Raw genomic sequence first — 45,179 nt, forward strand, 5'->3', positions numbered from 1 at the left:
CTCGGCGCGATCGCGTATCTGTGGCCGAACCGCATCGTCGGCTTCACCGACTGGGCGTACACCGACACGTTCGGCATCGCCGCGTGGGCCGTCGCCGCGCTGCTGCTGGTTGCCGCGAGCGTCGGTCATCGCGTGCCGGCCACGCGCGCGCGGCTCGCCCGCGTGCGCCCGGCCGGCCCGTGGCTCGTCGCGCTGCCGCTCGTGCTCGCCGCGTGGGAAATCGTCACCGCGAAGACCGGCTGGCTGCCGACGCCGTTCTTCGCGCCGCCGCAAGCGCTGATCGAGGTCTACGTCGACGACTGGCCGCGCCTCGCCGGCAGCGCCGCCAATACGCTGAAGCTGCTCGCGCTCGGGTTCGCGTACGGCGTGTCGGCCGGGTTCGCGGTCGGCGTGTCGATCGGCTGGTCGCGCCGCATCGGCTACTGGGTGCATCCGGTGCTGCGCGTGCTCGGCCCGGTGCCGGCCACCGCGCTGCTGCCGCTCACGTTCTACTTCTTTCCGACGAGCTACTCGGCCGCCGCGTTCCTGATCGCGCTGTCGACGGGCTTCCCGGTCGCGGTGCTGACGTGGTCCGGCGTCGCGAGCGTGAACCGCCAGTACTACGACGTCGCGCGCACGCTCGGCGCGAATGCGCGCTTCCTCGTGCTGCGCGTCGCAATTCCGGCCGCGCTGCCGCACGTGTTCGTCGGCATCTTCATGGGGTTGAGCGCGTCGTTTACGGTGCTCGTCGTCGCCGAGATGATGGGTGTCAAGTCGGGGCTCGGCTGGTATCTGAGCTGGGCGCAAGGCTGGGCATCGTACGTGAACATGTATGCGGCGCTGCTCGTGATGGCGCTGCTGTTTTCCGGGCTGATCGCGCTGCTGTTCGCGGTGCGCGACCGTGTGCTCGCGTGGCAGAAAGGAACCGTCAAATGGTAAGCGCCGCCGTACTCGAACCGCCCGTGTCGGCGCCACGCGCCGCCCGCGGCGCGCGAATCGACATCCGTCGCGTGAGCCACGCGTTCGACGGCCCTGCCGGCCCGCTGCCGGTGCTCGACGACGTCACGCTGTCCGTCGCGGCCGGCGAATTCGTCGCGCTGCTCGGTCCGAGCGGTTGCGGGAAATCGACGCTGCTGCGGCTCGTCGCGGGCCTCGACGCCGCGCGGCAAGGCACGATCGCGCAGGACGGCGCGCCGATCGAGCGGCCCGATCCGTCGCGCATCGCCGTGTTCCAGGATCCGACGCTCTATCCGTGGCGCCGCGTGCGCGCGAACGTCGCGCTCGGACTCGAAGCGCGCGGCGTCGCGCGTGCCGAACAGCATCGCGTCGACGATGCGCTCGCGCGCGTCGGGCTGCAGGAATTCTCGAACGTGTTTCCGCATCAGCTGTCGGGCGGGATGGCGCAGCGTGTCGCGCTTGCCCGCGCGCTCGTCAACGATCCGCGCCTGCTGATCCTCGACGAGCCGCTCGGCAAGCTCGATTCGCTGACGCGGCTGACGATGCAGGCCGAGCTCACCGCGCTGTGGCAACGCGACGGGTTTTCCGCGCTGCTCGTCACGCACGACGTCGAGGAAGCGCTGTTTCTCGCGCAGCGCGTGATCGTATTCGGGCCGCGGCCTGCGCGCATCGTCGCGGAGTTGCACGTCGGCCTGCCCTATCCGCGCCATCGCGGCGATCCGCGTCTCGCCGAGCTGCGCCACGAAGCGCTGCGGCATCTCGGACTCGATGCGAGCTGGTAGATGAGCGGTGTCGTCCGTACGGTTGCCGGTGCGCGGCAAAGGCTGCACCGATGAACGCGCCGCCGGTCGCCGACTGGGCGTTGCTGTTCCTGCAACTGCTGTATCGCGCGCAGATCGCGGCCGCCCGGGCGCTGCATGCGACCGGGCTGACCGGCGGCGCCGACGGACAGGCCGCATGGCCGTGGGCGCACCGGATCGCGCTCGAAACGCTGCGCATCGACGCCGGCCTCACGCGCCAGCTCGCGTTCGCGATCGCGACGACCGCGCTCGCCGTGGCGCTCGGCTGCGTTGCGCTCGCGTCGCGCAGGTGGCGCGCGGCATCGGCAATCTCCGCGCTGGCCGTTGCATGGTTCGCGCCGTGGCCGCCGGCGTCGTTATGGCTCACATCGGCCGTCCCGACGAGTTTCCAGCGCAATCCCGCGCCGTTTTCCGTCGCGAACGTGGTGCGCGGCGCGCACCTGTATGCGCAGCATTGCGCGGCCTGCCACGGCGCGGACGGCCGCGGCGACGGGCCGCTCGCGGCCACGCTCGCGCACTGGCCGCCGACCTTCGCGGGCGCACTGCTCGCGCGCCGGCTCGACGGCGAACTGTACTGGCGTGTGCAGCACGGTATGCGCGACGCACGCGGCGCGGCGTCGATGCCGGGCTTTGCCGCGACGCTCGGCCCGGCCGGCACGTGGGCCGTGCTCGATTACCTGAAAGCGCTGTCCGCCGGCAGCGGCGCGCAGGCGGAACGCGCGTGGCCGGTGCCCGTGCCGCTGCCGGCGCTCGACGTGCGCTGCGGCGCCGCCGCGCCGCAACCGCTCGAGCGCTGGCGCGAAGGCCAGCGCGTGCGCATCGTCGCGCTCGCGCCGGGCGGCACGCCGCCGCAGGAAGACCCGCGCTGGCAGACGCTGCTCGTCATCGCCGGCGATACGCCTGCGCCGCCGTCACCATCCGGCACGCGCGCGAACTGCGTCGCAGCGACGCCCGGCGCATGGCAAGCGTTCGCGACGATCGCGGGCGTGCAGCCCGACGCGTTCGGCGGCACGCAATTGCTCGCCGACCGGCGCGGCTGGCTGCGGGCGCGCGCGCTGCCGGGCAGCACGGGGTGGTCGGCCGGCGACCTGCTGTGCCGCTCCGACGCCGCCGCTCGCCCCTCGGCAGCCGCCGCGAACGCCGATCCGCTGACCGCGCTGCTGCTGCGCGCGGACGCCGAACCCGTGCGCGACGTGCAAGCCGGACTGCCGCATTGACTCTCTGAACCGTATTCCCGACCGATCGAACGACACGATGAATCCAATCCGACGTCACTTCCTCGCACAAGCCGGCGTGCTCGCCGCCGTTGCCGCCGCCGGCGCCGCGCCGGCCGCGCTGCATGCGCAATCCGGCCCGCGCGCGCTGCTGCGTGCCGGCGACCAGAAAGGCGGGCTGCGCGCGCTGCTCGAAGCAGCCGGCGAACTGAACGGCCTTCCATACGACATCGCGTGGACCGAATTTCCGGCCGCCGCGCCGCTTGCCGAAGCGCTGAACGCGGCGGCCGTCGACTGCGGGCCGATCGGCGACGCGCCGGTGATCTTCGCGCTCGCATCGGGCGCGCGCATCAAGGTGATCGGCGCGAACCGGTCCGACCCGTTCGGCACCGCGCTCCTCGTGCGGCCGGACGCGGCGCTGAAGGACGCCGCGGATCTGAAAGGCAAGCGCATCGGCACCACGCGCGGCTCGATCGGCCATTTCGTCACGCTCAAGGCGCTCGACGCGGCCGGCCTGCCGCCCGACGCCGTATCGTTCCGCTTCCTCCCGCCAGCCGACACGATGCTTGCGCTCGCAACCGGTTCGATCGACGCATGGGCGACGTGGGAACCCTATACCGCGCTCGCCGAAACGAGCGGCCGCGCGCGCGTGCTCGTCAACGGCCGCGGGCTGTGGTCGGGCCTCAGCTACGTCGCGGCGACCGACGCGGCGGTCGCGTCGAAGCGCGACGTGCTGCGCGACTTCGTGCAGCGCGTCGTGCGCGCGCAGGTGTGGTCGTACCGGCACGTCGATGCGTATTCCGCGGCGCTCGCACGCATCATCGGCATCCCGCCGGCGGCCGCGAAGCTGCAGTTCGAGCGCCGCCACACGCGCTGGCAGCCGATCGACGCGACGGTGATCGCCGAGCAGCAGCGCACCGCCGACTTCTACCTGAAGGCCGGCCTGCTGCGCCAGCCGCTCGACGTGCGCACGACGTTCGACCTGGGCTTTCCGCTCGCGTGACGCGCAGCCGGCCACCCGGCACGCCTGCGCCGGCCCGCGGCACACTGGCACACGGCACGCAACCGCCCAAACGGCTTTCGCACGATCTGGCACAATCGCGCTTCGATCATCCCGCCTTTGTCAGCCAGCGTCATGCCAGCCATCTCCGAACTCTTCGTCTACCCGATCAAATCCTGCGCCGGCATCGCGCTGTCGCGCGCGCAACTGCTCGAAACCGGCCTCGCGTACGACCGCCACTGGTTGATCACGACCCCGGACGGGATGATGATCACGCAGCGCACGCACCCGCGGCTCGCGCTGATCCGCCCGACGCTCGACGGCGATGCGCTCGTGCTGAACGCGCCGGGCATGCCGGAGATCCGCACGCCGCTCGACGGCGACGCAAGCGCTGCCACGCCGAAGATGGCCGCGACCGTGTGGCGCGACACCGTCGACGCGATCGACACGGGTGCCGAGACGGCCGCGTGGTTCACTGAATTCGTCGGCACGCCGTTGAAGCTCGCGCGCTTCAGTGCCGACGCGCGCCGCGGCTGCAACCGCAAATGGACCGGCGACATCGATACGCACACGCAGTTCGCGGACGGCTATCCGCTTCTCGTGATCGGCCAGGCGTCGCTCGACGACCTGAACGCGAGGCTCGTCGCGAAGGGCGCGCCGGCGATTCCGATGAACCGCTTCCGTCCGAACATCGTCGTGTCGGATCTGGACGCGTATGAAGAGGATTTCGTCGAACATCTCGACGCCGACGGCGCGACGCCCGTGCGGCTGCGTCTCGTGAAGCTGTGCACGCGCTGTCCGGTGCCGACGATCGATCAGGCCACCGGCGCGCCGAATCCCGAATGGCCGCACGAGCCGACCGACACGATGCAGACCTATCGCGCGAACCCGAACTACGACAATGCGCTGACGTTCGGCATCAATGCGATCGTCGTCGAAGGTGCGGGTGCGTGGCTCGAGGTCGGGCAGTCCGTCGAAGCGGAAATCGGCTTCGGCGACTGAGCATGACGGCGGGCGGCGCGTCGTTTGCGTCGCCGCCCTACCACCGCTCACGGCAGTTTCCGCGCCCGATCGAAGCGGCCGCGCTACTGCGCCACCGCCGGCAGCACCACCGTCACGATCAACCCGCCGCCGGCCGCATCGGCGAGTGTCACGCTGCCCTGATGCACCCGCGCGATCTCCCGCACGATCGACAGCCCGAGGCCGGTGCCTTCGACCGTCTGCGTCTTGCTGCCGCGATGGAAGCGCTCGAACACCGCGTCGCGCTCGCCGGCCGGAATGCCCGGCCCGTTGTCGATCACGTCGAGCCGCGCAAGCTCGCCGTCGCGCGACACGCGCACCGTGATCACCGCGCGGTCGCCCGAGTAACGGATCGCGTTGTCGATCAGGTTGCCGATCATCTCGCCGAGCAGGTCCGGCTGCCCGAACACCGCGACGTCGGCCTCGTGCTCGAACCCGAGGTCGATGTCGCGCGCGCGCGCAACGGGCGACCAGTCGAGCGTCACGCTGCGCGCGAGCCGGTGCAGCACGACCGGTTGATGCGCGACCGCATGGCCGCTGTCCGAATCGAGCCGCGACAACGACAGCAGCTGCTGGACGATCTTCGCGGCCTGCCGCACCGCGCCGTTCACGCGCCGCAGATGCACGTTCACGCGCGGCTGCTCGTCGGGCCGCAGCGCCAGCTCGACGCCGGCCTGCACGGCCGCGAGCGGCGTCTTCAGCTGATGGGCCGCGTCCGCGAAGAAGCGCCGCCGCGCGACCTGCATCCGCTGCGTGCGGCCGATGTACTGATTGATCGAATCGACGAGCGGCGCGAGCTCGCTCGGCATCCCGCCGGTGTCGAGCGGCGTCGGATCGCCGTCGCTGCGCGCGGCGACCGTCGCCGACAGCCGGTTCAGCGGCCGCAGCCCGCGCCCGACGCCGAGCCACACGATGCCGAGCGCGAGCACGACGAGCAGCCCTTCCTGCAGCAGCGAGCCCATCAGGATCTCGCGCGCGAGCGCCTGGCGCGCCTCGATCGTCTCGCCGACCATCACCCACACGATGCGCGTCTGCGCGGTCGGCACGTCGTGCACCGGCACGCGCAGCGCGGCCATGCGCAGCCGCTCGCCGCGATAGACGACGTCGTAGTAGCGCGTCGCGAACAGCGTGCCGCCGCCGTCCGGCAGCGGCAGGTCCGGATAGCCGGTGATCGTGCGGCCGTTGTCCTCGCGAATCAGGTAGTAGATCTTGCCGCCGTCGCCCGACTCGAACATTTCGAGCGCGAGATACGGCAGGTCGACCTCGATCTCGCCGTCGTTGAGCCGCACGCCTTCGCGGATCGATTTCAGCGACGACGACAGCGTGCGGTCGAACGCGACGTGCGCGGCGCTCATCGCGCGCTGGTACGTGAGCCACGAGTCCAGCGCGAGCAGCCCGAGCAACGGCAGCAGCAGCCACAGCGCGACCTGCGTGCGCAGGTTCGGACGCACGGTCATTCGACGCCCTTCGCTTCGAGCAGGTAGCCGAGCCCGCGCAACGTGACGATCGCGACGCCGGTGTTCTCGAGCTTCTTGCGCAGCCGGTACACGTAGATCTCGATCGCGTCCGCGTTGACCGATTCGTCGAGCCCGAAGATCTTCTCCGACAGCGTCTCCTTGTTGATCGCGCGGCCGTTGCGCAGGATCAGCACCTCGAGCACCGAGCGCTCGCGCGGCGTGAGCGACACGGGTTCGCCGGCCAGGTGGAAGCTGCGGTCGATACTGTCATACGAAAGCGGCCCGCACTCGACGCGCGAATGCTCGTGGCCGAGGCTGCGCCGGATCAGCGCGCGGGCGCGCGCTTCCAGCTCGGTCAGCTCGAACGGTTTCGCGAGATAATCGTCGGCCCCGAGATCGAGCCCCTTCACGCGGTCCTCGACCGAGCCGTGCGCGGTGAGGATCAGCACCGGCACCGGATTGCGGCGCGCGCGCAGCCGCCGCAGCACCTCGAGCCCGTCGAGCTTCGGCAGCCCGAGATCGAGGATCACCAGCGCATAGTCCTGCGTGCGCAGCACGTGATCCGCCGCCTCCCCGTCCGCCATGTGATCGACCGCGAAACGCGCGGCGCTCAGCGCGTCGTTCAACGACTGCGCCAGGTTCGGGTTGTCTTCGACGAGCAGCACACGCATGGGGACCTCGGGAAATCCATGACACAAAGGACGCTATTGTGAACCGAAATGAAAGCAGGCTGAAAGTGCGCCCCAATTACCATCCGCGTCACTCGAACAACACACACGCGTAACTGGAGGAAGACATGCCGTTTGCACCGAAGCAGCTCGCCGCCACGCTGGCGATCGTCCTGGGCACCGCCGCCGGCGGCGCCGCCGCACAGGTTCCGGCCGGATATCCGGGTAACTACCAAGGCGTCATCGACGCCGCGAAAAAGGAAGGCAAGCTGATCGTCTACTCGACGACCGACACGGGCCTCGTGCGCCCGCTGATCAAGGACTTCGAAAGCCTGTACGGCGTGAAGGTCGAGTACAACGACATGAACAGCACCGAGCTGTACAACCGCTACATCAGCGAGAACGCGGCGAGCAGCACCAGCGCCGACGTGCTGTGGAGCTCGGCGATGGACCTGCAGGTCAAGCTCGTCAACGACGGCCTGATGTCGTCGTACGATTCGCCGGAAAGCGCGAACGTGCCGCAATGGGCGCAATACCAGAAGCAGGCTTACGGCACGACGTTCGAGCCGCTCGCGATCGTCTACAACAAGCGGCTGATCCCCGAGAACGAGGTGCCGAAGACGCGCACCGACCTGATCAAGCTGCTCGCGTCGCAACCCGACAAGTTCAAGGGCAAGCTGACGACGTACGACGTCGAGAAGTCCGGCGTCGGCTTCAACGCGCTGACGCAGGACGCGCACCTGAACGAGAAGGTCACGTGGGAACTGGTGAAGGCGATCGGCGCGACCGGTCCGAAGCTGCAGTCGAGCACCGGCGCGATGATGGAGCGCATCTCGTCGGGCGAGAACCTGATCGGCTACAACATCATCGGCTCGTATGCGTACGCGAAGGCGAAGAAGGACAAGTCGATCGGTTACGTGTTCCCGAAGGACTACACGCAGGTGGTGAGCCGCCTCGCCACGATCTCGAAGAAGGCGAAGAACCCGAACGCGGCGAAGCTGTGGGTCGACTACCTGCTGTCGAAGCGCGGCCAGACGCTGATCGCGAACCAGGCGAATCTGTACGCGATCCGCACGGACGTGACCGGCGAAACGTCGGCCGCGAGCCTCACGAAGGAACTCGGCGATTCGCTGAAGCCGATTCCGATCGGCACCGGCCTGCTCGTCTATCTCGACCAGTCGAAGCGGCTCGCGTTCCTGAAGCAATGGCAGCAGGCGATCAAGAGCTGATCCGCTGACCGGCTTCGGCCGGCCAACGGCCGCTCGCCGCGCACCGCGCGGGCGGCCCCCTTCCCCTTACCGACTTCCTACAGGCGGCCATCCGGATGGCCGCAGGGGCGAACTCATGCTTTCAACCAGCACACGCGGGGCGGCGCCGGCCGTTCCGCCCACCACAGGCCAGGCCGGCGCGATTCCCGCGCTGCCGGTCAGCAACCTGCAGCCGCTTGCCGGCATGCTGCGCTGGATCGTCGTCGCGGTGCTCACCGTCGCGGTCGCACTGCCGCTCGGCTTCATCCTGTTCCAGAGTCTGCTGTCCGCGCCGTTCTTCGACGCGAACAAGACGCTCGGCATCGAAGGCTTCCGCTTCATCTTCACCGATCCGGACTTCTGGTCCGCCGTGAAGAACTCGTTCATCATCGCCGGCGGGATGCTGTTCATCTCGATCCCGCTCGGCGGCGTCCTCGCGTTCCTGATGGTGCGCACCGACCTGCCCGGCCGCCGCTGGCTCGAGCCGCTGCTGCTCACGCCCGTGTTCGTGTCGCCGATGGTGCTCGCGTTCGGCTACGTGGTCGCGGCGGGCCCCGTCGGCTTCTACTCCGTGTGGTTCAAGGAACTGTTCGGGGTGCAGAACGTGCCGTGGAACGTCTACTCGATCTTCGCGATCACGTTGATCGTCGGGCTCACGCACGTGCCGCACGTGTACCTGTACTCGTCGGCCGCGCTGCGCAACCTCGGCTCGGACGTCGAGGAAGCCGCTCGCGTGACGGGCGCGCGTCCGTTCCGCGTCGCGCTCGACGTGAGCCTGCCGATGACGATGCCCGCGCTGCTGTTCGCCGGCGTACTCGTGTTCTTCCTCGGCTTCGAGGTGTTCGGGCTGCCGCTCGTGCTCGGCGATCCGGAAGGCCATCTCGTGCTCGCGACCTACCTGTACAAGCTGACCAACAAGCTCGGCGTGCCGTCGTATCACCTGATGGCGGCGGTCGCCGTATGCATCGTCGCGATCACGTTTCCGCTCGTGCTGCTGCAGCGCCGCCTGCTGAAGACCGCGAACCGCTTCGTCACCGTGAAGGGCAAGGCCGGCCGCGCGACGGTGCTGCCGCTCGGCGTGTGGCGCTGGGTCGCGCTCGCGATCGTCGCGCTGTGGCTGGTGCTGACCGTGATCGTGCCGATCTCGGGCATCGTGCTGCGCGCGTTCGTGACGAACTGGGGCGAAGGCGTGCCGCTCACCGAAGTGCTGACGCTGGCGAACTTCGTCGAGCTGTTCGAGCAGGACAACCTCGTGCGCGCGATCGTGAACACGCTCGGGATCGGCGTGATCGGCGGCGCGATCGCGATCGGCTTCTACTCGCTCGTCGCGTTCGCCGGCCACCGCCGCCACGACTGGGCGACGAAGCTGCTCGACTATCTCGTGCTGCTGCCGCGCGCGGTGCCGGGCCTGCTCGCCGGTCTCGCGTTCCTGTGGATCTTCCTGTTCGTGCCCGGCCTGCGCGAGCTGAAGAATTCGATGTGGAGCATCTGGATCGCGTACACCGTCGTGTGGCTCGCGTACGGAATGCGGCTCATCCAGAGCGCGCTGCTGCAGGTCGGGCCGGAGCTCGAGGAAGCCGGCCGCAGCGTCGGCGCGACGCGCAGCCGCGTGTCGCTCGACGTGACGCTGCCGCTCGTGCGCTTCGGGCTGCTCGCCGCGTGGCTCCTGATCTTCATGATCTTCGAGCGCGAATACTCGACCGCCGTCTATCTGCTGTCGCCCGGCACCGAAGTGATCGGCGCGCTGCTCGTGTCGCTTTGGGCGACCGGCGCCGTCGACCAGGTCGCCGCGCTCTCTGTCATCAACATCGCGATGGTCGGCGCCGGTCTCGGCGTGGCCCTGCGCTTCGGAGTGAAACTTCATGGATAAGCTCATCGTCGACGATCTGCACCTCAGCTATGGCGCGAACCCGATTCTCAAGGGCGTGTCGTTCGAACTGAAGGCCGGCGAAGTCGTGTGCCTGCTCGGCGCGTCGGGCAGCGGCAAGACCACGCTGCTGCGCGCGGTGGCCGGGCTCGAACAGCCGTCCGACGGGCGCATCCAGCTCGACGACCGCGTGTTCTTCGACGGCGCGCAACGCATCGACCTGCCGGTCGAGCAGCGCTCGCTCGGCCTCGTGTTCCAGTCGTATGCGCTGTGGCCGCACCGCACCGTCGCCGACAACGTCGGCTACGGGCTCAAGCTGCGCCGCGTCGCGCCTGCCGAACAGAAGCGCCGCGTGCAGACCGCGCTCGACCAGCTCGGCCTCGGCCATCTCGCCGAACGCTTTCCGCATCAGCTGTCGGGCGGCCAGCAGCAGCGCGTCGCGATCGCGCGGGCGCTCGTCTACAACCCGCCGGTGATCCTGCTCGACGAGCCGTTGTCGAACCTCGACGCGAAGCTGCGCGAGGAAGCGCGCGCGTGGCTGCGCGAGCTGATCGTGTCGCTCGGGCTGTCCGCGCTGTGCGTGACGCACGACCAGACCGAGGCGATGGCGATGTCCGATCGCATCCTGCTGCTGCGCAACGGCCGCATCGAGCAGGAGGGAACGCCGGCCGAACTGTACGGCGCGCCGCGCTCGCTGTACACGGCCGAATTCATGGGCAGCAACAACCGGATCGACGCGCGCGTCGCGTCCATCGACGGCGAACGCGTAACGCTCGCCGGCGACGGGTGGGAGTTGCAGGCGCTTGCCCGCGACACGCTCGCGCCGGGCCAGGACGCGCAGGCCGTGATCCGCCTCGAGCGCGTGCAGGTCGCCGACGGTCCGGGCGCGAACCGGCTGCAGGCCGACCTCGTTACTTCGATGTATCTCGGCGATCGCTGGGAATACCTGTTCCATTGCGGCGACATGCGACTGCGCGCGTTCGGCCACGTGCCGCGCGCGGCCGGCAAGCACTGGATCGAATTCCCGACCAACGACTGCTGGGCGTTCGCGAAAGCCGGCTGACCCGCGCGCGGCGGCCTCGCGCGCGCACCCCGTTTGCATCGAGATCCGGCGGACGCTTACCGGCGTCCGCCGCGGGCGGCTGCGCGCCGCGTATCCGTTTCACCAACCCACAACAACCAAGGAGACACCGTCAATGAAGTCACGCGCAGAACGTTCGCTTCGAACAGTAGTCCTCACCGGCTCGGCCGCGGCAGCCTGTCTCGCCGCGCCGGCCGCGCACGCGCAGTCGTCGGTCACGATGTACGGAATCATGGATGCCGGCATCGAGTACACGAACCACGCGGCGCCGGATGGCGGCAATTCGTTCAAGCTGAAATCGGGCAACAAGAACACGTCGCGCTGGGGCTTGCGCGGCGTCGAGGATCTCGGCGGCGGGCTGAAGGCCGTGTTCCGCCTCGAAAGCGGGATCGACCTCGCGAACGGCGCGTCCGACGACGGCCCCGACTCGATCTTCGCGCGGCGCGCGACGGTCGGCCTGAAAGGCAAATGGGGTGAACTGTCGCTCGGCCGCAACTTCACCGTCACGTACGACTACATGCTGCCGTTCGACCCGATGGGCTACGCGCAGAACTACTCGTGGGCGACGTCGTCGATGGCGACCGGCGGCCGCAAGGACGGCCTCTTCACGCGTTCGTCGAACGCGGTGCGTTACGACGGCGAATTCGGCGGCTTCAAGTTCGGCGCGCTGTACGGCTTCGGCAACGTGCCCGGCAGCGTGAAGACCAGTTCCAAGTACGACTTCGCGCTCGGCTACGAGACGGGCCCGTTCGCGGCGGTCGTCACGTTCGACCGGCAGAACGGCGCGGCCGACAGCGTGACGCCGGCCGATACCGTCAACTACATCCAGGGCATCCACGCGGGGCTGAGCTACGACTTCGGCAACCTGAAGACGATGGCCGGCTATCGCAATTACAAGCGCACGTTCCGCACCACGGCCGCGAACCAGTTGAGCGACATGTACTGGCTCGGCGGGTCGTACCAGTTCACGCCGACGTTCTCGCTGATCGCGGCCGTCTATCACCAGAACATCAAGGGCGGCAGCGATGCCGATCCGACGCTGGTGTCGGTGCGTGCGCAATACGCGCTGTCGAAGCGCACGGTGCTGTACGCGGCCGGCGCGTTCGCGATCGCGAAGCACGACCAGAAAGTCGGCGTGTCGCGCGATTTCGCCGGGTATGGCACGACGCAGGTCGGGGTGACGGCGGGGATTCAGCAGCGGTTCTGATCATTGCGACGTGACGGCGGGCGACGGACGGTGCACGCGTTTTGCGGTGCGTCGTCCGGCGCTTTGGCGGATATCGTGACCGGCACGGGGAAACGAAGAAACGCGTGTGACGAGCCGCGCGAACGACGTACCGGCGATTCGCCGCTCGCGCGAACGCCATGACGGCTCGAGATCGAAGAGATTGTCGACGAACACGTCGGGATGCTGCGCTTCAATCCCATACGCCGACAGGACTGCGTCGGGAAAGTCCTTCCGGTTGAACGCCACGATCACACTGGCGTTGCAGCGGATCGCGGCGGCTAGTACATGGCGGTCATCGGCATCCGGCAGCCTCAATCCGTCGATCAATGCGTCGTACCCGGTCACGAGCGCATCAGGTTCGCCCGATCCATCAGACTCGCAGTACGGTCGAGTTGCGCGGCGCTGAGGTCCGGGCGCTTGCGCAATAGATTCCGTTTCCATTCGTCGTGAATATCGGCACGCCAGCGAGCCCTGCAACATCCGCTCAACGCGAGCCACATCAGAAAATCGCGTAGCGGTGCGGGGCTTCCATCGCATTGGCGCTCGCCTGATCGCGTTCGGCCTTGTAGCGCATCAAATCGGAAAACCGCACACGACGATGCTTGCCGCTCTTGTGATATGGCAGCGCCTTCGATTCAAGCAGCTTGACCCGATACGGACGCGACACATTGAGCAGATCGGCGCTCCACCGGCAAATCGTATCGGACATCGAGGTAGGGGGCATCGCGCCCTCCCGAACGGGTTCTGGAAGGCGCCATCTTGTTCGCAATAAACGAAAATACGTCACGCCCTTATACGACCGCCCACCGCTCGCCGTTCACTCGCCGCGCATCGCGAACACCGTGCGAACGCGGCCGTCCGCATCGCCCCAATGCTCCGCGACCGCCGACAGCGGCACGACGCGCGTATCGATCGCAAGGCGGGCGGACGAAGCCGCATCGAACACGCCGCGGATCGCGGACAGCAAGCGCGGCAGCGGCACGCTGCCCAGGCCGCTGCCCATCAACTCGATCGCCGTCGCGCGCAGCACGGCCCCCGGCAGCAGCACGTCCGCGCCGCCGATCGAGCCGATCTGCACGAAACGCAGCCGACGGCCTTCAGGTGTCGCCTTCGCCGCCGCAACGAGCACCGCCTGTGCGCTAGCGCCCCATACATAATCGAGCACGACGTCGACACCCGCCCGGAAATGCGGATCCAGCGCGCGGGCCAGTTCGACATCGTCCTGCTGCAGCGGCACGACGGCGTCCGCACCGGCATTCAGCAACGCATCCAGCGCAGCCGTATTGCGGCCCGTCGCGATCACTTTCGCGGCACCCAGATGCTTCGCGATCCGCACGGCCAACCGGCCAGACGTGCCCGTCGCGCCATTGACCAGCACCGTCTCGCCCGCGGCGAACCGGGCACGTTCGATCAACGCCGCCCACGACGACATCCCGGGAATCGCGATCGCCGCTGCCGTCACGTCGTCGACGTGATCCGGCAGTGGCACGCACTGCGTATCGGGCACGATCGTGCGTTCCGCCATCGCGCCGAACGGCGCGGGGGCGCCGAGGAAGTACACGCGCTCACCGCCGTCGCCGCGCCCCACCCCATCGACGCCGACGACGAACGGATAGCTGCCGCCGGACGAGTAATGCGTGCCGGCCGCGCGCCCTTGCGCCAGCCGGCTCAGCGCGGATGCCGTCACGTCGACCAGACGGTGACCTGGCAACGCGCGCGGCGCTTCGAACTCCGTATAAACCGGACGCTGTCCGGCACGCTCCACGACGGCTGCTTTCATGCTGGTTCCTTGCAGTTTGGGTTCTCGTCTCGCTACCGCACTCGGCGGCCGTGCTCAACGCGCGTCCAGCCATGCGCGCAGCGCCGCATCGCGCACTTCGAGCACTTCGAACAATCCGAGCGCCCGCAGCGCGGGCAATGCGTCGATCACGTCGGCCTCGGCTGTCGCGCGCTCGGCCGCCGGCGCGCCCGGATCGGCCAGCACGCGCGCGTTCGCGATGAACGCGCCCACAGTGCCCTTGCGGATCGTCGTTCCACCGACCGCGACTTGGTCGGCATCGTCGGAAAGCATCTGTTCGGCTCGCATCTCGTCGCACTCCGGTTGTCATCGATGGGCGCAGTGTAGGCGTGCAACGCCGGCCGATCTCCGGTATAACGGCCATTCGATACCGCAATCCAGCCATGTCCGACCCGCTCCTGCCCGCCCGATTCGTGACATCCGACGACGGCCCGTTCGTGGTCGCCGCCGTCCTGTCGCAACGCGATCCGCGCGTGACGCCGCCGCACGCACATGCGCGCGGTCAGCTCGTCGGTGCGTCGAGCGGCTTGCTGACGATCGGTCTCGACGACCAGGACTGGGTCGTGCCGGCAATTCACGCGATCTGGATTCCGCCGCATTGCCGGCATTCGCTGCGCTCGTTCGGGCCGATTTCCGGATGGTCGGCGTTCGTCGCCGAAGCGCGCTGCGCGACGCTGCCGGCCACGCCGCGCGCGATCCGCACGTCGCCGTTGCTGCGCGAAGCCGTGCAGCGCGCGGCAAGCTGGGACGGCTCGGCGCTCGACGCGGCGCAGACCAGGATTGCCGATGTGATCCTCGACGAGATCGCGTCGTCCGAAGTGGAATCGCTGGCGCTCGCTCGGCCGCGCGACGCGCGGCTCGTGCGCATCACCGACGCGCTGGCCACGAATCTCGCGGACAACCGCCGGCTGGAGGAATGGGCGGAATGGGCCGGCATCAGCGCGCGGACGATGAGCCGCCGCTTCGTCGCCGAAACCGGGCTCACGTTTGCGCAGTGGCGTCAGCAGGCGCGGCTGTTGCGTGCGCTGGAGAAGATCGCCGACGGCGTGCCGGTCACGACGATCGCACTCGATCTCGGGTACGACAACGTCAGCGCGTTCATCGACATGTTCCGGCGGGCGACCGGAACGACGCCGGGGAAATACCTGGGCATGGCGGTGCGGCAGCGCGACGGATAGCGGGCCGCGTGCGCGCGTGGTCCGCACCGGATGCGGCACCCGCCCGTTCGCGCTTCTTCGTCAATACGTTCCGTCGCCGTTCTTCGCCGCCGCGCCCGTCCGCCTGAACTGCGCGGCGAGCCGCTCCGCGCTCCGTGCCAGCAGCGTCGTATCGACGCCGACCGCGACGAACAGCGCCCCCGCTTCCAGATACCGTCTCGCCGTCGCTTCGTCCGCGCTCAGGATGCCCGGCGCCTTACCGGCCGCGTTGATCGCGCGGATCGCGCCATCGATCGCGGCCTGCACGTCCGGATGCCCGGGATAGCCGAGATGCCCGAGATCGGCGGCCAGATCGGCCGGGCCGATGAACACGCCGTCGACGCCGTCGACCCGTGCAATCGCGTCGATCGCATCGAGCCCCGCGCGGGTCTCCACCTGCACGAGCACGGCCATCTCGTCGTTCGCGCGATGCAGGTACTCGCCGACGCGGTTCCACCGCGACGCGCGCGCCAGCGCGCTGCCGACGCCGCGAATCCCGTGCGGCGGATAACGCGTCGCAGCCACCGCCGCGCGCGCTTCGTCGGCACTCTGCACCATCGGCACGAGCAGCGTCTGCGCGCCGAGATCGAGCACCTGCTTGACGATCACCGGATCGTTCCACGGCACGCGCACGACCGGATGCGACGGATACGGCGCGATCGCCTGCAATTGCGCGAGGATCGTCGGCACCGTGTTCGGCGCATGTTCGCCGTCGATGAGCAACCAGTCGAAGCCGGCGCCGGCGACCACTTCGGCGCTGTACGGATTCGCGAGCCCAAGCCACAGCCCGATCTGCGCATCGCCGCGCGCGAGCGCGGCCTTGAAGACATTCGACGAAATCTGCATCGCCTGCTTACCTCATTCGAAATGGCACTGGATCGTCCCGAGCGGGCCGTAATCGACGCTGAACGTGTCGCCCGGCCGCGCCGCGCACGGTCGCGTGAACGAGCCGCCGAGCACGATCTGCCCGGGCTCCAGCGCGACGTCGAAGCGCGACAGCCGGTTCGCGAGCCATGCGACACCGTTGGCCGGATGATTCAGCACGCCGGCCGCGACGCCCGTCTCCTCGACCACGCCGTTGCGCGACATGATCGCCGCGACCCAGCGCAGGTCGACGTCCTGCGGCCGCACCGGGCGTCCGCCGATCACGACGCCCGCGTTCGCCGCGTTGTCGGCGATCGTGTCGAACACCTTGCGCGGCCGTTTCGTGTCGGGGTCGATCGACTGGCTGCGCGCATCGATGATCTCGAGCGCGGGCACCACGTAGTCGACCGCATCGTACACGTCGAAGATCGTGCAGTTCGGGCCCGTGAGCCGCTTGCCGAGCACGAACGCGAGTTCGACCTCGACGCGCGGCACGATGAAGCGTGCGGTCGGAATCGTGCCGCCGTCGTCGAAGAACATGTCGTCGAGCAGCGCGCCGTAATCGGGCTCGTCGATCTGCGACGTGTTCTGCATCGCCTTCGACGTGAGGCCGATCTTGTGCCCCTTCAGCGTGCGGCCTTCGGCGAGCTTCAGCGCGACCCACGCGCGCTGGATCGCATACGCGTCGTCGATCGTGATGTCGGGATGGTCGAGCGAGATCTGGCGGATCTGCGTGCGTGCGCGCTCGGCGTCGTGCAGGCGCCGCGCGAGCTGGTCGATGAGGGCGGATTCGAGCATGATCGGTCGGGAATGGGGTCAGCCGGCCCGCTTGTAGCGGGCGTGAATGTTGTTGTGCTTGTACGAGCCGCTTTCGCTGAACTCGGTCAGCTCCATCGACAGCGCGAGATAGCGCTTCGCGTACAACTCGGCGAAATGCGCGTCGATCGCGTCGAACAGCGCGTCGCACGCGGCTCGCTTCGTTTCGTCGCTGCGGCCCGCGCCTATCTTCAGCGTCACGTGGACGAACGCGTCGTCCTCGGTGCCGTCGGCGACGCAGTAATCGTGCAGCTCGATCGCGCGCGACCGGATGCCGCCGGTCGGGAACACGCCGCCCTGCGCGATCAGCGTCGCGTTGATCGTGCGCAGCAGCGCGGGAATGCGCGCGTCGTCGCGGATGTTCGCGGTGTATTCGACGATGATGTGTGGCATGACAATGCTCCGGACAGGTGATGCGGCGCTCAGGCGAGCGGGAAGATCGCGTTGATCTGGCCGGTGCCCGAACTCGCGAAATAGTCGGTGACGATCTCGACCGGCTTGTCGTAGCGATCCCAGCCGAGCAGGCCGAGCAGCATCGCCGTGTCGTGCATGCCGCCTTCGCCGTGACAATGCGTGTTGTAGTCGGGCAGCATCGCGCAGAAGGTCTTGAAATCGCCCTGCTTCCACAGCTCGACCACGCGCAGGTCGACCTGCCGGAAGAATTCGCGGCTGATCTCGTGAATCGATTCCTCGGGGCTGCCGTTGTCGTTGAAGCGGTGCGACAGCGAGCCGCTCGCGAGGAACGCGACGTTCGAATCGCTCTTTTCGATCGCTTCGAGCAGCGCCTCGCCGAAGCGGCGGCTCTCGTCGAGTTGATGCCACATGCACCAGCCGGCGATCGACACGACCTTGAAGTGCTGGTCGCCGTTCATGTAGCGCATCGGCACGAGCGTGCCGTATTCGAGTTCGAGGCTGTCGATCTCGTGCGCACGCGTCGCGATACCGCGTTCGGTGGCCGTTTCCGCGATCAGCCGGCCGAGCGCCGGGTTGCCCGGATACGCGTACTGCATGTCGCGGATGAAATGCGGCAGTTCGTTGCTCGTGTAGGTGCCCGAAAACCGCGCGTTGCAGTTCACGTGATAGCCGGCGTTCACGAGCCAGTGCACGTCCGACACGACGATCGTGTCGACGCCGAGCGCGCGGCAGCGCTCGCCGATCAGCCGATGGCCGCGGATCGCCGCTTCGCGGCAACCGTGATGCCTGCCGGGCAGTTCCGACAGGTACATCGACGGCACGTGCGTGATCTTCGCGGCGAGGGACAGTTTGCCCATCGTGAGTCTCCGTATCGATGTTGCGGCGTTCTTGCGGCATCGTTGCGCCTTTCTCGCGGCGCAACGGCCCGCGCCCGTCACACGCCCCAGCGCGGAATGTGATGCGAGCCCATCGAGATGCACACGTTCTTGATCTCCGCGAACACCTCGAAGCTGTATTCGCCGCCCTCGCGCCCGGTGCCGGACTCCTTCACGCCGCCGAACGGCTGGCGCAGGTCGCGCACGTTCTGGCTGTTCACGAACACCATCCCGGCCTCGATGCCGCGCGCGAGGCGATGCACCTTGCCGACGTCCTGCGTCCAGATGTACGACGCGAGCCCGTACGACGTGTCGTTCGCGAGCCGCAGCCCGTCTTCCTCGTCGTCGAACGGGATCAGGCACGCGACCGGCCCGAAGATCTCTTCCTGCGCGATGCGCATCCGGTTGTCGACGTCGGCGAACACGGTCGGGCGCACGAAGTTGCCGTTGCGCAGATGCTCGGCGAGCCCCGCCGGCTTGTCCGCGCCGCCCGCGACCACGCGTGCGCCTTCCTGCTCGCCGATCCGGATGTAGCCGGTCACCTTTTCCCAGTGCTGGCGCGTGATCATCGCGCCGAGTTGCGTCGCCGGATCGGACGGATCGCCGACCACCAGGTTGTTCGCGCGGCGCGCGAATTCGTGCACGAAACGATCGTAGATCGTGCGCTGCACGAAGATCCGCGAGCCCGCGGTACAGCGCTCGCCGTTGATCGAGAAGATCGTGAACAGCGACGCATCGAGCGCGCGGTCGAAATCCGCATCGTCGAAGATCAGCACCGGCGACTTGCCGCCGAGCTCCATCGAGTACTTCTTCAGGCCCGCGCGCTCCATGATCCGCTTGCCCGTGACCGTGCCGCCCGTAAACGACACCGCACGCACGTCGGGATGGCGCACGAGCGCGTCGCCGGCCGTCGCGCCGTAACCGTGCACGACGTTCAGCACGCCCGGCGGAATGCCGGCTTCGAGCGCGAGCCGGCCGAGCTGGTCGGCCGTCAGCGGCGACAGCTCCGACATCTTCAGCACGGCCGTGTTGCCGAGCGCGAGACACGGCGCCGTCTTCCACGTCGCGGTCATGAACGGCACGTTCCACGGCGACACCAGCGCGCATACGCCGACCGGCTGGTACAGCGTGTAGTTGAGCATCTGGTCGTCGACCGGATACGTGCGGCCGTTCATCTGCACGCACACTTGCGCAAAGAAGTTGAAGTTCTCGGACGCGCGGGGGATCAGCTGCTTGCTCGTCTGCGCGATCGGCAGGCCGGTGTCCTGCGTCTCGAGCGCGGCGAGCATCGGCACGTTCTTCTCGATCAGCTCGCCGAGCTTGCGCATCAGCTTCGCGCGCTCCTTCGCGGGTGTGTTCGCCCATTTCGGAAACGCTTCCCTGGCTGCGCGCACGGCCGCGTCGACCTCGGCTTCGCCGGCCGACGCGACGTCGGTGATCACGTCGCCCGTGGCGGGATTCAGCGTCGTGAAAGTCTCGCGGCTCTCGACTTCGCGGCCGTCGATCCAGTGCTTGATGGTCATGTGCTCTCCTTGGGCGACCGGCTCAGCCGGCCCGATAGTAGTCCGCTTCGCCGACGATCGTGTTCACGAGCCGGCCGATTCCGTCGATTTCTGTCACGACTTCGTCGCCCGGCTTCGTGTCGGCCAGCCCTTCGGGCGTGCCGGTCAGGATCAGGTCGCCCGGCGAGAGCGTCATGAAGCTGCTGATGTGCTCGATCAGCGCGGGCACGTCGAAAATCATGTCGCGCGTGCTGCCGCGCTGCGTCTCCCGGCCGTTTACCGTCGTGCGCAGCATCAGGTCGCCCGCGTCGCCGATTTCGTCGCGGCTGACGAACCATGGGCCGAGCGGCGTGCAGGTGTCGCGGTTCTTCACGCGCAGGTTCGGGCGGTAGTAGTTTTCGAGGTAGTCGCGGATCGCGTAGTCGTTCGCGACCGTGTAGCCGGCCACGTGATCGATCGCGTGCGCGCGGCTCACGTTGCGCGCCGGGCGGCCGATCACCACCGCGAGTTCGCATTCGTAGTGCATGTGCGTCGCGTCCGCCGGGCGCACCGTGTACGACCGGTGGCCGATGAACGTGTTCGGCCCCTTCAGGAAGATCAGCGGCTCGCCCGGCGCGTTGAACGCGAGTTCCTTCGCGTGGTCCGCGTAGTTGAGGCCGAGCGCGAACGTCGTGCGCGGCGCGACGGGCGGCAGCCACGTCACCGCGTCCTCGGCGAGCACGCGCCCCGTGTCGAGCCGGATCGCGCCGTCGCCGGCCGGTTCGGCCGCATGCAGTGCGCCGTTGTAGATCACGCGCGCCGTCTTCATCGGGCTTCCTCCGCAATCAGCGTATGCCGCAACGTGCCGATGCCGGGCGCGGCGATCTCGATCGTGCTGCCCGCGCGCGCACGCGGCGCGCCGCCCGCGACGCCGAGCAGCAGCACGTCGCCCGCGTCGAACGACATGAACGCCGTCACGTCGGCGATCAGTTCGCGCACCGGACGAATCAGCGTGGCGGTCGATGCGGACGCGACCGCCTGTCCGTCGATGCGCACGGTCAGCGCGAGCGCATCGACATCGGCGAACGCGGCCGCCGGCACGATCGCCGGACCCAGCGGGCAGAAGCCGTCGCGGCACTTGAAGCGCACGGCCGGACGGTAGTAGTCGGGATGCGGGACCGACACGTCGCTCGCGAGCGTGAAGCCGTGCACGTAGTCGAGTGTGCGCGCGGCCGGCACGCGCGTCGCGCGCCGCGAGAACACCACGGCCACCGACGCGCCGATCTCGAGCGAATCGACGCCCGCCGGCACGACGACGGCGGCACCGTCAGCCGCATGCGTGTTGGCCGGCTTGATGTAAAGGATCGGCGCCTGCGGCGGACGGCCGTAAGGCGGCGCGTGCACGGCATCGCCGAGCGCGTCGAGCGCCGCGCGCTCGTTGAGCAGCGCACCGTAGACGGTGCCGATGGCGACCGGCAACGGCGGCGCCGCGGCGGTCGTGCAAGACAGCTCCATGCGTCATTCCCCTGCCGCGCGTCGCGGCGCATCGTCAATACTTAATATCTTAAGTAAACAATCGAGCGCTGGCAACCGCGATTACCCTGAGACGCGAAATTCGTCACCGTCGGCTGTTAAGATTGATGCGTCCCCGTCCACTCCCCACCCCGATGAACCGTACGCTCGACCATCGCAACCTGGCCATGCTGCTGCTCGAGGCCCGCGAAACGCTGATGGGCCTGTTCCGCCCCATTCTCAAGGAATTCGCGCTGACCGAACAGCAATGGCGGATCATCCGCGTGCTCGACGGCGAACCGGCGCACGCGCTCGAAGCCGGGCAGATCGCGCGCCGCTGCTGCATTCTGAGCCCGAGCCTCACCGGCGTGCTGGAACGGATGGAACGCGACGGGCTGATCACGCGCACGCGCGCGCAGGAGGATCAGCGCCGACTGCTGGTGAGCCTGACGCCGCAAAGCAGGAAGCTGGTGAGCGAAATCGGGCCGCGCATCGACGAGCAGTACCGTCAGCTCGAAGCCCGTTTCGGCGAGGACGGCCTCGACGAGATCTATCGTGCGCTCGATCGGCTGATCGAGCTCGGCAGCGCGTCGTAGGCGCTGCGGCCGGCGGTCCGGCGGCCGCAGCGAACGCTCGAGCGGCCGCGAGTCCGAAGCGGCCGGCCGCGCATCGCGCGGCCGGTCAGTGCAGCGCGCCGCGCATCAGCTCGGTGACTGCGACGCCGCGCGACGTGCGCATGCACTCCTCGACGTAATCGATGAACGGCAGCGGCTCGAAATCGATTTCGTCGCGCACGCGGCGGTTGTCGAACACGCGATCGACGGTCGCGAACTCCGCGCAACGCTGCAGCGCGCGGCCGATCACGCGCTCGAGCGCGGGGTCGGCCCGCCCGAGCACGTCGCGCACCACGAGCGGCAGTTCGGCCGGCGCGCACGCCGCGTAGCGCGGCGCCCCCGTCATCCCGGCCGCCTCGTCCATCGCGCGGACGATCTGCGCGACCTGCGGCGCTTCGTCGCCGGCCGACACGTGATACACGTCGTGCATCAGCGTCGGCTTCACGGCGAGCAGCATCGTCGCGCGCGCGACGTCGTCGACCGACACGATGTCGATGCGCGTCATCGGCCGCGCCGTGAAACGGCGCGCCGCATGCGCGACGCGGAACATCCAGAACGAATTCGGCCCGGGGCGCGTACCGAGCACGGTATGGCCGACGACGTGCGACGGTCGGACGACGACGAGCGGCAGCCCGAGGCCGCGCAGCCGGTGCTCCGTTTCCGCCTTCGCGTGCAGGTAGTCCGCCGCGAGCACTGCGCCGGGCAGGCCGTCGCGGCGCGGCGCTGCGTCGCGCTCCGCCTCCTCGTGCACGATGCCGCCGCGGCCCGCATGCGCATACGCGGTGCCGACGTACACGAAACGCTGCAGCCGCGGCGCGTGCGCGAAGCGCGCGGCGAAGCTCAGCGAATCGGCGACGTCGGCGCGCAGATGCGCGCCGTCGGCCGGCGACGCATGGCCAGCGCAGTGGATCACGTGCGTCGCGCCGGCCAGGCGCGTCGCGTCGGCGCGCTCCCACACGTCGCCGAGCGCGCCGACGATCACGTTCGCTTCGCTCAGACGCGACGCCCAGTACGGCGCGAGCCCCGCGCGCAGCGCCGCTTCGCGCACGCGCGCGACCGCGTGGCCGCGACTCTCGGCACGCACGACGCATACGACGCGTTCGAGCAGCCCCGCATTCACGAGCGCGGTCAGCACGGTACTGCCGATGAAGCCGGTGGCGCCGGTAAGCACCAGCCGGCCGACGTTGGCCGCCGCGACCGGTGCGCAGGCCGGCGACACGAGGCTCGTGCGCCAGTTCAGCGACAACGCGGTTTTCCAGATCAGCACGATAGTCTCCTTCGAAGAATCGGCCTGACGGCGGCGACGGCCCCGGATCGCGGAGCCGCGCACGGCTGTCGGCCGGGCCGGGGCCGATGCTCGCCCCGGCCGATCCCGATCCGGCGGCGGCGCACGATCGCGTCGATCGCGTCTCTGGTACGAAGCAGCAGCCCGCCACGGACGGGCGTCCGCGGCCCAGGATCGGGAAAGTCAAAGTGTGGGGCCCGATCGCCGGCAAGTCTGTCCTGAAAGTTTTGTGAAAGTGTGCGGATTTGTATGCGAATGTTGGAGTGTGTCGGGCCGGTTGGAGCAGGAAGCGGCCGCTGCGTCCGGTCCGGCGCCGCTCCACCGGGACGTGACTGAACCGCAGCGGCCGTGAAGCGGCGTCACGGCGCGACACTTCGACGCGCCCGGGCTAGTCATCGCATCTCCCGCCCGCAACGCCCTCCGCGTCTTAATGCGCAAATCGCCGTGCCGCATGCGTTTGCCCGTGCGGCCGAACTCGACGCCGATCGTCAGACGTCCTTTCATCTGAAACCGCGAATGGGCTGAATACGGATTTATTGCGGATTATCACTTGCGTTTCACAGCAGTCTATCTAGACTGTTCAAACCCAATCGGTCGAACGTGTCATTTTCACTTTCAGGAGACGATCCAATGCGCCTCACCATTCGAATTAATGGCAGCGAATCGGCAACCCGGCATTCCTTCGCTGTGCTGTGGGTCGATACTGACGAGGGGCTGTGGTCGCGCGAGGCACACCAGGGCATCGATCTTCCGAGCTGGGGCAAGGTCCGCGACGTGGAAGGCGCGATGGCGCTCTGCGCTGCCGACGGCGGCAACGCCGTATGCCAGCTGAAGGGGCTGTCGTTCAGCGCGACACAGCGCGAACAGGGCCCGGCGGTGCTGTCCGGCGAGCATCCCGTCGGCGCGTGGCGGCTTCAGGCGGTCGATCGTTCCACGGTAAAACCCGAATACCAGGAATTTATTTCCGTCGCCCGATAGGTATTTTTGACGGCATTCGTCAGCGGTTTCGGGGTTTATTCCGGTTTCCACGATATTCATTTCGATATTCAGCAATAACGGCGCCTCGGCAGGGGCGCTTTTTATTTTCCGCACCCGCTATCAATCGGGGCCGGGTTAATCGCGCTGCGGAAAACGATTACTCGCGCAAACGATTACGATCGGTCGCCACTGCCGATGCCGCCGGCTACAGTGCATCACCACATCCCGATCCGACCTCCGCTCCGCGTCTGCACGCTCGCGCCCCTCCCGCTCCGAAAAGGCGGCCATTTTTCGGGGCCCCGAATCGCAGTTTCCCCACATGATGTTTACTCCTTTATTACAATCCCATTATTTCGACTGACCCGCCGCCGTCCGGCGGCCCGACCCGGCCCTTGCATGAGCGTGAAAAAGAAGACCCACCCCGCCGATCCGTACGCCGCGGCGACCAAGCATCCGATGCTGGCGTCGCGCTTGCCGATGTGGCGCTCGAAGCTGGTCGTGATCATGGTGTCCGTCGGTTTCGCCGCGCTGATCGGCCGCGCGTTCTGGGTGCAGATCGCGAACCAGGATTTCTATGTCGGCCAAGGCCAGAAGCGCTATCAGCGCACGATCGAACTCGACGCGATGCGCGGGCGCATCGTCGACCGCAACGGAGCGATGCTCGCGGTCAGCCTGTCGACGTACGAGATCTGGGCGAACCCGAAACAGGTCGCGGAAGTCGACTATCCGCAGATCGCGAAACTGCTCGACATGCCGCTCGCGGAAGTGAAGCGGCGCCTGCGCAACGACCGGACGTTCGTGCTGCTCAAGCGGCAGCTCGACGCCGACACCGCGAGCCGGCTCGACAAGCTGGGGATCGACGGCATCACGCAGATCGCCGATTCGAAGCGCTTCTACCCGGAAGGCGAATCGGCCGCGCACGTGGTCGGCTTCACGAACGTGGAGGACAAGGGCCAGGAAGGCGTCGAGCTCGCGGCGAACGCGCGGCTGTCGGGCACGTCCGGCCAGCGCGAGGTGATCCGCGACCGGCTCGGCCGCATCGTGTCGGACACGCGGCCGCTCGTCCCCGCGCAGCACGGCGCGACGATCGAGCTGACGATCGACCGGCGCATCCAGCAGCTCGCGTTCAGCCAGCTCAAGGCCGCGGTGCTCGAAAACAACGCGGTGGCGGGCAGCGTCGTCGTGCTCGACGCGCAGAACGGCGAGATCCTCGCGCTCGCGAACTATCCGACCTTCGATCCGAACGACCGCGCGCGCCTCACGGGCCAGCAGTTGCGCAACCGCGCGGTGATCGACACGTTCGAGCCGGGCTCGACGATCAAGCCGCTCGTCGTCGCGCTGTCGATCGACGAGCGCAAGGTCACGCCGAACACGATCATCAACACGTCGCCGGGCACCTACAAGATCGGCCCGGCCGTGATCCACGACACGTCCAATCACGGCTCGCTGACGGTGTCGCAGGCGCTGCAGAAGTCGAGCAATGTCGCGCTCGCGAAGCTCGCGCTGAACCTGCCGGCCGAAACGATCTGGAACAAGTACCAGGAATACGGGATCGGCCGCGCGCCGGAGCTGACGTTCCCGGGCGTCGCGTCGGGCCGCGTGCGCGGCTACAAGCGCTGGCGGCCGATCGAGCAGGCGACGATGGCATACGGCTACGGGCTGTCGATGTCGCTGCTGCAGATCGCGCAGACCTACACCGCGTATGCGGGCGACGGCACGCTGCACCCGGTGTCGCTGCTGAAGAACGGCACCGATCCGCAGACGGTCGATGCGCATCGCGGCCACCGCGTGACGTCGCCGCAAACGGCGGCGGCAATCCGCGCGATGCTCGAGGCGGCGGTCGGTGAAGGCGGTACGGGGCGCCGTGCGCGCGTCGACGGCTACCGGATCGGCGGCAAGACCGGCACCGCGCGCAAGCAGGTCGGCGCGACCTATGCGAAGGGGAAGTACCGTGCACTGTTCGCCGGCATGGCGCCGATGAGCAATCCGCGCCTGATCGTCGCGGTGATGATCGACGAGCCGCGCGGCAAGGGCTACTACGGCGGTACGGTGGCCGGCCCCGTGTTCTCGTCGATCACGAGCGGCTCGCTGCAGTTGCTCGGCGTGCCGCCCGATGCACCGGTCGAGCCGGCGCCGAACGCACCAGGCAAGACCGCACCGCAGAAGACGGTCGCGGCGCCGAAGGCCGCGACGCAAGCGAACACGGCAGCCCCGCAGAAGGCGGCGGCCGTGCCGACGAAGGCAGAGGCTGGCTGATACCAGCCGCGCTATGCCGGGCGCGGCTGCCGACCAATACGCCGCTGGCCGCCGACGTCGACCTTCGCGCGCTTTCCGCCGCGCCGCGCGGCCTCTCTATCCGGCGACGCGATTCGCGCGACGCAATCCCGCGCGGCGCGATCGACGCGGCTCAATGCGCGGCCGCCACCGGCTTCGCCATCCTGCCGAGCACGTGCTCGGTCATCCCGCGCGCGAGCTCGCTTTCGCCCATGAACACGGTGCCGACGCCCTCGCTCGACAGCAAATCGGCTTCGTCGCTGCTGTTCGTGCACAGCACGACCTCCAGCGCCGGGTTCAGCGTGCGCGAGATCTCGACGATCTGCCGCACGTCGAACACATCCGGCAACGTGACGACCAGCATCCCGGCGCGCGCGATATGCGCCTGCACGAGCACGACCGGCTCGATCGCGTCGCCCGACACGGCCGCGACGCCGTCCGCACGCAGCTTCTCCACGAGTTCGCGGTTCTGCTCGACGACGACATAGGCGATCCCGCGCTCGTCCAGCGCATGCGCGATCCGCGTGCCGACCTTGCCGTAGCCGACGATCACGACCTGCCCGGTCAGGTGCGTCTGCGGCGTCGACATCGGCAGCGCGGCGAGCGGGTCGTCGCGCGCCTCGAGCTTGCGCGCGAAGGCCGAATGCTTGCGGATCCACGCAAGCGCCGGTTCGATCATCGCGAACAGCAGCGTGTTCATTGCGATCGAGATCAGCGCGACCGCGAGTATCAGGCTCTGCCCTTCGGCCGACAGCAACCCGAGCGCCCGGCCGAGCCCCGCGAGGATGAACGAGAACTCGCCGATCTGCGCGAGGCCCGCGCCGACGGTGAGCGCGGTGTTCAACGGATACCGGAACGCGATCACGAGCGCGACCGCGGCGAGCGTTTTGCCGATCAACACGATCGCCGCGACCTCGATCACGTGGAGCGGCTCCTCGAGCAGCACCTTCGGGTCGAACAGCATCCCGACCGAAATGAAGAACAGCACGGAAAACGCGTCGCGCAGCGGCAGCGTCTCGTCCGCCGCGCGCCGGCTGAACTCCGACTCGCGCATCATCATCCCGGCGAAGAACGCGCCGAGCGCGAACGACACGTCGAACAGCTTCGCGGCGCCGAACGCGATGCCGACCGCCGCGGCGATCATGCAAAGCGTGAACAGCTCGCGCGAGCCGGTGCGCGCGACGAGCCATAGGATGCGCGGGAACACGCGCTTGCCGACGACGAGCATCAGCGCGATGAACGCGGCGACCTTCAGCATCGTGACGCCGAGCGTGCTCCATACGCTGCCTCCCGCCGCATGCGCATCGCCGGGCGGCGTGCCGCCGAGCAGCCCCGCCACGGGCGGCAGCAGCACCAGCACGAGCACCATCACGAGATCCTCGACGACGAGCCAGCCGACCGCGATGCGCCCGTTCACCGTCTCGACGAGCCCGCGCCCCTCGAGCGCGCGCAACAGCACGACCGTGCTCGCGACCGACAGCGCGAGCCCGAACACCAGCGCGGCGCCGATACTCCAGCCCCACGTGAGCGCGAGGCCGCCGCCGAGCAGCGTCGCGACGGTGATCTGGACGATGGCCCCCGGCAGCGCGATCTTGCGCACCGCGAGCAGATCGCCGAGCGAGAAATGAAGACCGACGCCGAACATCAGCAGCATCACGCCGACTTCGGCGAGCTGCTGCGCGAGCGACAGGTCGCCGACGAAGCCGGGCGTGCCGGGGCCGATCACGATCCCGGCGAGCAGATAGCCGACGAGCGGCGGCATTTTCAGCAGCGACGCGAAGTAACCGAAGATCATCGCGAGGCCGAAACCGGCCGCGAGCAACGCAATCAGGCTGACGTCATGAGGCATCCCCCCTCCCAAGGTCTTGTAACTATTTAGTAAGGTTCAAGAATCAAAGGATAAGGGATGAGACGGAAAAATGGCGCGCCGCCGCGAAAAATTCACGGGCGGGCGCGCCATTGCGGGGTGCAACCCCTGCGCGAGCGGAGACGCCGCACGGCACATCGAACGGACGGGCCGACGGGCCGAACGGCCCGCCGCCGCGCGTCAGCGCGACGCTTGCGGGTACCGCGCGCCCGGCGGCGGCTCGGGCCGCGTCGACGGCACGCTCTTGCGCACCTTCGCGACCTGCGCGGCGGTGACCGGCGCACCGGTATTGCCCCAGCTGGTGCGCACGAAGTTCGACACGTCCGCGACTTCCTGGTCGGACAGACGCCAGCCGAACGGCGGCATCGTGAACGTCGACGGCGCGGTGCGCGTGCCGACCAGCGCACTGCCTTCGAGCACGACGTGGATCAGCGACGTCGGATCGCCGCCCTGCACGACCGGGTTGCCCGCAAGCGCGGGGAACACGCGCGTGTAGCCATGGCCGTCGCTGCGGTGGCACGCCATGCAGTTGTCGCGATACACGGCCGCGCCCGGCTTGCTCGCATCGCCGGTCTGCAGCGCCTTCGCGGCGGCCGCGTCGTACACGTGCGGCTGCTCGCCCTGCACGCGCGGCGGCAGCGTCTTCAGGTAGCGCGCGATCGCGGTCAGGTCGCCGTCGGTCATGTGCTGCATGCTGTGGCCGACCACGTCCGTCATCCCGCCGAACGCGGCCGTGCGCAGCGTGCGGCCCGTCTTCAGGAACTGCACGATCTCGGCTTCGTTCCACGCGCCGAGCCCGGTGCGCGGCTCGCCGCGCAGGCTCGTCGGCACCCAGCCGTCGATCGCCGCGCCGCCCGCGAGGAAATCGAGGCCGCCCGCGTCGGTCAGCGCGCGCTCCTGCATCGTCGCCGCGCGCGGCGTATGGCATGCGCCGCAGTGGCCGAGCCCCTGCACGAGATACGCGCCGCGCGCGACGACCGGATCGGTATACGGCGTCGCATCGAACGGCTTCGGCGCCGGCGCGAACATCTTGCGCCAGAACGCCAGCGGCCAGCGCATCGACAGCGGCCACACGATGTCGACGTCGCGATTCTCGCGCTCGACCGGCGCGACGCCGTGCATGAAGTACGCATACAGCGCCTTCACGTCGTCGTCGGTCAGGCGCGCGTACGACGGATACGGCATCGCCGGATACATCGTGTCGCCGTTCTTGCGCACGCCTTCGCGCACCGCGCGGCTGAAATCGTCGAGCGTCCAGCCGCCGAGCCCCGTCTTCGAATCGGGCGTGATGTTCGTCGAATAGATCGCGCCGATCGGCGTGTCGAACTTCAGCCCGCCCGCGAACGGCTTGCCGCCGGTCGCGGTGTGGCATGCGACGCAGTCGCCCGCGCGCGCGAGATATTCGCCGCGCTTGATCAGGCCCGCGTCGGCGGACTGTGCTGCCGGCGCAGCCGCCGGGCCGGAAGCCGCCGCGGGCGCCGACGGTTGCGCGAAGACCGCGCCGCCGGCGAGACCGAACGCCGCCCATGCCGCGCCAATCGCCAGTGCGCGCCGCAGCGGAGCCGCGCAACGCGCGGCGTGGTGATGATTCATCGTCATCTTCATGCGCTCACCAGCGGGGCGGGATTTTTCAGGTATTGCTCGCGGATCGCGCGTGCGGACCAGTAGGCCAGCGCCGCGATGATTCCGGTCGGGTTGTAGCCGATGCCCTGCGGCAGCGCCGATGCGCCCATCACGAACACGTTGTGCACGTCCCAGCACTGCAGGTAGCGGTTCAGCACGCTCGTCTTCGGATCGGTGCCCATGATCGCGCCGCCGACCAGGTGCGTCGTCTGGTACGCACGGCTGTCGAAGTGCTTGCCGAACTCGCGCGTCGACACGCCGATCGCCTTCGGTCCCATCGCCTCCGCGATCTTCTTCATCTGGCCGGTCACGTACTGCGCCATCTTGATGTCGTTGTCCTTCCAGTCGAAGGTCATCCGCAACAGCGGCTGGCCATACGAGTCGCGATAGGTCGGATCGAGGTCGAGATACACGTCGCGGTACGACATGTTCGTGCCGTGCGCGTCCATCGAGATCGTGTGCGCGTAGTTGTCCTTCACGGCCTTCTTCCACGCGGAGCCCCATTGCGGCGTGCCCGGCGGCGTCGCGATGCCGCTGATCGGCTTCACGCCGGCCTGGTTCACCCACAGCGGCGAGCCGCCGACGAAGCCGAGCGGCCCGTGGTCGAAGTTGTCCGCGTTGAAGTCGTCCACCGCGACGCCGTTGCCGCCCGCGCCGATGAACGGGTTCGTGTACGTGTCCTTGTCGAAGAACGCCTTGATCGTCGACAGGTTCTGGTACGCGAAATTGCGGCCGACGACGCCTTCGCCGGAGATCGGATCGTACGGCTTGCCGATTCCCGACAGCAGCAGCAGGTGCACGTTGTGATACTGGAACGCGGCGACGATCACCAGATCGGCCGGCTGGTGCACTTCACGGCCGGCCGGGTCGACGTACGTGACGCCCGTCGCGCGCTTCTTCGTGTCGTCGAGATCCACGCGCAGCACGTGGCACTTCGAGCGCAGCTCGAAGTTCGGCACCTGCTTCAGCGCGGGCAGGATGTTCAGGTTCGGCGACGCCTTCGAGTACATGTAGCACGCATAGCCGCTGCAGTAGCCGCAGAAGTTGCACGGCCCCATCTGCACGCCGTACGGGTTCGTGTACGGCCCCGACGTGTTCGCCGACGGCAGCCGGTACGGATGCAGCCCGAGCGACTTCGCGGCATCGAAGAAGCGTTGCGCGGAATACGTGTTGAGCTGCGCGGGCAGCGGAAAGTGATCGCTGCGGTTCGCCTCGAACGCGTTGCCGTCGCCGACCACCTTGCCGCCGACCTTGTACGCCTGCCCCGACGTGCCGAACACCTTCTCGGCGAAATCGAAATACGGCTCGAGCTCGTCGTAGCTGACGCCGGTGTCCTGGATCGTCATCCCTTCGGGGATGAATTTCTTGCCGTAGCGCTCTTCATAGTGGCTGCGCAGGCGCAGCTCTTCCGGCGTGATCCGGAAATGCACGCCCGACCAGTGCAGCCCCGCGCCGCCGACGCCCTCGCCCGGCAGGAACGCCGCGAGCTGCCGGTACGGCAGCGCGGTGTCGTGCACGCCGTGGCGGATCGACACGGTCGTCTTCGACAGGTCGAGGAACAGCTTCTTGCGGACGTTGTACGTCAGCTCGTCGATCGTGTTCGGATACGCGCCGTCCGGATAGGTGTCGCGATACTCGCCGCGCTCGAGCGCGACGACGTTCAGGCCCGCTTCGGTCAGTTCCTTCGCGAGAATCGCGCCGGTCCAGCCGAAGCCGACGATCACCGCATCGACGTGCGGCTTCTTTTCTGCGGCCATCAGGTGCGCTCCCCGTTGATCGAAACCGGGCCGTACGGATACGGCTTGCCGTTCTGGTTGACGAAATCCATGAAGTCGGCGCGTGCGCCCGGAAAACCGATCATCTTCCACGCGGCCATGTCGCGATTGCCGCCGTGCACCGGGTCGCAGAAGTAGCCTTCGCGCGTGTTCTGCAGCAACTGGCCGAAGAACACGGCGGACGGCACGTCGTCGATCGGCGCGTCGCCTTTTTCCAGTGCGCCGAGCACGGTGTCGCGGGTCTGCGCGTCGAGATCGGCGAACGCCTTGCCGTGGGCCTTTTCGCAATAGCGGTTGACCGCCGCGATGCCGAGCCGGTAGATGTCGCGCGGCACGAGCTTCAGCTGGTAGCCGAGCTCGGGCACGCCCTGCTGGAACGGCCCGTGCATGTACCACGTCGCGCCGTGCGCATACGGGGTTTCGAGCTGGCGGTCGATGAATTCGGGCACGCCGGTTTCGAGCGCACCGGGGCCCTCGGCGTCAGCCGGGATCAGCCGGTCGACGGCGGCCTGCACGAACGCCCACTCCTTCGCATCGAAGAAAGTCGGCTTGTACGGCGCACGCTCGGCGCCGGCGGATGCGGCTGACGCATTGCCGGCCGTGGTCGCGGTCGATGACGACGAGCGCAGGTCGCAACCGGCGACCGACGCGATCGGCACGAGGGCGACCGACGTGCGCAGAAAGCGGCGACGCGAATTGGGTTTGTCGGGTGGCGTGGACATGGTCGGATGTTGATCGTTGGGGAGCGTGGTTCAGGCACGCGCATTCGCATGCGGCATGCCCGGCACGGCAGCCATGCCGCGCGCGGCCGGCCGTCCTGTTCTTGCGGTGATGCGCACAACCTCGGTACGGGCGCCGGCCGCCCGTTGCGCGGCGGCGCCGTCATGCAGCCGCGCGCCCGCCGTACCGGCGCCTGCGCGGCGTTGCCCTCTTCCCGGGTTTCATCGTCGGACAAATACGCGGCTATCGCCCGCTCTGCCCGTCATCGCCATGGTCCTGTTTCAACTTAGACGCCGCGCCAGCCGACGGCAAGCACCACTGCGCGGCCTTCTTTCCGGACCCGGCGGCGAGTGCGGCGAATTATAAATGGAACCGGTTCCATTGCCAAAGGGTTCGATGAAATTCATTTCATCGAAATTCGCAATAATTGAAAAATCCGGACGTCGGGACACGCACGGATGGCGCGTTGGTCAGCCGATGCGCCACGCGGAACCGGCCGGTTTTCGGGATCGACGCGTCGCGCACGCAACGCCACGCGCCCTCCTTATCGTCAGCGCAAACCGGCTTATGGAGCGCTCTTATCGCCTCGCCGCATTCGCCTGCCGAATCGATACGTCGTGCGCCGCGCGGCGCTCGGCCGGCGCCTGGCGACGTTGGATCGCCATCCGCCGCATCGCGCGCGGCGCCGCGGCGCGCGTGCACCGGCGCCATCGGGCCGCCGCTTGACTTCCCTCCGGCCACCACTACCCTTTTATTTCGATACGGCAATCGAACGATGCATGCGCAACGGCTCCGTCCATGCAGTTCGCCGTTCCGCGCACGCACGACGACAACAACGCATACCCATGGAGACGACACATGCTGATCGGCGTGCCGAAAGAGATCAAGAACCATGAATACCGTGTCGGCCTCACCCCTGCCGGCGCGCGCGAACTCACGCGGCATGGGCATCGCGTGCTCGTTCAGCGCGGCGCGGGCACGGCGATCGGCCTGCTCGACGACGACTACACGGCGGCCGGCGCCACGCTGGCTGACGACGCGCGCGACATCTTCGCGCGCGCCGACATGATCATCAAGGTCAAGGAGCCGCAACCGGCCGAATGCGCGATGCTGCGGCGCGGGCAAATCCTTTATACGTATCTGCATCTCGCGCCCGATCCGGAGCAGGCGGCGGCGCTCGTGAAGTCCGGCGCGGTCTGCATTGCGTACGAGACCGTGACGGGGCCCGGTGGCGGGCTGCCGTTGCTCGCGCCGATGAGCGAAGTCGCGGGACGCATGTCGATCCAGGTCGCGGCGATCCACCTCGAAAGCCCGCGCGGCGGCCGCGGTGTGCTGATGGCCGGCGTGCCCGGCGTGCCGGCTGCGCACGTGGTGATCCTCGGCGCGGGCGTCGTCGGCACCGGTGCGTTGCAGATGGCGGTCGGTCTCGGCGCGCGCGTCACCGTGCTCGACACGAACGTGAGCCGGCTGCGCCAGCTCGACCTGATCTTCGCGAACCGGATCGCGACCGTCTGCTCGAACGCGCACACGATCGACGAGGCCGTGCGCGACGCGGACGTCGTGATCGGCGCGGTGCTCGTGCCGGGCGCATCGGCGCCGCGACTCGTCACGCGCGACATGATCGCGACGATGCGCACGGGCGCCGTCGTCGTCGACGTCGCGATCGACCAGGGCGGCTGTTTCGAGACGTCGCATCCGACGACGCATGCCGATCCGACCTTCGTCGTCGACGGCGTCGTCCACTACTGCGTGGCGAACATGCCGGGCGCGGTCGCGCGCACGTCGACGTTCGCATTGAACAACGCGACGCTCGGCCATGCGCTCGCACTCGCCGACAAAGGATGGAAACGGGCGATGGCCGACGATCCGCATCTGCGCGCGGGGCTGAACGTATGCGACGGACACATCACGTACGAAGCCGTCGCGCTGGCGCTCGGGCTGCCGTACGTGCCGGCGGAAGACGTGCTCGCCTGAGTGTGGCGTGCATGACGGCGTGCGCGCGTCGTCATGCACCTTTCGCGCGCCCGCGCGTGGTCGTGCCGCCCGTCGTGCCCGTCGTGCCCATCGTGCGCGCCAGCAGCGGCCGCAGTTGTGCGAGCGTGCGCGTGTTGAGCACGTCCTGCCGCGTGAGCCAGCCGCGTCGCGCGTGGCCGATACCGTAGCCGAGGTTGTCGAGATCGCCTGCACACGACGCGTCGGAGCCGATCGCCACTACGACGCCGGCCTTCGCTGCCTCGCGGCACCATACGTCCGGCAGATCGAGCCTGCGCGGGTCGCCATCGAGTTCGACGAAGCAGCGACGCGAGGCGGCCGCCGCAAGCACGCGCGGCACGTCGATTTCGCACGCGTCGCGCTCGCCGAGCAGCCGGCCGGTCGGATGCGCGAGGATCGTGAAATGCGGATGATCCATCGCGCGCAGCAGCCGCTCGGTTTGCGCGGCGCCCGGCAGGTCGAAACCGTCGCGCACCGCGCCAACGACGAGGTCCAGCCGGCCGAGCACGGCGTCGGGCACATCGAGGCTGCCGTCCTCGCGAATGCGGGCCTCGACGCCTTTGAGCAGCACAAAGCCGTCGAACGACGCGTTCAGGCGGTCGATCTCGTCGATCTGCCGTTCGAGCCACGCGCAATCCGTGCGGCCGCGGCCGTCGCCCGGCACGCGATCGGTGACGGCCAGGTACTGGAGCCCGCGTGCGCGCGCCGCGTCCGCCATCGCGCGCAGCCCGTCGCGACCGGCCGACGCGTCGGTATGCGCGTGCAGGTCGCCATGAAGGTGCTTGCGTTCGACCAGCGCCGGCAACGCGCCGACGCGCGACGCATCGATCTCGCCGCGCGCCTCGCGCAGTTCGGGCGGCACCCAATGCAGGCCGATCGCGTCGTACACGGATGCCTCGGTCGCGCCCGCGATCCGGTCGTCGCCGCGGAATACGCCATATTCGTTGATCTTCAGCCCGCCGGCCTGCGCGATCCGGCGCAACGCGATGTTGTGCGCCTTCGACCCGGTGAAATAGACGAGCGCCGCGCCGAACGCGTCCGCATCGACGACGCGCAGGTCGACCTGCAAGCCGTTGGCGAGCACGACGCTCGAGCGCGTCCTGCCGTTCGCGAGCACGCGCGCGACGTCGCCGTAATGAACGAATGCGCCGGCCACCGCGGCCGGATCGCGCGCGGTCACGAGGATGTCGAGATCGCCGACCGTCTCGCGGCAGCGGCGAAAGCTGCCGGCCGGCAGCGCTTCGCCGACGCCGGCCACCGTGCGCAGGTGCGCGAGCAGCGGCATCAGCGCATGCGTGGCGTCCGGCAGCAGGAAGCGTTGCGGCTCGCGCTGCAGGCGCTCGGCGAGCGCATCGAGAAGATGGGCCTCGATCTTCGCGCCGAAGCCCGGCAGCGCGCGCACGTGCCCGCACTTCGCTTCGGCGCGCAGCTGTTCGAGCGAGTCGACGTGCAGCGCATCATGCAGCGCCTTCACGCGTTTCGCCCCGAGCCCCGGCACGTCGAGCAGTTCGACGATCGCGTGCGGCAACGCGTGACGCAGCGTCTGCTGCAGTTCGCAGGTACCGGTCGCGGCGATCTCGCGCAGCTTCGCCGCGAGGTCGGCGCCGATCGACGGGATCTGCGCGAGATCGCCGCCGTTCGCGATCATCGCCGGAATGTCGCGCCCGTAGTCGGCAATCGTGCGCGCCGCGTTGCGATACGCGCGCACCCGGAACGGATTCGCGCCCTGGATTTCGAGCATGTCGGCGATTTCGGCGAATACGGCCGCACACTCGGCATTGCGGATCGGCATGATCGGCGTGGCTCCCGTTCCACATGGATGGCGCCGTGCGCCGGCGCGACGGCGTCGATCCGCCCGTCGCCGCACGTCGACGGCGGCGGGCGCCTGGTGGTCGTCCTGCGCCGGGCGCCCGTGCGCCGGCTGCCCGTACGCCGGCGGCCCGCATCGTGCTGCTCGGGGCGCGCGTGCGCGGTCCCGGCACCGGCGTCAAAGCGATGCGCGCGGTGTCGTCGCGTAGCGACGCTCGTACAGCGACTGGCAATGCGTGCACCGTTCGGCGGTGGGCCGCGCGAGCAGACGTTCGTAGCCCACCGGCGCATCGCAATCGATGCACTCGCCGTAGCTGCCGTCGCGCATGCGCTGCTGCGCGCGCGCGATCGCGCGCAATTCGGCGAGTTTCATCCCGATCAATGCGTGATCGGTGTCGACGAACAGATCGGCGTTCGCTTCGTCGCCCTCGTCCGGCGCCGCGCCGGCGAGTTCGGCATAGGACTCGAGCGCACGCTGATCCTCGCTCGTGCGGATGTCCGCCCGCAACGCCTGCTCGCTGTCGGTCAGCCGCTGCTGCAGCGTCTGCCGTTGTTGTCGATCGAGCGCCATTGCCGTCTCTCCTTTTCCCGGTTCCGCGCGGTCAGACATGCGGCGCGCGGTTGTCGCGCCGGTGCGCGACGGGCAGACATGCACGCCCCGCCGCGCCCGGATGCGCGTCCGGCCGCACGACGCGGCGAACGCTTCGACGCAGCATAAACCCAATGAACACGCATGTGTTGACCGGTATCGGCAGCGGCGGACGGACGCAGCACGCGGAAACGGGGGACGGACGCGAATACACCGCGCACCCATTCGTCTGACGCACGGGCGGTTGAGATCGATCAATCCCCTGTACAAAGTTGCGTCATAGATTGAACGCATGCGCGGCGAATCCGCGGCCTTTTCGCTTTCAGGAGAACGTGATGCTGTTCGGCGTCGTCATCTGGGTAGCCCTTGCGGCTCTGTTCCCGACGATGGTCGTGCCGACGATCCAGCACGCCATTCAGCCATCGAGCGCGCAGGCCGCGCCCGACGCGCGCCCCGCCGTCTCGCCCGCCGCGCTGCCGGCGGCCGGGCAGCCGCCGGCGAACGGCTGAAGCGCGGCCGGACGCGTGCGATCGCAGCGGGCATCGGGTTCAGACCGGAACCGTCCATCCGATACTTTGCATTCCTCTCCGTCAAAACGCGTTGCGTCCGATGAAGCCGCGCACGACCGTCAGCAGGATGATCTTCATGTCGAACCAGAAGCTCCAGTTCTGCATGTAGAACAGATCGAACTTCACGCGCGCGGCCATCGCCTCGACCTTGCGCGTCTCGCCGCGATAGCCGTTCACCTGCGCCCATCCCGTGATCCCCGGCCGCACGCGATAGCGGTACATGTAGCAGTCGATCAATTGCCGGTAGAAGTCGTCGTGCTCGATCGCGTGCGGGCGCGGGCCGACCACCGACATCTGGCCGAACAGCACGTTGAAGAACTGCGGAAGCTCGTCGAGTGACGTACGCCGCAGGAACGCGCCGACCGGCGTGACGCGCGCATCGTTGCGCGATGCCTGCCGCACGACGCCGGGCTGCGCGCGATGCGCGCGCATCGTCCTGAACTTGAGGATGTGGAACTCGCGGCCGTCGGCACCCTTGCGGCGCTGCCTGAACAACACGGGCCCCGGCGACGACAGCTTCACCGCTACCGCCAGCACCGCGAGCAACGGCAGCAGCGGGATCAGCACAGCGACCGCGAACAGCCTGTCGAACGCGAATTTCGCCCACAATTCCGGCGCCGAGCGCGGCGTGGTCGCGAGGTTGATCGCCGGCATGCCGAGCACGTCGGTCGCGGAGCGCTCGACGACCGCCATCTGCCGCACGTCGGGCAACAGCCGCAGCTCGACGAATTCGTCGCGCAGTTCGCGCACGATGCGGCGGATGCGGGACTCCTGCGACATCGGCAGCGTAAGCCACACTTCGTCGATCGCGCCGCTGCGGATCATGCTCTTCAGCACGCCCCAGTCGCCGATCACCGGCGCGCGGCCGATTCCGTCCGCCGCCGCGGCGGCCGATCCGTCGTCGTCGAACACGCAGGCCGCCGCGAACGGTCCGTCCGGCTCCAGCTGCATTCTGTCGATCACCACGCGTCCGTACGCGGTCGCACCGACGATCGCGACGCGCCGCTGCCGCGCGCGCGGATGGCCGCGCTTGAGCGCAAGCGCGCACATCGCGAGCCTGCCGAGCAGCAGCGCCGCGTCGCCGGACAGCACCGTCCGTGCGATCCAGCGGGTCGTGACCGTGCCGCCGCGATTCATGATCCCCATCGAGCCGGCCACCGTCAGCGTGCTCACGCACGCGAGCGCCACCACCGTGCGCGTCAGCATCGAGCTGCCGCGCGGCACCGCCGCGCCGCCGCGCGGCACGCGCACGGCACGCGGCAACAACGCGACGGTCAGCACGCACAACAATGCAATCGCACCGCGCTGCGCATCCGACAGGTCATGCCACGCGAGCCGCATCGCGGCCTGCGCCGCCAGTACGCCCGCCAGCACGAGTGCGACGTCGGCCGCGGCAATCGCTGCGCGCCGCATCGCAGTCGTTCCACCCGACATCGAATGCATCGTCACGCACCGTGCGCCGGGAAACCGCCGTGGATCTCGGGCAGCCGCGGGCGCACCGGCATCGGCCTCGCACCGGCCCGCGTGCCGAGCAGGCGCCGATAGTCCGCCCGAATCAGCTCGTAGCATTCGCACGCCTGGCGCTCGAGGCCCTCGCGATCGATCACGGTGATGCGGCCGCGCCTTTGCCGGATCAGCCCGGCTTCCTGCAGGTTGCCGGCCGCTTCCGTCACGCCTTCGCGGCGCACGCCGAGCATGTTCGCGATCGTCTGTTGCGTGACGGCCAGTTCGTCGCCGTCGATCCGGTCGTGCGCGAGCAGCAGCCAGCGGCTCAACTGTTCGCTTACCGAATGATGCCGGTTGCACAGCGCGCTGCGCGAAATCTGCGCCATCGTCGCCTGGCAGTAGTTCAGCAGCAGCCGGTAGGTGGCCGGCGAACGTTCGAATTCCGACCGCATCACGCAGGTCGGTACACGGTAGGCCATCCCGCCGATGCGGACTTCGATGCGGTTCGACACCGCGATGCCGCCGACGAGCGTCGCCAGCCCCACCACCCCTTCGCGGCCGACCACCGCGACCTCCACCATCGCACCGTCCTCCATCAGATGCTGCACCGACATCATGGCGGTCGTCGGGAAAAGCAGGTGGCGCATCGGCTCGCCGACCCGGTCGAGCATGCCGGCCTTGATCCGGACCAGCTCGAGGTGCGGTGCGATGGCCCGGATGCTGTCCTCCGGGAGGGCATCGAGAATGGCATTCGCCGAGAAGCTCGAGTAAAGATGAAGCATGGCTGTATCCCTTTATTGTTCCGCGCCGCATCCACACGCGTCGGCGGAATTCGTTATCGCAATGCGCGTACGAACGACGGCCCAGGTTGCGGCCCACAACCCTCGCTCCAATCGGCCGCCGGCTTCTCGCCGCCGGATCGATTCGACAGTCCCGTTTCGACACGCCCGGCTGAATAAGCGATTTGCGTGCCAATACCGGCGCATCCTTAATATATGAATGGCAGCCGATTTAGAACGCGCGAATAACCGGCGCCGAACCGCCAAAAATGTCTCATTTCCGGACACCCTCGCGCCGCGGCGGACAGCTCGCTCGATTCGACTGATCAATAGGCGCGCGGCCCGCAGCGGCGCCGACAGCACGGCGCGGGGCTTTCCGTTCAAATACTTACAGGCCCTTTTCAATCGTTTCCGTGATGTCTCACGGTACCCGGTGCAGCCGCCCGCACGCCGATTGGTCGTTTGAAACTGTCTCAAAAATGAATCGCGCCATTCATTATCGAATTTGTAATCGAGCGCACATACGTCGCCCAAGGCCATGATTTCATTATGGAATTCTGAGTCCGCATCTCGATTGTCAAATAATGTTCAATGCCATCGAGATTTTTTTCTTGTACGATCGGGGCGCTGCCCGATTGATTCCCGAGCGGCACGGAATTGCCCGGATATTCGCCAATCCATTTCAAGACGATTAATTCATGAAAACTTGAAGTTCAAGTCCATATAACATTCTGCAATTGCGTCCGGATCGTCAAACTTTGTGAAGTGACGGAGTGCGGAATTTATTGAATTAAGTTGCGTGCTAGCCTTTTCAGCCGTCGGCATTCGAATTCCGACGAACCCATAATCCGCACGAGCGTGCCGGATTCCGCGAGGAAACCGGCGCATGCCGTGCAATCGCCCTCTGCGAGGATGCGCCGTGACCCACCAGGCCAATGACGCCGCCGCCCACCCGAGCGGCATGATCGACTTTTCCCATAGCTTCGACACCAACCGGTTTCTCGCGGCCCTCGACCGCGACGAACGCGCGGCGCTGATTGCGAACCTGCAGCTCGTTCATTTGAAGTCCGGGCAGGTGCTGTGCGAGCCCGGTGAAATGCTCGCCGCGGTCTACCTGCCCGTCACGACCGCGATTTCGCTGCAGTACGTGTCGTCGGGCGGCATGACGCTGGAGGTGGCCGAGATCGGCAGCGAAAGCATCGTGTGCGACGACGTGATCGGCGGCAGCGGCCGGATGCCGTGCCGCGCCGTCGCGTGCCGCGACGGCTTCGTCTACCGGCTCGACCGCCGCATCTTCGCCGCCGCGTTCGATGCGTCGCCGGTGATTCGCCATCTGGTGTTCGTCTGCGTGCGGCTGCTGATGGCCCAGGTTTCGCAGATCACGTTCTGCAGCCGCCATCACGTGCTCAAACATCAGTTATGCAGATGGTTCCTGCTCGCGTACGACCGCTCGCGGAGCATCGAGATCCAGGTGACTCACAGCATGCTCGCGCAGATGCTCGGCGTGCGCCGCGAAACGGTTACGGACGCCGCCGGGGAAATCCAGAAGCTCGGATTGATCCGCCAGTACCGCAGCTCGATCGTGCTCGGCGATCTCGGCGGGCTCGAAAAACTGTCGTGCGGCTGCCGCGCGATCGTGCGCGACGAGATGAAGCGCATCCTGTCGGCCGATTCGGGCGTGGCTGCCGCCGCACGCGCTTGATCCGCACGGCGTTACGGCGCGCGCGCGGGCCAAGTCAGCGGATTGTAGGGTGGCGAACAGATCGCCGCGCGTGCGAATGGTCTACTGATGCCGGACTGCCGGGGGATGTCAGCGCGATGCGCGCGTCCGCCCGTGCGGACGACACCACGCACGCCGGAGCAGCACGTGAAAAACGACATCAGAACCATCCTCAAGCACGTCGCCCATCTCGAAGCCGCGATCGATTCGATCGGTGACGGGGACGATCTCTACGAAGCGGGCCTCTCGTCGCTCGACACGATCCAGTTGATGCTCGCGATCGAGAAGCAGTTCAACATCGAGATTCCCGACGAGATGCTGAACCGCAACCTGTTCCGCAGCATCGACGCGCTCGCGGACACGATCGCCACCCTCCAACGCGCCGAGCATTCCGCATGAGCGCGCTACTTCCCGAACTCGCGGCCGGCGGCGAAACGCGCCGCCTCGACGAGGCCGCACGCGCGGTCGCGCAAATCGCCGCCCAGCATGCGGACGCGGTCGATCGCGACGCACGCTGCCCCGTCGAGGCGATCGAGGCGATGCGCGCCCGGCGCCTGCTGAGCGCGATGGTTCCGACGCACCTCGGCGGCGCCGGCGCGTCGCTCGCCGACATCGCATCGGCATGCTCGATCCTCGGCCAGGCGTGTGCGTCGTCGGCGATGGTGTTCGCAATGCACCAGATCCAGGTCGCGTGCATCGTCGACCACGCCGCCGACCAGGGCTGGCACAAGCTGTTCCTGCAGCAGCTCGTGCGCCATCAGTGGCTGCTCGCGTCGGCGACGTCCGAGGACGGCGTCGGCGGCAACCTGCGCGCGAGCCAGTGCGCGCTCGAGACCAACGGCGGCGAGTTCCGGCTGCGCAAATCCGCGCCGACGATCTCGTACGGCGACTACGCGGACGGCATCCTCGCGACCGCGCGGCGCGATGCGGACGCTCCGCCGTCGGAACAGGTGCTCGTCACGCTGCTGCGCGACGGCTATACGCTCACGCGGCGTGGCGACTGGGACACGCTCGGCATGCGCGGCACGTGCAGCAACGGCTTCGTGCTCGACGCGCAGGGCGCGACCGTGCAATGCCTGCCGGTGCCGTTCGCGCAGATCGCCGAACAGACGATGGTGCCGGTGTCGCACATTCTGTGGGCCGCGGTGTGGATCGGCGTGGCCGGCGACGCGTTCCATCGCGCGCACCAGTTCTTCCGTTCGCAGGCGCGTCAGACCGACGGCGCGCCGTCGCCCGCGTCGCGCCGCATCGCCGAATCGCTCGCGCTGATGCAGGCGATGCAGGCGCGCGTCGACAACGTGCTGCGCCTGCATGCCGGCGCGACGACGCGTTCGTGGTCGGCCGGCATGGCGTGGGCCGCCGAGATCAACACGTTGAAGACCTACGTGTCGTCGACGGCGCTCGAGGTCGTCCAGCAGGCGCTGATGATCTGCGGGATGGCTGGTTACAAGCACGGCACGCCGTTCAGCATCGGCCGCCACCTTCGCGACCTGCACGCAGCGCCGCTGATGATCAGCAACGACCGCATCGCCGCCAACACCTCCAACCTGTTGCTCGCACTGCGTCCCGCGACGCTGGAGAAACACTCGTGAACGATCGCCTCTCCGTGCCTTCCCCCGCCCCCGCCGCTGTGCCGTCCGATGCACCGCTCGACCGCGCGGGCGTCAATCCGCTGCGCGACGAACTCATCGACGCGGGCCTGCTGGTGTCGACCGGCATCCAGGGCCTGTTCGGCCGCAGCGAACGGTTCGAGCGCGTCGTCGAAGCGCTCGACGCGTTCGTCACGCGCGCCGGCGCCGATCAGCAGGCCGAAGTGCTGCGCTTTCCGCCGGCGATGAGCCGCACCGAGTTCGAGCGCAGCGAATACATGAAGAGCTTTCCGCAGCTCGCCGGCAGCGTGCATGCATTCTGTGGCGACGAACAGCGGCACCAGCGCGTGCTGCAGTGCCTCGACCGCGGCGAGGACTGGACCGAAAGCCAGAAGCCGACCTACGTCGTGATGACGCCCGCCGCGTGCTACCCCGTCTATCCGGTAGTTGCTCGCGCAGGTGCGTTGCCGGGCGACGGCCGCATCGTCGACGTGTTCTCGTACTGCTTCCGCCACGAGCCGTCGCTCGACCCGACCCGCATGCAGCTGTTCCGGATGCGCGAGTACGTGCGCATCGGCACGCCCGAGCAGATCGTCGAATTCCGCCAGACGTGGATCGAGCGCGGCACGCGGATGATCGATGCGCTGCGCCTGCCCAATGCGATCGATCTCGCGAACGATCCGTTCTTCGGGCGCGGCGGCAAGATCGTCGCGAACAGCCAGCGCGAGCAGAACCTCAAGTTCGAACTGCTGATTCCGATCGAGCACGACGGCCGCCAGACCGCGTGCCTCAGCTTCAACTACCACATGGATCACTTCGGGCTGCTGTGGGACATCCGCACCGCGGCGGGCGACGTCGCGCACACCGGCTGTGTCGGTTTCGGCCTCGAGCGGCTGACGCTCGCGCTGTTCCGCCACCACGGCTTCGACATCGACGCATGGCCGGCGGACGTGCGCGACGTGCTGTGGGGCGCGCGATGAGATTCGTGTCCCGCGACGGCGACGATGCGTCGTTCGAAGACGTGCGCCATCGCGCACGCCACTACCGGCCGCACCCGCTGCACAGTCAGGAGATGGTCTGGAAACAGACCAACTGCTACGTCGACATGTGGCTCGAGGTGCTCCGCTGGTGGGGCCTCAATCCGTACGCGGCGCTGCCGTTTACGATCGCGCTCGATTTCGAGGGCGACCAGTTCACGTTCTTCAAGTTTCCGCACGACGAACTGGAGCGGCTCTACGGGATCGTCGTGCAGGAGCACTCGATCTACGAACCGCTCGACCAGCACATCGAGACGCAAGTCGCGCGCGGTCACCTGATGATCGTCGAGGTCGACGCGTGGTTCCTGCCCGACACACGCGGCAGCAGCTACCGCACGCAGCATACGAAGACCACGATCGGGATCGACTCGATCGATCGCGCGCACCGCCAGATCGGCTACTTCCACAACAGCGGCTATTACGTGGCCGACGATTTCGACTACAGCGGGCTCGTCGGCGACAGTTCCCCGATGCCGCTGCCGCCTTACGTGGAATGCGCGAAGCGGCGCTTTGCGCCGCTCGACGAGCGCGCGTTGTGCGAAGCGTCGCTCGCGTCGCTGCAGCGGCATTTGCGCCGCGTGCCGATCGTCAATCCGGTCACGGCGTTCCGGCGCCAGCTGCAAATCGATGCGCAAGTGCTCGCCGATTCGCCGCTCGAACGCTTTCATGCGTACTCGTTCAATTCGGTACGGCAACTCGGCGCGAACTTCGAGCTGTTCGGTCACTACGCTCGCTGGCTGCAGGCAAGCGGCTGCGTCGGGCCGTTCGCCGAGATTCGCGCGGCGTGCGATCGCATCGCATCCGAAGCGATGGTGCTGGAGTTCCGGCTCGCGCGCGCGTGCGCGCGCGGCAAGGAAGAACGTGGCGACGGGACGCTCGACGCGATCGAAGCCGCCTACGCGGACCTGATCGATTGCGCGCGGCAAATCGCGCCGCCGCTGCGGCATGCGGCGCCCGTTCGTGCCGACGCGGCCGTCGTGCCGCTCGCGCGGTGACGCGCACGCGCGCCGCACGCGCGTGGTCGATGCTTGCGACGGCC

At 68.2% G+C, this 45,179-nt stretch carries 42 protein-coding genes and 1 pseudogene; 21 read left to right on the forward strand and 22 right to left on the reverse strand.

The features are described 5' to 3' along the window. From BSE24067_RS28405 to BSE24067_RS28425, 5 genes are all read left to right on the forward strand, one after another. A partial coding sequence (locus tag BSE24067_RS28405; RefSeq protein ID WP_174904933.1) for an ABC transporter permease occupies positions 1-918 on the forward strand: 918 nt, incomplete at its 5' end. Further along, positions 912-1,718 (forward strand): ABC transporter ATP-binding protein, encoded by an 807-nt coding sequence (locus tag BSE24067_RS28410; protein ID WP_151068757.1) that lies wholly within the window; start codon positions 912-914, stop codon positions 1,716-1,718. The genes BSE24067_RS28405 and BSE24067_RS28410, both read left to right, overlap by 7 nt. A 50-nt stretch (positions 1,719-1,768) precedes the next feature. Beyond that, positions 1,769-2,953 carry a c-type cytochrome gene (locus BSE24067_RS28415; protein WP_174904934.1) on the forward strand — a complete coding sequence of 395 codons (1,185 nt, stop codon included), beginning with the start codon at positions 1,769-1,771 and terminating at the stop codon, positions 2,951-2,953. 37 nt (positions 2,954-2,990) lie between these two features. Then, positions 2,991-3,953 (forward strand): ABC transporter substrate-binding protein, encoded by a 963-nt coding sequence (locus tag BSE24067_RS28420; RefSeq protein WP_151065875.1) that lies wholly within the window; start codon positions 2,991-2,993, stop codon positions 3,951-3,953. 132 nt (positions 3,954-4,085) lie between these two features. Continuing rightward, positions 4,086-4,952 (forward strand): MOSC domain-containing protein, encoded by an 867-nt coding sequence (locus BSE24067_RS28425; RefSeq protein WP_151065874.1) that lies wholly within the window; start codon positions 4,086-4,088, stop codon positions 4,950-4,952. An 83-nt stretch (positions 4,953-5,035) separates the two neighbouring features. Here BSE24067_RS28425 and BSE24067_RS28430 read toward each other — a convergent pair whose 3' ends face one another. Both BSE24067_RS28430 and BSE24067_RS28435 read right to left on the reverse strand, forming a co-directional pair. Then, positions 5,036-6,427, reverse strand: coding sequence for a sensor histidine kinase (locus tag BSE24067_RS28430; RefSeq protein WP_151065873.1), 1,392 nt, complete (start codon positions 6,425-6,427; stop codon positions 5,036-5,038). Then, a complete protein-coding gene (locus tag BSE24067_RS28435; protein ID WP_151065872.1) occupies positions 6,424-7,098 on the reverse strand; it encodes a response regulator in 675 nt (224 codons plus the stop codon). The genes BSE24067_RS28430 and BSE24067_RS28435 overlap by 4 nt, the downstream gene beginning before the upstream one ends. Positions 7,099-7,223: 125 nt before the next feature. On the opposite strand from BSE24067_RS28435, the gene BSE24067_RS28440 reads away from it, so the two are divergent. From BSE24067_RS28440 to BSE24067_RS28455, 4 genes are all read left to right on the forward strand, one after another. Next, complete coding sequence (locus BSE24067_RS28440; RefSeq protein ID WP_151065871.1) at positions 7,224-8,324, forward strand: ABC transporter substrate-binding protein; 1,101 nt, start codon at positions 7,224-7,226, stop codon at positions 8,322-8,324. 115 nt (positions 8,325-8,439) lie between these two features. Next, positions 8,440-10,212, forward strand: a complete 1,773-nt coding sequence (locus BSE24067_RS28445) for an ABC transporter permease (RefSeq protein ID WP_151065870.1) — start codon at positions 8,440-8,442, stop codon at positions 10,210-10,212. After that, complete coding sequence (locus BSE24067_RS28450; RefSeq protein WP_151065869.1) at positions 10,205-11,272, forward strand: ABC transporter ATP-binding protein; 1,068 nt, start codon at positions 10,205-10,207, stop codon at positions 11,270-11,272. Before BSE24067_RS28445 ends, BSE24067_RS28450 begins: the two co-directional genes overlap by 8 nt. Before the next feature lie 133 nt (positions 11,273-11,405). After that, the gene (locus BSE24067_RS28455; RefSeq protein ID WP_151065868.1) at positions 11,406-12,497 is read left to right on the forward strand and encodes a porin; all 1,092 of its coding nucleotides are present in this window, start codon (positions 11,406-11,408) and stop codon (positions 12,495-12,497) included. Here BSE24067_RS28455 and BSE24067_RS33205 read toward each other — a convergent pair whose 3' ends face one another. The 4 genes and pseudogenes from BSE24067_RS33205 to BSE24067_RS28475 all read right to left on the reverse strand — a co-directional run bounded on the left by BSE24067_RS33205 (position 12,498) and on the right by BSE24067_RS28475 (position 14,604). After that, the gene (locus BSE24067_RS33205; RefSeq protein ID WP_428839516.1) at positions 12,498-12,863 is read right to left on the reverse strand and encodes a hypothetical protein; all 366 of its coding nucleotides are present in this window, start codon (positions 12,861-12,863) and stop codon (positions 12,498-12,500) included. A 154-nt stretch (positions 12,864-13,017) separates the two neighbouring features. Continuing rightward, a pseudogene (locus BSE24067_RS28465) lies at positions 13,018-13,203 on the reverse strand (excisionase family DNA-binding protein); the annotation flags it as partial. A gap of 132 nt (positions 13,204-13,335) precedes the next feature. Next, the gene (locus BSE24067_RS28470; protein ID WP_151065867.1) at positions 13,336-14,298 is read right to left on the reverse strand and encodes a quinone oxidoreductase family protein; all 963 of its coding nucleotides are present in this window, start codon (positions 14,296-14,298) and stop codon (positions 13,336-13,338) included. Between the two features lie 54 nt (positions 14,299-14,352). Continuing rightward, a complete protein-coding gene (locus BSE24067_RS28475) occupies positions 14,353-14,604 on the reverse strand; it encodes a hypothetical protein (protein WP_151065866.1) in 252 nt (83 codons plus the stop codon). A gap of 95 nt (positions 14,605-14,699) precedes the next feature. Between BSE24067_RS28475 and BSE24067_RS28480 the strand changes: the two genes are divergently transcribed. Continuing rightward, a complete protein-coding gene (locus BSE24067_RS28480; RefSeq protein WP_151065865.1) occupies positions 14,700-15,494 on the forward strand; it encodes an AraC family transcriptional regulator in 795 nt (264 codons plus the stop codon). Between the two features lie 60 nt (positions 15,495-15,554). Here the strand turns inward: BSE24067_RS28480 and hpaI are convergent, their stop codons facing one another. From hpaI to BSE24067_RS28515, 7 genes are all read right to left on the reverse strand, one after another. Next, positions 15,555-16,358, reverse strand: coding sequence for a 4-hydroxy-2-oxoheptanedioate aldolase (gene hpaI / locus BSE24067_RS28485; protein ID WP_151065864.1), 804 nt, complete (start codon positions 16,356-16,358; stop codon positions 15,555-15,557). Positions 16,359-16,370: 12 nt separating this feature from the next. After that, complete coding sequence (hpaH, locus tag BSE24067_RS28490) at positions 16,371-17,174, reverse strand: 2-oxo-hept-4-ene-1,7-dioate hydratase (protein WP_151065863.1); 804 nt, start codon at positions 17,172-17,174, stop codon at positions 16,371-16,373. 18 nt (positions 17,175-17,192) lie between these two features. Further along, positions 17,193-17,585, reverse strand: coding sequence for a 5-carboxymethyl-2-hydroxymuconate Delta-isomerase (locus BSE24067_RS28495; protein WP_151065862.1), 393 nt, complete (start codon positions 17,583-17,585; stop codon positions 17,193-17,195). Between the two features lie 29 nt (positions 17,586-17,614). Beyond that, positions 17,615-18,463: a 3,4-dihydroxyphenylacetate 2,3-dioxygenase gene (gene hpaD / locus BSE24067_RS28500; RefSeq protein WP_151065861.1), complete on the reverse strand. Its 849-nt coding sequence runs from the start codon at positions 18,461-18,463 to the stop codon at positions 17,615-17,617. A gap of 77 nt (positions 18,464-18,540) precedes the next feature. Beyond that, positions 18,541-20,004, reverse strand: coding sequence for a 5-carboxymethyl-2-hydroxymuconate semialdehyde dehydrogenase (gene hpaE, locus BSE24067_RS28505; protein WP_151065860.1), 1,464 nt, complete (start codon positions 20,002-20,004; stop codon positions 18,541-18,543). Between the two features lie 22 nt (positions 20,005-20,026). Beyond that, positions 20,027-20,791: a fumarylacetoacetate hydrolase family protein gene (locus tag BSE24067_RS28510; RefSeq protein ID WP_151065859.1), complete on the reverse strand. Its 765-nt coding sequence runs from the start codon at positions 20,789-20,791 to the stop codon at positions 20,027-20,029. Then, positions 20,788-21,477, reverse strand: a complete 690-nt coding sequence (locus tag BSE24067_RS28515; RefSeq protein ID WP_151065858.1) for a fumarylacetoacetate hydrolase family protein — start codon at positions 21,475-21,477, stop codon at positions 20,788-20,790. The genes BSE24067_RS28510 and BSE24067_RS28515 overlap by 4 nt, the downstream gene beginning before the upstream one ends. Positions 21,478-21,629: 152 nt before the next feature. Between BSE24067_RS28515 and hpaR the strand changes: the two genes are divergently transcribed. Continuing rightward, positions 21,630-22,070: a homoprotocatechuate degradation operon regulator HpaR gene (gene hpaR, locus BSE24067_RS28520; RefSeq protein ID WP_151065857.1), complete on the forward strand. Its 441-nt coding sequence runs from the start codon at positions 21,630-21,632 to the stop codon at positions 22,068-22,070. 85 nt (positions 22,071-22,155) lie between these two features. Here hpaR and BSE24067_RS28525 read toward each other — a convergent pair whose 3' ends face one another. Further along, positions 22,156-23,355: an SDR family oxidoreductase gene (locus BSE24067_RS28525; protein ID WP_151065856.1), complete on the reverse strand. Its 1,200-nt coding sequence runs from the start codon at positions 23,353-23,355 to the stop codon at positions 22,156-22,158. Positions 23,356-24,003: 648 nt separating this feature from the next. Between BSE24067_RS28525 and BSE24067_RS28530 the strand changes: the two genes are divergently transcribed. Next, positions 24,004-24,351 (forward strand): DUF3564 family protein, encoded by a 348-nt coding sequence (locus BSE24067_RS28530; protein ID WP_151065855.1) that lies wholly within the window; start codon positions 24,004-24,006, stop codon positions 24,349-24,351. A gap of 396 nt (positions 24,352-24,747) precedes the next feature. Continuing rightward, positions 24,748-26,607 (forward strand): peptidoglycan D,D-transpeptidase FtsI family protein, encoded by a 1,860-nt coding sequence (locus BSE24067_RS28535; protein WP_151065854.1) that lies wholly within the window; start codon positions 24,748-24,750, stop codon positions 26,605-26,607. 151 nt (positions 26,608-26,758) lie between these two features. On the opposite strand, the gene BSE24067_RS28540 is transcribed toward BSE24067_RS28535, so the two are convergent. From BSE24067_RS28540 to BSE24067_RS28555, 4 genes are all read right to left on the reverse strand, one after another. Then, positions 26,759-28,474, reverse strand: a complete 1,716-nt coding sequence (locus tag BSE24067_RS28540) for a cation:proton antiporter domain-containing protein (RefSeq protein WP_151065853.1) — start codon at positions 28,472-28,474, stop codon at positions 26,759-26,761. A 198-nt stretch (positions 28,475-28,672) separates the two neighbouring features. Further along, on the reverse strand, positions 28,673-30,097 hold the full coding sequence (locus BSE24067_RS28545) for a cytochrome c (RefSeq protein WP_151065852.1): 1,425 nt from the start codon (positions 30,095-30,097) through the stop codon (positions 28,673-28,675). Next, positions 30,094-31,872 (reverse strand): GMC family oxidoreductase, encoded by a 1,779-nt coding sequence (locus tag BSE24067_RS28550; protein WP_151065851.1) that lies wholly within the window; start codon positions 31,870-31,872, stop codon positions 30,094-30,096. The genes BSE24067_RS28545 and BSE24067_RS28550 overlap by 4 nt, the downstream gene beginning before the upstream one ends. After that, the gene (locus tag BSE24067_RS28555; RefSeq protein WP_151065850.1) at positions 31,872-32,612 is read right to left on the reverse strand and encodes a gluconate 2-dehydrogenase subunit 3 family protein; all 741 of its coding nucleotides are present in this window, start codon (positions 32,610-32,612) and stop codon (positions 31,872-31,874) included. The genes BSE24067_RS28550 and BSE24067_RS28555 overlap by 1 nt, the downstream gene beginning before the upstream one ends. 364 nt (positions 32,613-32,976) lie before the next feature. Here BSE24067_RS28555 and BSE24067_RS28560 point away from each other — a divergent pair, with 364 nt between their 5' ends. Together BSE24067_RS28560 and ald are read left to right on the forward strand one after the other, a co-directional pair. Beyond that, complete coding sequence (locus tag BSE24067_RS28560) at positions 32,977-33,336, forward strand: hypothetical protein (protein ID WP_170297506.1); 360 nt, start codon at positions 32,977-32,979, stop codon at positions 33,334-33,336. Positions 33,337-33,468: 132 nt separating this feature from the next. Then, complete coding sequence (ald, locus tag BSE24067_RS28565) at positions 33,469-34,584, forward strand: alanine dehydrogenase (RefSeq protein ID WP_151065878.1); 1,116 nt, start codon at positions 33,469-33,471, stop codon at positions 34,582-34,584. A gap of 31 nt (positions 34,585-34,615) precedes the next feature. On the opposite strand, the gene polX is transcribed toward ald, so the two are convergent. Then, complete coding sequence (gene polX / locus BSE24067_RS28570; RefSeq protein ID WP_151065848.1) at positions 34,616-36,394, reverse strand: DNA polymerase/3'-5' exonuclease PolX; 1,779 nt, start codon at positions 36,392-36,394, stop codon at positions 34,616-34,618. A gap of 195 nt (positions 36,395-36,589) precedes the next feature. Next, entirely contained in the window at positions 36,590-36,982 is a 393-nt protein-coding gene (locus tag BSE24067_RS28575) for a TraR/DksA family transcriptional regulator (protein WP_151065847.1), read from the reverse strand. A 353-nt stretch (positions 36,983-37,335) separates the two neighbouring features. On the opposite strand from BSE24067_RS28575, the gene BSE24067_RS28580 reads away from it, so the two are divergent. Then, on the forward strand, positions 37,336-37,509 hold the full coding sequence (locus BSE24067_RS28580; RefSeq protein WP_170297505.1) for a hypothetical protein: 174 nt from the start codon (positions 37,336-37,338) through the stop codon (positions 37,507-37,509). 81 nt (positions 37,510-37,590) lie between these two features. Here the strand turns inward: BSE24067_RS28580 and BSE24067_RS28585 are convergent, their stop codons facing one another. Beyond that, positions 37,591-38,982: an undecaprenyl-phosphate glucose phosphotransferase gene (locus BSE24067_RS28585; RefSeq protein ID WP_174904935.1), complete on the reverse strand. Its 1,392-nt coding sequence runs from the start codon at positions 38,980-38,982 to the stop codon at positions 37,591-37,593. A gap of 32 nt (positions 38,983-39,014) precedes the next feature. Then, positions 39,015-39,797 (reverse strand): Crp/Fnr family transcriptional regulator, encoded by a 783-nt coding sequence (locus BSE24067_RS28590; RefSeq protein ID WP_151065846.1) that lies wholly within the window; start codon positions 39,795-39,797, stop codon positions 39,015-39,017. A 916-nt stretch (positions 39,798-40,713) separates the two neighbouring features. Here BSE24067_RS28590 and BSE24067_RS28595 point away from each other — a divergent pair. The 5 genes from BSE24067_RS28595 (at position 40,714) to BSE24067_RS28615 (ending at position 45,135) form a co-directional block, all read left to right on the forward strand. Beyond that, positions 40,714-41,496, forward strand: a complete 783-nt coding sequence (locus tag BSE24067_RS28595; RefSeq protein WP_174904936.1) for a Crp/Fnr family transcriptional regulator — start codon at positions 40,714-40,716, stop codon at positions 41,494-41,496. A 165-nt stretch (positions 41,497-41,661) separates the two neighbouring features. Further along, positions 41,662-41,913 (forward strand): acyl carrier protein, encoded by a 252-nt coding sequence (locus BSE24067_RS28600; protein ID WP_040139663.1) that lies wholly within the window; start codon positions 41,662-41,664, stop codon positions 41,911-41,913. Then, the gene (locus BSE24067_RS28605) at positions 41,910-43,106 is read left to right on the forward strand and encodes an acyl-CoA dehydrogenase family protein (RefSeq protein ID WP_151065845.1); all 1,197 of its coding nucleotides are present in this window, start codon (positions 41,910-41,912) and stop codon (positions 43,104-43,106) included. Before BSE24067_RS28600 ends, BSE24067_RS28605 begins: the two co-directional genes overlap by 4 nt. After that, the gene (locus BSE24067_RS28610; RefSeq protein WP_151065844.1) at positions 43,103-44,083 is read left to right on the forward strand and encodes an amino acid--[acyl-carrier-protein] ligase; all 981 of its coding nucleotides are present in this window, start codon (positions 43,103-43,105) and stop codon (positions 44,081-44,083) included. Before BSE24067_RS28605 ends, BSE24067_RS28610 begins: the two co-directional genes overlap by 4 nt. Beyond that, positions 44,080-45,135: a DUF1839 family protein gene (locus BSE24067_RS28615; protein ID WP_151065843.1), complete on the forward strand. Its 1,056-nt coding sequence runs from the start codon at positions 44,080-44,082 to the stop codon at positions 45,133-45,135. Before BSE24067_RS28610 ends, BSE24067_RS28615 begins: the two co-directional genes overlap by 4 nt. Positions 45,136-45,179: the final 44 nt, after the last annotated feature.

It is taken from the genome of Burkholderia latens, from assembly GCF_902499045.1.
Classification (GTDB): domain Bacteria; phylum Pseudomonadota; class Gammaproteobacteria; order Burkholderiales; family Burkholderiaceae; genus Burkholderia; species Burkholderia latens.

Excerpts from the sequence above, each read along its gene's own strand:
- BSE24067_RS28495 (WP_151065862.1), bottom strand. The coding sequence starts at position 17,585 with ATGCCACACATCATCGTCGAATACACCGCGAACATCCGCGACGACGCG.
- BSE24067_RS28515 (WP_151065858.1), bottom strand. The coding sequence starts at position 21,477 with ATGGAGCTGTCTTGCACGACCGCCGCGGCGCCGCCGTTGCCGGTCGCC.
- BSE24067_RS28530 (WP_151065855.1), top strand. The coding sequence starts at position 24,004 with ATGCGCCTCACCATTCGAATTAATGGCAGCGAATCGGCAACCCGGCAT.
- BSE24067_RS28450 (WP_151065869.1), top strand. The coding sequence starts at position 10,205 with ATGGATAAGCTCATCGTCGACGATCTGCACCTCAGCTATGGCGCGAAC.
- BSE24067_RS28470 (WP_151065867.1), bottom strand. The coding sequence starts at position 14,298 with ATGAAAGCAGCCGTCGTGGAGCGTGCCGGACAGCGTCCGGTTTATACG.
- BSE24067_RS28480 (WP_151065865.1), top strand. The coding sequence starts at position 14,700 with ATGTCCGACCCGCTCCTGCCCGCCCGATTCGTGACATCCGACGACGGC.
- BSE24067_RS28440 (WP_151065871.1), top strand. The coding sequence starts at position 7,224 with ATGCCGTTTGCACCGAAGCAGCTCGCCGCCACGCTGGCGATCGTCCTG.
- hpaH (WP_151065863.1), bottom strand. The coding sequence starts at position 17,174 with ATGCTCGAATCCGCCCTCATCGACCAGCTCGCGCGGCGCCTGCACGAC.
- BSE24067_RS28475 (WP_151065866.1), bottom strand. The coding sequence starts at position 14,604 with ATGCGAGCCGAACAGATGCTTTCCGACGATGCCGACCAAGTCGCGGTC.
- BSE24067_RS28545 (WP_151065852.1), bottom strand. The coding sequence starts at position 30,097 with ATGAAGATGACGATGAATCATCACCACGCCGCGCGTTGCGCGGCTCCG.
- BSE24067_RS28585 (WP_174904935.1), bottom strand. The coding sequence starts at position 38,982 with ATGCGGCGCGCAGCGATTGCCGCGGCCGACGTCGCACTCGTGCTGGCG.
- BSE24067_RS28425 (WP_151065874.1), top strand. The coding sequence starts at position 4,086 with ATGCCAGCCATCTCCGAACTCTTCGTCTACCCGATCAAATCCTGCGCC.
- BSE24067_RS28420 (WP_151065875.1), top strand. The coding sequence starts at position 2,991 with ATGAATCCAATCCGACGTCACTTCCTCGCACAAGCCGGCGTGCTCGCC.
- ald (WP_151065878.1), top strand. The coding sequence starts at position 33,469 with ATGCTGATCGGCGTGCCGAAAGAGATCAAGAACCATGAATACCGTGTC.
- BSE24067_RS28430 (WP_151065873.1), bottom strand. The coding sequence starts at position 6,427 with ATGACCGTGCGTCCGAACCTGCGCACGCAGGTCGCGCTGTGGCTGCTG.
- polX (WP_151065848.1), bottom strand. The coding sequence starts at position 36,394 with ATGCCGATCCGCAATGCCGAGTGTGCGGCCGTATTCGCCGAAATCGCC.
- BSE24067_RS28535 (WP_151065854.1), top strand. The coding sequence starts at position 24,748 with ATGAGCGTGAAAAAGAAGACCCACCCCGCCGATCCGTACGCCGCGGCG.
- BSE24067_RS28550 (WP_151065851.1), bottom strand. The coding sequence starts at position 31,872 with ATGGCCGCAGAAAAGAAGCCGCACGTCGATGCGGTGATCGTCGGCTTC.
- hpaI (WP_151065864.1), bottom strand. The coding sequence starts at position 16,358 with ATGCAGATTTCGTCGAATGTCTTCAAGGCCGCGCTCGCGCGCGGCGAT.
- BSE24067_RS28555 (WP_151065850.1), bottom strand. The coding sequence starts at position 32,612 with ATGTCCACGCCACCCGACAAACCCAATTCGCGTCGCCGCTTTCTGCGC.
- BSE24067_RS28455 (WP_151065868.1), top strand. The coding sequence starts at position 11,406 with ATGAAGTCACGCGCAGAACGTTCGCTTCGAACAGTAGTCCTCACCGGC.
- BSE24067_RS28410 (WP_151068757.1), top strand. The coding sequence starts at position 912 with ATGGTAAGCGCCGCCGTACTCGAACCGCCCGTGTCGGCGCCACGCGCC.
- BSE24067_RS28445 (WP_151065870.1), top strand. The coding sequence starts at position 8,440 with ATGCTTTCAACCAGCACACGCGGGGCGGCGCCGGCCGTTCCGCCCACC.
- BSE24067_RS28560 (WP_170297506.1), top strand. The coding sequence starts at position 32,977 with ATGGAACCGGTTCCATTGCCAAAGGGTTCGATGAAATTCATTTCATCG.
- BSE24067_RS28435 (WP_151065872.1), bottom strand. The coding sequence starts at position 7,098 with ATGCGTGTGCTGCTCGTCGAAGACAACCCGAACCTGGCGCAGTCGTTG.
- hpaD (WP_151065861.1), bottom strand. The coding sequence starts at position 18,463 with ATGGGCAAACTGTCCCTCGCCGCGAAGATCACGCACGTGCCGTCGATG.
- BSE24067_RS28510 (WP_151065859.1), bottom strand. The coding sequence starts at position 20,791 with ATGAAGACGGCGCGCGTGATCTACAACGGCGCACTGCATGCGGCCGAA.
- BSE24067_RS28580 (WP_170297505.1), top strand. The coding sequence starts at position 37,336 with ATGCTGTTCGGCGTCGTCATCTGGGTAGCCCTTGCGGCTCTGTTCCCG.
- hpaE (WP_151065860.1), bottom strand. The coding sequence starts at position 20,004 with ATGACCATCAAGCACTGGATCGACGGCCGCGAAGTCGAGAGCCGCGAG.
- BSE24067_RS28605 (WP_151065845.1), top strand. The coding sequence starts at position 41,910 with ATGAGCGCGCTACTTCCCGAACTCGCGGCCGGCGGCGAAACGCGCCGC.
- BSE24067_RS28540 (WP_151065853.1), bottom strand. The coding sequence starts at position 28,474 with ATGCCTCATGACGTCAGCCTGATTGCGTTGCTCGCGGCCGGTTTCGGC.
- BSE24067_RS28575 (WP_151065847.1), bottom strand. The coding sequence starts at position 36,982 with ATGGCGCTCGATCGACAACAACGGCAGACGCTGCAGCAGCGGCTGACC.
- BSE24067_RS28415 (WP_174904934.1), top strand. The coding sequence starts at position 1,769 with ATGAACGCGCCGCCGGTCGCCGACTGGGCGTTGCTGTTCCTGCAACTG.
- BSE24067_RS28615 (WP_151065843.1), top strand. The coding sequence starts at position 44,080 with ATGAGATTCGTGTCCCGCGACGGCGACGATGCGTCGTTCGAAGACGTG.
- hpaR (WP_151065857.1), top strand. The coding sequence starts at position 21,630 with ATGAACCGTACGCTCGACCATCGCAACCTGGCCATGCTGCTGCTCGAG.
- BSE24067_RS28590 (WP_151065846.1), bottom strand. The coding sequence starts at position 39,797 with ATGCTTCATCTTTACTCGAGCTTCTCGGCGAATGCCATTCTCGATGCC.